General features: G+C 64.5%; 49 protein-coding genes (1 of these 49 running past the window's edge). 32 read left to right on the top strand and 17 right to left on the bottom strand.

Going from position 1 to position 57,671, the window contains the following annotated elements; translation table 11 throughout:
• The 7 genes from H5T65_01790 to recA form a co-directional block, all read right to left on the bottom strand.
• Window positions 1–2,418, bottom strand: partial view of a hypothetical protein gene (locus H5T65_01790; protein MBC7257961.1) — the 5' portion only. 90 nt of this gene lie to the left of the window's left edge; only the first 2,418 of its 2,508 coding nucleotides appear in the window; its start codon is at window positions 2,416–2,418; its stop codon lies beyond the left edge, outside the window.
• A 149-nt stretch (window positions 2,419–2,567) separates the two neighbouring features.
• Window positions 2,568–2,975 carry a DUF4332 domain-containing protein gene (locus tag H5T65_01785; protein MBC7257960.1) on the bottom strand — a complete coding sequence of 136 codons (408 nt, stop codon included), beginning with the start codon at window positions 2,973–2,975 and terminating at the stop codon, window positions 2,568–2,570.
• Window positions 2,976–3,023: 48 nt separating this feature from the next.
• Window positions 3,024–3,944 carry a site-specific DNA-methyltransferase gene (locus H5T65_01780; protein ID MBC7257959.1) on the bottom strand — a complete coding sequence of 307 codons (921 nt, stop codon included), beginning with the start codon at window positions 3,942–3,944 and terminating at the stop codon, window positions 3,024–3,026.
• A gap of 47 nt (window positions 3,945–3,991) precedes the next feature.
• On the bottom strand, window positions 3,992–4,378 hold the full coding sequence (locus tag H5T65_01775) for an AtpZ/AtpI family protein (protein ID MBC7257958.1): 387 nt from the start codon (window positions 4,376–4,378) through the stop codon (window positions 3,992–3,994).
• A 349-nt stretch (window positions 4,379–4,727) separates the two neighbouring features.
• On the bottom strand, window positions 4,728–6,269 hold the full coding sequence (gene rny, locus H5T65_01770; GenBank protein MBC7257957.1) for a ribonuclease Y: 1,542 nt from the start codon (window positions 6,267–6,269) through the stop codon (window positions 4,728–4,730).
• Between the two features lie 3 nt (window positions 6,270–6,272).
• Entirely contained in the window at window positions 6,273–6,926 is a 654-nt protein-coding gene (locus H5T65_01765; protein ID MBC7257956.1) for a RecX family transcriptional regulator, read from the bottom strand.
• Between the two features lie 365 nt (window positions 6,927–7,291).
• Window positions 7,292–8,371, bottom strand: coding sequence for a recombinase RecA (gene recA / locus H5T65_01760; protein MBC7257955.1), 1,080 nt, complete (start codon window positions 8,369–8,371; stop codon window positions 7,292–7,294).
• A 432-nt stretch (window positions 8,372–8,803) separates the two neighbouring features.
• On the opposite strand from recA, the gene H5T65_01755 reads away from it, so the two are divergent.
• The 7 genes from H5T65_01755 to H5T65_01725 all read left to right on the top strand — a co-directional run bounded on the left by H5T65_01755 (window position 8,804) and on the right by H5T65_01725 (window position 17,720).
• The gene (locus H5T65_01755; protein ID MBC7257954.1) at window positions 8,804–10,114 is read left to right on the top strand and encodes an extracellular solute-binding protein; all 1,311 of its coding nucleotides are present in this window, start codon (window positions 8,804–8,806) and stop codon (window positions 10,112–10,114) included.
• Between the two features lie 88 nt (window positions 10,115–10,202).
• A complete protein-coding gene (locus tag H5T65_01750; protein MBC7257953.1) occupies window positions 10,203–11,498 on the top strand; it encodes a glycerate kinase in 1,296 nt (431 codons plus the stop codon).
• 29 nt (window positions 11,499–11,527) lie between these two features.
• Window positions 11,528–12,832: a hypothetical protein gene (locus tag H5T65_01745; GenBank protein ID MBC7257952.1), complete on the top strand. Its 1,305-nt coding sequence runs from the start codon at window positions 11,528–11,530 to the stop codon at window positions 12,830–12,832.
• Between the two features lie 510 nt (window positions 12,833–13,342).
• Window positions 13,343–14,611 (top strand): serine--tRNA ligase, encoded by a 1,269-nt coding sequence (gene serS, locus H5T65_01740; GenBank protein ID MBC7257951.1) that lies wholly within the window; start codon window positions 13,343–13,345, stop codon window positions 14,609–14,611.
• 258 nt (window positions 14,612–14,869) lie between these two features.
• Complete coding sequence (locus H5T65_01735) at window positions 14,870–16,291, top strand: hypothetical protein (protein MBC7257950.1); 1,422 nt, start codon at window positions 14,870–14,872, stop codon at window positions 16,289–16,291.
• Window positions 16,261–16,905: a sugar transferase gene (locus H5T65_01730; GenBank protein ID MBC7257949.1), complete on the top strand. Its 645-nt coding sequence runs from the start codon at window positions 16,261–16,263 to the stop codon at window positions 16,903–16,905. The genes H5T65_01735 and H5T65_01730 overlap by 31 nt, the downstream gene beginning before the upstream one ends.
• A gap of 155 nt (window positions 16,906–17,060) precedes the next feature.
• Complete coding sequence (locus H5T65_01725; protein ID MBC7257948.1) at window positions 17,061–17,720, top strand: NeuD/PglB/VioB family sugar acetyltransferase; 660 nt, start codon at window positions 17,061–17,063, stop codon at window positions 17,718–17,720.
• Between the two features lie 6 nt (window positions 17,721–17,726).
• On the opposite strand, the gene murA is transcribed toward H5T65_01725, so the two are convergent.
• Both murA and H5T65_01715 read right to left on the bottom strand, forming a co-directional pair.
• Complete coding sequence (gene murA / locus H5T65_01720; GenBank protein ID MBC7257947.1) at window positions 17,727–19,175, bottom strand: UDP-N-acetylglucosamine 1-carboxyvinyltransferase; 1,449 nt, start codon at window positions 19,173–19,175, stop codon at window positions 17,727–17,729.
• Window positions 19,096–19,890: an SAM-dependent chlorinase/fluorinase gene (locus tag H5T65_01715; protein MBC7257946.1), complete on the bottom strand. Its 795-nt coding sequence runs from the start codon at window positions 19,888–19,890 to the stop codon at window positions 19,096–19,098. The genes murA and H5T65_01715 overlap by 80 nt, the downstream gene beginning before the upstream one ends.
• 153 nt (window positions 19,891–20,043) lie before the next feature.
• Here H5T65_01715 and H5T65_01710 point away from each other — a divergent pair, with 153 nt between their 5' ends.
• The 5 genes from H5T65_01710 (at window position 20,044) to H5T65_01690 (ending at window position 25,301) form a co-directional block, all read left to right on the top strand.
• Window positions 20,044–20,958, top strand: coding sequence for an ABC transporter ATP-binding protein (locus tag H5T65_01710; GenBank protein MBC7257945.1), 915 nt, complete (start codon window positions 20,044–20,046; stop codon window positions 20,956–20,958).
• Between the two features lie 12 nt (window positions 20,959–20,970).
• Window positions 20,971–21,681, top strand: coding sequence for an ABC transporter permease subunit (locus tag H5T65_01705; GenBank protein MBC7257944.1), 711 nt, complete (start codon window positions 20,971–20,973; stop codon window positions 21,679–21,681).
• The gene (locus tag H5T65_01700; GenBank protein MBC7257943.1) at window positions 21,678–23,195 is read left to right on the top strand and encodes a GldG family protein; all 1,518 of its coding nucleotides are present in this window, start codon (window positions 21,678–21,680) and stop codon (window positions 23,193–23,195) included. The genes H5T65_01705 and H5T65_01700 overlap by 4 nt, the downstream gene beginning before the upstream one ends.
• 21 nt (window positions 23,196–23,216) lie before the next feature.
• Window positions 23,217–23,828 carry a DUF4340 domain-containing protein gene (locus H5T65_01695; protein MBC7257942.1) on the top strand — a complete coding sequence of 204 codons (612 nt, stop codon included), beginning with the start codon at window positions 23,217–23,219 and terminating at the stop codon, window positions 23,826–23,828.
• Window positions 23,829–24,353: 525 nt separating this feature from the next.
• Window positions 24,354–25,301 carry an RNA polymerase sigma factor gene (locus H5T65_01690; GenBank protein MBC7257941.1) on the top strand — a complete coding sequence of 316 codons (948 nt, stop codon included), beginning with the start codon at window positions 24,354–24,356 and terminating at the stop codon, window positions 25,299–25,301.
• A gap of 138 nt (window positions 25,302–25,439) precedes the next feature.
• On the opposite strand, the gene gyrB is transcribed toward H5T65_01690, so the two are convergent.
• Both gyrB and H5T65_01680 read right to left on the bottom strand, forming a co-directional pair.
• The gene (gene gyrB, locus H5T65_01685; protein ID MBC7257940.1) at window positions 25,440–27,374 is read right to left on the bottom strand and encodes a DNA topoisomerase (ATP-hydrolyzing) subunit B; all 1,935 of its coding nucleotides are present in this window, start codon (window positions 27,372–27,374) and stop codon (window positions 25,440–25,442) included.
• Entirely contained in the window at window positions 27,371–28,324 is a 954-nt protein-coding gene (locus H5T65_01680) for a hypothetical protein (GenBank protein MBC7257939.1), read from the bottom strand. The genes gyrB and H5T65_01680 overlap by 4 nt, the downstream gene beginning before the upstream one ends.
• 607 nt (window positions 28,325–28,931) lie before the next feature.
• On the opposite strand from H5T65_01680, the gene H5T65_01675 reads away from it, so the two are divergent.
• The 3 genes from H5T65_01675 to groL all read left to right on the top strand — a co-directional run bounded on the left by H5T65_01675 (window position 28,932) and on the right by groL (window position 32,241).
• Window positions 28,932–30,044 (top strand): tetratricopeptide repeat protein, encoded by a 1,113-nt coding sequence (locus tag H5T65_01675; protein MBC7257938.1) that lies wholly within the window; start codon window positions 28,932–28,934, stop codon window positions 30,042–30,044.
• 223 nt (window positions 30,045–30,267) lie between these two features.
• A complete protein-coding gene (gene groES / locus H5T65_01670) occupies window positions 30,268–30,564 on the top strand; it encodes a co-chaperone GroES (GenBank protein ID MBC7257937.1) in 297 nt (98 codons plus the stop codon).
• A 51-nt stretch (window positions 30,565–30,615) separates the two neighbouring features.
• Window positions 30,616–32,241 (top strand): chaperonin GroEL, encoded by a 1,626-nt coding sequence (gene groL / locus H5T65_01665; GenBank protein MBC7257936.1) that lies wholly within the window; start codon window positions 30,616–30,618, stop codon window positions 32,239–32,241.
• A 72-nt stretch (window positions 32,242–32,313) separates the two neighbouring features.
• Here groL and H5T65_01660 read toward each other — a convergent pair whose 3' ends face one another.
• Complete coding sequence (locus tag H5T65_01660; GenBank protein ID MBC7257935.1) at window positions 32,314–33,867, bottom strand: DUF4352 domain-containing protein; 1,554 nt, start codon at window positions 33,865–33,867, stop codon at window positions 32,314–32,316.
• A gap of 552 nt (window positions 33,868–34,419) precedes the next feature.
• Here H5T65_01660 and H5T65_01655 point away from each other — a divergent pair.
• A complete protein-coding gene (locus tag H5T65_01655; GenBank protein MBC7257934.1) occupies window positions 34,420–34,680 on the top strand; it encodes a stage V sporulation protein S in 261 nt (86 codons plus the stop codon).
• A 10-nt stretch (window positions 34,681–34,690) separates the two neighbouring features.
• Window positions 34,691–35,536 (top strand): PHP domain-containing protein, encoded by an 846-nt coding sequence (locus H5T65_01650; protein ID MBC7257933.1) that lies wholly within the window; start codon window positions 34,691–34,693, stop codon window positions 35,534–35,536.
• Here H5T65_01650 and H5T65_01645 read toward each other — a convergent pair.
• Window positions 35,533–36,408, bottom strand: coding sequence for a stage 0 sporulation family protein (locus tag H5T65_01645; protein ID MBC7257932.1), 876 nt, complete (start codon window positions 36,406–36,408; stop codon window positions 35,533–35,535). The genes H5T65_01650 and H5T65_01645 overlap by 4 nt on opposite strands.
• 26 nt (window positions 36,409–36,434) lie before the next feature.
• Window positions 36,435–37,430, bottom strand: a complete 996-nt coding sequence (gene holB / locus H5T65_01640) for a DNA polymerase III subunit delta' (GenBank protein ID MBC7257931.1) — start codon at window positions 37,428–37,430, stop codon at window positions 36,435–36,437.
• A 510-nt stretch (window positions 37,431–37,940) separates the two neighbouring features.
• On the opposite strand from holB, the gene H5T65_01635 reads away from it, so the two are divergent.
• From H5T65_01635 to H5T65_01625, 3 genes are all read left to right on the top strand, one after another.
• Window positions 37,941–38,429, top strand: a complete 489-nt coding sequence (locus tag H5T65_01635) for a metallophosphoesterase (protein MBC7257930.1) — start codon at window positions 37,941–37,943, stop codon at window positions 38,427–38,429.
• A gap of 23 nt (window positions 38,430–38,452) precedes the next feature.
• Entirely contained in the window at window positions 38,453–41,182 is a 2,730-nt protein-coding gene (locus H5T65_01630) for a hypothetical protein (protein ID MBC7257929.1), read from the top strand.
• A 67-nt stretch (window positions 41,183–41,249) separates the two neighbouring features.
• A complete protein-coding gene (locus tag H5T65_01625) occupies window positions 41,250–41,828 on the top strand; it encodes a nitroreductase family protein (protein MBC7257928.1) in 579 nt (192 codons plus the stop codon).
• Window positions 41,829–42,074: 246 nt separating this feature from the next.
• Here H5T65_01625 and H5T65_01620 read toward each other — a convergent pair whose 3' ends face one another.
• The 3 genes from H5T65_01620 to H5T65_01610 form a co-directional block, all read right to left on the bottom strand.
• Entirely contained in the window at window positions 42,075–43,544 is a 1,470-nt protein-coding gene (locus tag H5T65_01620; protein ID MBC7257927.1) for a pyridoxal-phosphate dependent enzyme, read from the bottom strand.
• A 565-nt stretch (window positions 43,545–44,109) separates the two neighbouring features.
• Window positions 44,110–44,745 (bottom strand): deoxynucleoside kinase, encoded by a 636-nt coding sequence (locus H5T65_01615; protein MBC7257926.1) that lies wholly within the window; start codon window positions 44,743–44,745, stop codon window positions 44,110–44,112.
• A 58-nt stretch (window positions 44,746–44,803) separates the two neighbouring features.
• Window positions 44,804–45,448 (bottom strand): deoxynucleoside kinase, encoded by a 645-nt coding sequence (locus H5T65_01610; GenBank protein MBC7257925.1) that lies wholly within the window; start codon window positions 45,446–45,448, stop codon window positions 44,804–44,806.
• A gap of 148 nt (window positions 45,449–45,596) precedes the next feature.
• Here H5T65_01610 and H5T65_01605 point away from each other — a divergent pair, with 148 nt between their 5' ends.
• The 12 genes from H5T65_01605 (at window position 45,597) to H5T65_01550 (ending at window position 57,218) form a co-directional block, all read left to right on the top strand.
• Window positions 45,597–46,541 carry a hypothetical protein gene (locus H5T65_01605; protein ID MBC7257924.1) on the top strand — a complete coding sequence of 315 codons (945 nt, stop codon included), beginning with the start codon at window positions 45,597–45,599 and terminating at the stop codon, window positions 46,539–46,541.
• 181 nt (window positions 46,542–46,722) lie between these two features.
• Window positions 46,723–47,079 (top strand): NADH-quinone oxidoreductase subunit A, encoded by a 357-nt coding sequence (gene ndhC / locus H5T65_01600; GenBank protein MBC7257923.1) that lies wholly within the window; start codon window positions 46,723–46,725, stop codon window positions 47,077–47,079.
• Between the two features lie 39 nt (window positions 47,080–47,118).
• Window positions 47,119–47,631: an NADH-quinone oxidoreductase subunit B gene (locus H5T65_01595; GenBank protein MBC7257922.1), complete on the top strand. Its 513-nt coding sequence runs from the start codon at window positions 47,119–47,121 to the stop codon at window positions 47,629–47,631.
• Between the two features lie 68 nt (window positions 47,632–47,699).
• Window positions 47,700–48,197, top strand: a complete 498-nt coding sequence (locus H5T65_01590; protein ID MBC7257921.1) for an NADH-quinone oxidoreductase subunit C — start codon at window positions 47,700–47,702, stop codon at window positions 48,195–48,197.
• A 48-nt stretch (window positions 48,198–48,245) separates the two neighbouring features.
• Window positions 48,246–49,346: an NADH-quinone oxidoreductase subunit D gene (locus H5T65_01585; GenBank protein ID MBC7257920.1), complete on the top strand. Its 1,101-nt coding sequence runs from the start codon at window positions 48,246–48,248 to the stop codon at window positions 49,344–49,346.
• Between the two features lie 10 nt (window positions 49,347–49,356).
• Complete coding sequence (gene nuoH / locus H5T65_01580) at window positions 49,357–50,544, top strand: NADH-quinone oxidoreductase subunit NuoH (GenBank protein ID MBC7257919.1); 1,188 nt, start codon at window positions 49,357–49,359, stop codon at window positions 50,542–50,544.
• 7 nt (window positions 50,545–50,551) lie between these two features.
• Window positions 50,552–51,082 carry a 4Fe-4S binding protein gene (locus H5T65_01575; GenBank protein MBC7257918.1) on the top strand — a complete coding sequence of 177 codons (531 nt, stop codon included), beginning with the start codon at window positions 50,552–50,554 and terminating at the stop codon, window positions 51,080–51,082.
• Complete coding sequence (locus H5T65_01570; protein ID MBC7257917.1) at window positions 51,079–51,570, top strand: NADH-quinone oxidoreductase subunit J; 492 nt, start codon at window positions 51,079–51,081, stop codon at window positions 51,568–51,570. Before H5T65_01575 ends, H5T65_01570 begins: the two co-directional genes overlap by 4 nt.
• A 16-nt stretch (window positions 51,571–51,586) precedes the next feature.
• Complete coding sequence (nuoK, locus tag H5T65_01565) at window positions 51,587–51,892, top strand: NADH-quinone oxidoreductase subunit NuoK (protein ID MBC7257916.1); 306 nt, start codon at window positions 51,587–51,589, stop codon at window positions 51,890–51,892.
• 182 nt (window positions 51,893–52,074) lie between these two features.
• Window positions 52,075–54,120, top strand: coding sequence for an NADH-quinone oxidoreductase subunit L (gene nuoL / locus H5T65_01560; protein ID MBC7257915.1), 2,046 nt, complete (start codon window positions 52,075–52,077; stop codon window positions 54,118–54,120).
• A 63-nt stretch (window positions 54,121–54,183) separates the two neighbouring features.
• A complete protein-coding gene (locus tag H5T65_01555) occupies window positions 54,184–55,683 on the top strand; it encodes an NADH-quinone oxidoreductase subunit M (GenBank protein ID MBC7257914.1) in 1,500 nt (499 codons plus the stop codon).
• Between the two features lie 68 nt (window positions 55,684–55,751).
• Window positions 55,752–57,218: an NADH-quinone oxidoreductase subunit N gene (locus H5T65_01550; protein ID MBC7257913.1), complete on the top strand. Its 1,467-nt coding sequence runs from the start codon at window positions 55,752–55,754 to the stop codon at window positions 57,216–57,218.
• Window positions 57,219–57,671: the final 453 nt, after the last annotated feature.

The following is a 57,671-nucleotide window of genomic DNA, read 5'->3' as shown; positions in this document are numbered from 1 at the left end:
CACGAGATCCACCAGCACGTCGGCCTTGCGCGGGCGTATGTCGGTGGTCTCGGTCTGCTCGGCGATGGCCGCCCACCGATCTGAGATGGACTTGGCCGCCTGGTCGCGCTCCTGCTCCATCTCGGCGATTTCCTTTTGCAGCAGCGCGATGGTCTGCTTGGTCTGCTCCATGCGCGCCTTGACCTCGGCGGTCATGCGCCGCTTGCGGCTGGCGGTGGAGAGGACGCGGGTGGAGCGCCGCCCGAGCAGGAACCCGACGACCGACTCGCCCACCGTGAGGATTTCCTCGGTCTTCCGCCCGCTATAGGTAGCCTCGTCTTTGGCGAGTTTCTGTTCCTCGCGGCGCAACTTGTCGCGCAGTTGGTCCAACTTCCGCTCGTAGGCCGCGTTGGACTTGGCGACTTCCTCGTCGCGCTTCTGTCGCGCGGCATCCCGGCATCGGGCAACGAATTCGCGTTCCGATTCGTCGGGGCGCGAGTAGAGTTTCAGCGCGCGGTTGTAGGGTAGGGTGAGGGTGGCCGTGCGGTACAGGTAGTCCTGGAGCGAAGTCGCCAGCGCCTTGAAATCGGCGGCCTGCGCCAGCGACGATGGAACCGGTTCAAAGGCGGCTTCCTGCGGCGGATACGAGGGCAACTTTCGCACGTCCGCCGTGCACTCGGTGGCCGCCTGCCAGTCCACGCCCCGGCCCTCAACGGGAGGTTCCAGCAGTAGGCAGTACTCCTTCTGCGTGTCCACGCCCCGAGCGGTGGCCACGAAGCGCACCATCGCGTGCCCCAATGCCATCGGGGTGAAGCGCAGCACGCTGGTTTTCATCACCAGCGGGCGCACGGCCGTGGCCGAATAGGCGGAGACCGCTTGTTGCGGCGAGATGTCCACGGGGAGGAATACCTGCGTAACGCCGGCTTCCACCGGCGGGGGCTGCGCCTGGAGGCCGCGGGCAGTCGCGGGAGCGGCTGTGGGCGCGGCGACGGCGGGCGACGGGGCGACTGCCGCCTTCGCTAGTATCCGGTCGCGCACGGGGTCCATGAGCGCCTTCACCTGTGGCTTGGTCAGCGGGCCGCGCAGGTAGGCCATGGCCCAGCGCGTCATGAATACTTCCGGGCCGGCGGCGTGCACGTTGTGCAGGATGAATACCCGCGAGTCCAGCGACGAGATGAGTTTGTCCAGGTACGAGGGGTCGGTCATCTGGCCCGCGGTGGCCGAGGCGGACTGTAGCCCTTCCAGCACGCGCATCTTGTCGCGGTCGGTCTGGAGTTTCCCGATCATCCACGTGCCGGCGTTGGTCAGGCCCTTGTAGTCCAAGTCTACGGGGTTCTGGGTCGTGAGCATCATGCCGAATCCGAAGGCCCGCGCCTGCTTCATCAGCGTCAGCAGGGGTTTCTTGGACGGCGGGTTCTCAATCGGCGGGAAGTAGCCGAAGACCTCGTCAAAGTACAGGATGGCGCGCAGGCTGGTGGTGCCCGTCTGTTGCCGCACCCAATTGAGCACCTCTTCCAGCAGGAGGGTAACGAAGAACATGCGCTCGGCGTCGCTCAGGTGGGCGATGTAGAAGATGGACACGCGCGGCTTGCCCTCCGGCGTGGTGAGGATGTCGGCGAGGCTGAGCGGCACGCCCCGCGTCCACGATTGGAAACTGGGGGCCGCGATGATGTTGTTCAGGGCCATCGCCAGGCCGAACCGATCCTTGGGCGGGAAGAAGGTATCCACGTCAAAGACGCCGATGGTGCGCACCGGAGGGTTCTGGATGGCCGCGATGAGTTTGGCGATGTCCATGTCCTGCCCCTTCTGCCAGGCGTCCTGGAATATGGTGGACAGGAGGATGTGCTCGCGGCTCTTGATGGGGTCGGCCTTGATGCCCGCCAGCCCCAGGAGGGCCGACACCGTGCCCTCCACGCGGTCCACCATCGCCTCGGGGTCGTTGGCGATGGCGGAGCCTGGCGCTTGCAGGCTGCGGAGCACGTTCACCGGAATGCCCGCATCGCTGCCTGGGGTGAAGATGACGAACTCGGCGGCCTCGCGCAGTCGCCGAATGCGGTCGGGGCCTTGGCCCCACTGGGCCAGCCCCTCGGCCCACTGCTTGGCCGTGCGCTCGGCGTAGGCTTCTTCGGTCAGACCCTTTCTGCGCGCGTCGTCCACGTTGATCCAGGGCAGGAAGTCCGAAGGTTGCAGGTCGGGGAAGGTCAACAGCATGTTGGTGAGGTCGCCTTTGGGGTCAATGGCGACGACGGGAATGCCATCCAGCGCGGCCTCTTCCAGGAGGTCTATGCACAGGCCGGTCTTGCCGCTGCCGGTCATGCCGATGCACACGGCATGGGTCGTCAGGTCGCGGGCGTCGTACAGCACCGGCTCATCCAGGACTTGCCGCGAGTGGATGTCGTATTTCTTGCCCAGGTAGAACTCGCCTAACCGTTCCTGCACGGTCCACCTCCGCCCCAGAATGCGCGACCCGCGGAGCACGCGAATAGACGCGAAGCGTGGTTCGCGGTCTTCGCGCTACTCGCGGATCGCGCGGTGGGTTGCCTATGGCAAGGGATATCCGGCGCGAGGGCCGGACGCGAACTCCGGGGCTAGTACTCCAGCGCCGGAGGCAGATACTTGGCCTGCTCCACCCATGACTCTACCATGTGGAGGGTGGGCAGTCGCCGCACCAGGCGCTTCTCGGCGTTGATCTCGGCCATTTTCTCGTGCAGGTGCTTGGGCACCCGCGTCTTGAGTTCCTTGACGGTGTCCACGCCGGCCTCTTCCAGGAGGTCCGAGTATTCCTCGCCGATGCCCTTGATGCGCATGAGGTCGGCCAGGTTGGCCCACTCCAGGATCAACTTGGGGGAGATGCCGGTCTTCTCGGCCAGTTCCTGCCGCGCGGCGGGTGTGGCGCAAGCCTTGAGCAGCGCCTCGGTGGTGCGGATGCCCGCCTTGGTCTTGAGGATTTCTGCGTAATGCTCGCCGATGCCTTCAATGTCCAGAAGACTTGCCATGGAAACCTCCTTCACACGAAGTATGGATGGAACCGGATACACAAACGGTTATTCTAACAGGGTCTCCGTGCTCGCCGTCACGAGCATGCCCTGCCTATAGCGGCTTTGATAGGGAGATGGGTCAAAGCCAACCCACCGGATGCCGTCAACGCCATCAAAGCGGCGCGCCATGATCTCCAGGGCTTCGGGATTGTTGTCCACCAGGATGAAGCGCCGCCCCTTTTCAAGGGCTGCGATTCCCGTTGTGCCGCTCCCCGCGAAGAAGTCCAGCACGATCGCGTTGGGGCGGGAGGAGGCCTGGATAATGCGTCGCAGAACCCCCAATGGTTTTTGGGTTGGGTAGCCGGTCTTCTCGGCGCTGTTGGTGGGAACAATCGTGTGCCACCACGTGTCGGTTGGCAGTTTGCCGCGCGCCGCCTTTTCGGGGCCCACGAGGCCGGGCGCCATATAGGGAATCCGCTCAATTTCGTCGGTGTTGAAGACGTAGTCGGATGGGTTCTTGACGTACAGGAGGATGTTGTCGTGCTTGGGGGGCCATTTGTTCTTCGGCCGTCCCCCATAGTCATACGCCCAGATAATCTCGTTGAGAAAGCACTCCCTGCCGAAAATCGCGTCCAACAGCACCTTGCAGTAGTGGACCTCCCGATAGTCCACGTGCAGGTACAGACTGCCATGATCTGCTAGAACGCGGTGGGCTTCCACGAGCCTCGGCTCCAGAAAGGCCAGGTAGTCGTCAAAGAGGTCGCTGAACCGCCTGGTTCCCACGGCGATGCTCTGGTAGCGGCGGCCCTGGAACCCGACCCGATCCCCTGCGTCGGAGCGCACAGTCCTGAGTTGTGTCCGCTGCTGGACCTTACCCGTGTTGAACGGCGGGTCAATGTAGATGAGACCAATGGAGCCGGAGGGCAGCGCCTCAAGCACGTCCAGGTTATCTGCGAAGTAGATTTCGCCTACTACGCCCTGTTCCAAAGTTGTTCTCCTCGCAATCCAGCCCGCTCTCGGTGCGGTAACCGCACCTACAACTTGATGGTGCGGAACATGCCGGTGTTGCAGACGGGGCAGGTGCCCTTGAGCGCGGGCCGCCCGTTGCTCAAGGTAACGCGGCGGGGGTTCTGCATGGGTCGCTTGGCGCGGCACTTCACGCAGTAGGCGGTAACGGTGCCTTCCGCCGCCGCAGGCGCAGGGGGCGCCGCCTCCGGCTTGGGTGCTGCGCGTACCTCGCCCTGCTTGGATGCCAGGAGTTCCTTTTGGAGTTTGGCGATGGTGGCATTCTTTTCGGCGACCTCGGCGCGCAGCGCACGCGCGTCTTCGCGGCCCAGGTACCAGTCCAGCCACCAGCCCAGGGCAAGACCCACAACAAGACCGGCCAGGAATTGCCACATGGTGCCACCTCCTCTGCGCATGCAAGCCCTCCAACCGCTTTCCCCACGTGCAGTAGGATTATAGCACATGTTGGAAGACGGCGTCAAGGCTTTCCGGGGAGGGGGTGTGTATACCTTTCGGTGCAAACTTGTCGGAACGATGGGCGGCAGCATGAAAGGCAAAGAGCGTAGGGCAGGTTTCCATACCTGCCCTTCGGTGGCTATGGAAAGCCGCCCTACGTGTCTATTGTGTTGGTGAGCGAGGCGCGACGCACTTGTACCTGTGCTGCGACCAACGGAGTTTGGAACCGAGTGCGCGGGCGGGGACAGAGACCTTGAGGGCCTCGGATGCCCTCAAGGTCTTGGCCGCGCAGTGCGTGGCGGCGATGGGCTACTTGGCGTACTCCACCGCGCGCGTTTCGCGGATCACGGAGATTTTGATTTGCCCGGGGTATTCCAGGCTCTCCTCTATCTTCCGGGCGATGTTCTTGGACAGTTCAATCGCCGCCAGGTCGTCTATCTCCTCCGGCTTCACGATGATACGGATTTCGCGGCCGGCCTGGATGGCGAAGGACTGCGCCACGCCCGGGAAGGAGTTGGCCACTTCTTCCAGCGCCTTGATACGCTTCACGTAGGCTTCCAGGCTCTCGCGGCGAGCGCCGGGCCGTGCGCCGGAGATGGCGTCCGCGGCCTGGACGATGATGGCTTCCAGGCTCTGCGGCTCTTCTTCATTATGGTGGCCTGCGATGCAGTTCACCACATCAGGGCTGACGCCGTAGCGGCGGGCGATCTCGGCGCCCACGATGGCATGAGGCCCTTCCACTTCGTGGTCCACGGCCTTGCCGATGTCGTGGAGCAGGGCGCCCATCTTGGCGACCTGCACGTTCGCGCCCAGTTCCGCCGCCATCATGCCCGCCAGGTGGGCCGACTCCAGCGAGTGCAGGTACACGTTCTGCCCGTAACTGGTGCGGTAGCGCAGCCGCCCGATGAGGTTGATGAGTTCGGGCCGCAGCCCGTGCACGCCCACCTCCAGGGCGGCGCGCTCGCCGTCCTCGCGGATGATGGCTTCCACTTCCTGCTCGGCCTTTTTCACCAGTTTCTCAATGCGGGCGGGATGAATGCGGCCGTCGGTGATCAACTTGCTCAAGGCGAGGCGCGCGATTTCGCGTCGCACAGGATCAAAACTGGAGATGGTTACGGCCTCGGGCGTGTCGTCCACGATGAGGTCAACGCCCGTGGCGTTCTCAATGGCGCGGATGTTGCGGCCGCCGCGCCCGATGATGCGCCCCTTCATCTCATCGTTGGGCAGCGGCACGACGGAGACGGTTGTCTCCGACACCTGGTCGGATGCCAGGCGCTGGATGGCAACGGTGATGATTTCCCGCGCCTTCTCCTCGGCCTGCTCTCGCGCTTCGGCCTCCACCTCGCGGATGATGCGAGCGGCGTCCTGGCGCGCGCTCTGCTCCACCATTTCCAGGAGCAACTGCTTGGCCTCCTCTTGGGTCATGGCGGCGATGCGCTCCAGTTCCTTGATCCGCTGGTCATGCAACTGCTGGATCTCGCTTTCCATCTTGTCAATTCTGCTCTGACGCTGATCCAGTTTCCGCTCGCGGTTCTCCAAGTTCTCCATGCGCCGATCCAGCGACTCGCGTCGTTGCTGGAGCCGCTCCTCCTGGCGTTGCAAGTCCTGGCGCCGCCTTTCTATCTCCGCCTCAGCGCTCTCGCGGAGTTTCAGGGCGGCGTCTTTCGCTTGGATGATGATATCCTTCGCCTTGGCCTCGGCCTCGGCGATGAGCATCTGGGCGCGTTCTTCCTTTTCGCGCATGCGGGTCTTGTTCAGGTACTGGGCGACGAGATAGCCCAGGCCGCCGCCCAGGAGTGCCGCAACAATGACCTCCACAGCGATCCAGATGACTCGTCCTCCACCGTTCATATTTCAGTCCTCTCTTTCCTCTAGTGTACCCTCAGCGGCCGATTCTTCCACCAGCCGCTTCACGGTGGCCCTGGCCACCGTGTAGGGGAAACCTCTGCGAACCAAGAATGCGCCAAGTTTGGCTTGGGCCTGTTCGTCGTTCAAATCTGCGTAGCGTCGGGCCTGCTTGCGCGCGGCGCGGTAGGCGCTTTCCTCTTCGTCCAGCGCCTGCAGGGCGCGTTCTATCGTCTCGTCGCGCACTCCCTTGAGCCGCAGTTCGGCCCGAAGCGCCATGCGGCCCAGGGGATGGCTCTGCTCGCGGCTCTCCACCCAGAAGCGGACGAACGCCTCGTCGTCCACCAAGTTCAGGCGGCGCAGTTTCGCCATGATCTCGGCCCGCACGCTCTCATCCACGCCTTTGGATGCCAAGTACTTGGCGACCTCCGCCTCGCTTCTGGGCCTGTACGTCAGGAAGCGCAGGGTGCGGTCGTAGGCGCGGTCAACCTCGGCCTGCGCCCTCAGTCGCGCCACTTCGGCGTCGGACAGGCGTTGCCCCACCTTCAGGCGGGCCGCCTCCAGGGCGGTGATGCTGAATGCATAGGTCCCGTCCAGGTGCAGGTTGACCCGCTCTTTGTTGCGCTTTTGCGCCTCCAGCGCCGTGATTTCGTGCATGCTCACTTTTCTGGCAGACCCCTGAAACGCAAGCAGCCATGGCGGAGTGCCATGGCTGATTTTCGCACTGACTCGGAAAAAGAAGTATATGGAATTGGCGGATAGGGGGCCTGCGAGACCGCGCTACGGTCTGGCGTCGCTCCCCATCCGCACCGCGCTGTTCAGATGTTGTACACAGACCTTGCCCTGCTCACAATGGTCGGGCAAAGGGTTTTCCATATAGACCTCTTTGCTTGCCAGGGCTTGCCCTGCCTGTGGGCGAAGCCCGCATTGCGTCGCTCACACGAGTCGCCTGCTGTCGCGGCGGCTCGTGAACGCATGGCGTCCTGTCTCGGTGAAAATCAGCAACGGTGTTGCACTCAGCCAGGTGATTATTCGTCGCTTTCTTCTGTGCCTTCTATGTCTTCTAAGTCTTCATCCCCTTCTGCGGAGAAGGGCCCCGACGCTGCACCTCCCTGCCGTGTCAAGCCTGCGATGTCACGGACTTTGTGGTCTATTTCTGCAAACAGGTCGGGGTTCTCGGCCAAGAACGCTTTCGCGTTGTCGCGTCCCTGTCCCAGTCGCAAGTCGCCATAGGAGTAGAAGGCGCCGCGCTTTTCCACGACGCCCAGCGCCGTTGCCACATCCAGGAGGTCTCCCGTGCGGGAGATGCCCTCGTCAAACATGATTTCAAATTCGGCCACTCGGAACGGCGGCGCTACCTTGTTCTTCTTGACGCTCACCTTGACGCGGTTTCCGACCACCGCGCCGCCTTGCTTGATGGCTTCCAGTCGGCGCATGTCCAGCCGCACCGACGCGTAGAACTTCAGGGCATTCCCGCCAGGCGTGGTTTCTGGATTGCCGAAAAGCACTCCTATTTTCATCCGCAACTGGTTGGTGAACACGACGGCTGTGTTGGATCGCTTGATGGCGCCCGCGAGTTTCCGCAGGGCCTGCGACATCAGCCGTGCCTGCAACCCCATGTGAGCATCGCCCATTTCGCCTTCAATCTCGGCGCGTGGCACCAGCGCGGCAACGGAGTCAACCACGATGACATCCACCGCTCCGCTGCGCACCAGCGCCTCCGCGATTTCCAGCGCCTGCTCGCCAGTGTCCGGCTGCGAGATGTACAACTCGTCAATGTTCACCCCGCAGCGGCGGGCATACGCCGGATCCAGGGCGTGCTCCACGTCAATAAATGCTGCAATGCCTCCTCGCTTTTGTGCTTCGGCGATGATGTGCTGGCACAGGGTCGTCTTCCCCGACGCTTCAGGGCCGTAGATTTCGGTGATGCGCCCGCGCGGGATGCCCCCCACCCCAAGCGCGATGTCCAGTGCGATGGAGCCTGTGGGTATGGCATCCACGTTGAGGCCGGTGCTTTCGCCCAGCCGCATGATGACCCCATCCCCAAACCGCTTCCGCAACCCCAAGAGCGTCGTTTCTAGCGCTTTCTCTCGCCCTGCTTCTGGCATACGTCCTTCCTCCCGGTGCACAATCGCCTATCGCACCTGTACATTAGTTTACACGACGTGCAACGAAAATGCAAGTTTCGCATTCGGCTCCGTCTTGTGTTAGCGACCGAAGGCACGACGCACTTCCGAAAGTGTGTCGCACTCATGCCCATGGCGTGAGGCGTGCCCGTGGGAATGGCCCGCGCGCCCTGAACCAAAACGATGCAAAACTCCTTGCTCCAGAAGCGGAAAAGTGTGATATAATGAACGCAGGGCCCTTGATGGATCTTCTGGGCGCCTCTGGTTGACCCGTTTTGCACGACACGGAAACCCTGCGGAATCTGCGGATGCTCGTCGCCAAGCCAAAGAAGCCTTCTTTTTGGTGGCTGCTCGCAGGACACTCGTTCGGATAAAGGCAGAAGCATGACTCAGGATTGCGCGGTTGGGAGTGCGTTGGAACCGAAACCCACGATTTGCGCGGCCTCCAACAGAGGGGCGCGCACGAGCGTGCTGACGACGGTGGCGGCTCTCGCGCTGGCAGTGGCGCTGGCCGCGTGTCGTGGCGGGGCGGCCCCCGCGCCGACCCAGACGCCGGCCCCCGGCCCCGCGCCGACGGTGCCCACCTCTCCGGCGCGCCAGGCTTCGCCCACGCCTGTGCAATCGCAGATGACCCTGTACATCTGGGTGTCGTCCGAATTCGCCTTTGCTGCCCAGCCCGACAACGCCGCGCTCCTGCAGGGGTTCGCCGAGGCCTATCCCGGCATTCGCGTGCACGTCTCGGTCAAGGAGACCTACGGCAAAGGTGGCATGGTGGATTTGCTGGCTGGGGCCAGCCGGGTTGCCCCGGCCTATCTCCCCGACTTGATCCTGCTGGACGAAGATAGCCTGGAGCAGGTTGCGGCTCTGGGCCTCGTCCAGCCCGTGGACGTGCTGGCGCCCTCTGTGCGCGGGGCGCTGTTCGCGAATGTCCAGGCGGCAGGGAGCGGCGTCCCGTTCGCGATGGACTTCCCGCTCCTTGTGTATCGTACTCCCATGACGCTGCCCTTGCCCCTCACCTTGGGCGCCATCGCCGAAAGCGGGGGCCGCTACGCCTTCGCCGTCGGCGATGAGGATGCCGCGGTGCGGTCGCTGCTGGCCCAGTACGTGGGCCTGGGCGGGGCGCTCGTGGATGAAGAGGGCAAGGCGGCACTGGACAGTCGGCTTCTCGCGCGCGTTCTGGAGGCGTATCGGGGGCTGGCCGATCAGGGCGTGCTGGCCCCGCAGGTGCTGTCTTTGGATCGCGACGAGGTCTGGGATCTGTACAGGGCCGGCGGGGCCGATTTCGCCGAGGTCTGGGCGTCGCAGGTTTGGGGCCATCCATCCGCCTTGGCCGACGCGGACTTGGCGGCCCTTCCCACTGCCGACGGGCGCCCCATCGCCCTGGCGCGCGTGTGGTCGTGGGCCATCGTATCGCCGACGCCCGAAAGGCAGCAGGCCGCTGTCCAGTTCCTGGCGTGGGTGCTCCAGGTCGGGCCGCAATCGGCGTGGTGCGAGGCCGCCCATTTGGTGCCCACTCAGGCCGGCGCGTGGCCTCTGGCAGGGCTGTCCGCCGCCCACAGCGAGTTCTTGCTAGGCATGGCCCAGGCGGCTACCCCATGCCCATCGACGTTGAGGACGCCCGCCGTTGCGTCGGCGCTGCACACCGCCCTCAGTCAGGTGCTCAAGGGCCAACTCGCGCCCCGACAGGCCGCCGAGCAGGCTCTGAACAAAATCCGGCAGCAGTGAGGTGAACGTGGCAACGCCCTTCGGGTTTGTGCGCCCCATTGCAGAGAACCCTACGGAGACCCGCCACCGCGAGGACGCGGCCGCGCTGATGCGCGCGGCGCTGGACGCGGTGGATCCCCGCCTGGCGATACGGACCGCGCTGCGCCTCGCCGATGATACGCTTTACGTGCAGGACCGAGCCTATGACCTGGGGCAGTTTCGCAAGATTGTGGTGGTCGGGGCGGGCAAGGCGACGCCATCCATGGCCGAGGCGGTGGAAGAGATCCTGGGCGACCGCATCGCGGAGGGCCTGGTGATCGCCAAGCGGGGGCAGGTCTTTGGGGGCAAAGGCCGCCGCATCCAGATCGTGGAGGCGAGCCATCCGACGCCCGATGAGGCGGGGCTTCACGGAGCGCAGCGAATCGCCGACCTGTTGGAGCCGCTTGGGCCTCGCGACCTTGTCATCTGCCTCATCTCCGGGGGCGGGTCGGCGCTGTTGACCCTTCCCGCCAGCGGCATACACCTGGCCGACTTGCAGGAACTGACCCAGGCTCTGCTGAAGTCGGGCGCGACCATCAACGAAATCAACTGCGTGCGCAAGCATTTGTCGCTGGTCAAGGGAGGCCAACTGGCGCGGCTGGCGTATCCGGCCACGACTATCTCGCTCATCCTGTCGGATGTGGTGGGCAGCCCGCTGGATGTCGTCGCCTCGGGCCCGACGGTGTCCGACCCGACCACGTTTTCGGATGCCTGGGACATTCTGGAGCGTTACAACCTCATCCGCGGCCTGAATCCGAGCATCCGGGGGCGCCTGCAAGCGGGGCTGGCGGGCGCTATCCCCGAAACCCCCAAGGAGGGCGACATCGCCTTCCGCAACGTGCACAATGTCATCATCGGCAGCAACGAAATCGCGGCGTCGGCGGCGGTGGCCGAGGCGCGCAGCCGGGGATACAACGCGCTCCTGCTGACGACGTACCTGGAAGGCGAGGCCTGCCATGTGGCCCGTGTCTTGGCGGCCATCGCCAAGGAGTGCGTGCACAGCGGTAATCCGGTCCCGCTCCCTGCGTGCATCGTCACCGGCGGCGAGACCACCGTTACCGTAACGGGCGACGGCACAGGCGGCCGCAATCAGGAACTGGCCCTGGCGGCGGCCATCGCCCTGGAGGGGTGGAGCGGCGTCGCTTTGGCCACTCTGGCGACCGACGGCGGCGACGGCCCCACCGATGCGGCGGGCGCTTTTGTTACCGGCGAGACGGTGGCCCGCGCCCGCGCAGCCGGCCTCGTGGCCAAGGACTTCCTGCGCAACAATGACTCGTACCGATTCTTCCAGGCTCTGGGAGATCCTGTGATAACCGGCCCCACGGGAACGAACGTGAACGACCTTGCGTTTGTCCTCGTGGGCTAGACTACGCGATGCACTGAGGAGGAACCGTCATGTTTGAGACAGCCCTCAGGGCCGACGCCAGGCGGCGCATCCGGCAGATCGGCAGGGCAGACCTTGTCGCAGGCATCCCTGCCTACCGCAACGCGAAAACGATTGCCGCCCTTGTGCAACAGGTGTCCATGGGCCTCGCCGCGCACTATCCGGACCTGCGTACGGTGCTCGTGGTGGCCGATGGGGGTTCCACCGACGACACCGTGGCGGCGGCATCGGCCCCGCCCATGCCCGACAACGTGAAGCGCATCGTAACCGGCTACCACGGCGTTACGGGGCGGGGCAGCGCAGTGCGCGCCATCTTCCAGATGACCATGGCCCTGGAGGCCGACGCCTGCATCATCCTGGACGGAGAGTTGAAGGGCGTGCCGCCCTGGTGGGTGCAGGCTCTCGCCGGCCCCATCCTCTCGGGCGAGTACGAATACGTTACCCCGTACTACACCTATCCGCGCACCGAGAGCGGCCCCATAGACCTCATCGCCTATCCCCTCCTCCGTGCGCTCCTGGGGCGCGATGTGCGCCAGCCCACCGCCGATGTGCTGGGCGTGTCGGGCGAACTGGCAGGCCACTTCGCCGACAAGGATGTCTGGGAGACGGAGGTGGCCAGGGCGGGCGTGGGCGTCTGGATGACCGCCGTCGCCGTCCAGGAGGGGCGACGCATCGGCCAGGTCGCGCTGGGCACGCGCAGGCACGAATCGCGCGAACCGTCCTCCACCACCGATCAGGCGTTCGCGCAGATGGCGGGGACGCTGTTCCGCATAGCATACGTGTTCCGCAAGACGTGGCTTACCTTCCCGGCGGTGCAGCCCACGCCCGTCCTCGGCAGCACGCCGCTGGAAGCGCCGGACCGGGGCATCCTCACCGAGGCGTACCTTGGCGAGCGGTTCCGCCAGCCATCCAAGCGCCACCGCCGCCTGTGGCAGGTGGCTCTGACCCCGGAGCACCTGGACGCGATACGCGAACTGCAGAATCAACCGGCCGAGGGCTTCCGCTTCCCCGACGACCTTTGGGCGCGCTGTGTGTACGACTTCGTTACCGTGTACAACAAGGGAGAGGCCGACCCCGACCGGGTGGTGGAATCCCTCATCCCGCTATGCGCCGCCCGACAACTGGCGTTCCTTCAGGAGACGGAAGGGATGTCCGTTGAGGAGACCGAGCGGGTGGTGGCGCGCCAGGCGGAGGCGTTCATCCGCCAGCGCCCCTACCTGCGCGAGCGCTGGGAAATCTACGTCCCCTGGGCGTCCGCGCGAACGCCTCCGGCGCCAGAGGCTCCTAGCGACGTCCGCGGCGCGGGCGGGCGATAAGTGGCATCTCCAAGACCCCAAGAGTCTCCGAGACCCTGATCCGAGGTGCGACGCACTTCCGGAAGTGCGTCGCACCTCGCACGCCAACACAAAATAGAACCCGGCCTGGCGCGGGGCCGATTTGACACCGACGCGGGTTCGCGCCATAATGTTGACAACAAGCGTATAGCAACGACGGTGATGGAGACGAGTAGGTCGCGGCGCACGGCTCCCAGAGAGCCGCAGCAGGTGGAAAGCGGCAGCACGGCCCGGCCGAAAAGCACTCCGGAGTCGCAGGCGGAAACGGGCGGAGGCATCCGCCCGGAGTATGCCGAGCCGGTGGCCCCCGTTACAGGGCAGGGTCGGACGCGCGCCGACCCACTGAGGTCTGCTCCGCGAGGGGCAGGCGCAGGAAGGTGGCAACACGGTAGCCGAGGCTCCCGTCCTTTCGGATGGGGGCCTTTTCGTTTTTCGGGGCCGCGCCGTGCGGCATGGACAATCCGGAGAGTCGTTGTGTCAAGGAGGGAGAAAATGCTAGACCTCAACTTCATACGCGAGCACGCCGACGAGGTGAAGCAGGCGCTGGTGGACTTGAACACCACCGCGCCCATTGACGAAATCCTGCAACTGGACCGGCGCAGGCGCGAACTGCTGCAGGTGGTGGAAAGCCTGCGGGCGCGGCGCAACGCGGTGTCCAGGGAGATTCCCCGCATCAAGGACGCCGCCCAGCGGGAGCAGTTGGTGGCCGAGATGCGCCAGGTGGGCGACCAAATCCGCGAACTGGAAACGGAACTGAAGGCCGTGGACGAACGGCTGACGGCGGCGCTGTACGAAGTGCCCAACATGCCGGCGCCCGGCGTCCCCGTGGGCCCCGACGAGACCCACAACGTGATCGTCCGCACCGTGGGCGAGCCGCGGCAGTTTGACTTCCAGCCGCTGCCCCACTGGGATTTGGGGCCTGCGCTGGGCATCCTGGACTTTGAGCGCGGCGTGAAGATCGCCGGCGCGCGGTTCTACGTGCTCAGGGGACTGGGCGCTCGGCTCCAGCGCGCCCTCATCGCGTGGATGCTGGATTTGCACGTGAACGAACACGGCTATACCGAGGTCTATCCGCCGTTCGTGGTCAACGAGAAGTGCCTGTGGGGCACGGGGCAGTTGCCCAAGTTCGGCGAGAACCTCTACCACGACGTGGAGGACGACCTATGGTGGGTGCCCACCGCCGAGGTGCCGGTAACCAACCTGCACCGCGAGGAGATCCTGGACCCCGGCACGCTGCCTCTGTACTATGTGGCGTACACGCCGTGCTGGCGACGCGAGAAGATGAGCGCGGGCCGCGACGTGAGGGGCATCAAGCGCGGCCATCAGTTTGACAAGGTGGAGATGGTGAAGATCGTCGCGCCCGAAACGTCCATGCAGGAACTGGAAACCCTGATTGACAACGCCGAGGACGTGTGCCGGAAACTGGGCATTCCGCACCGCGTGGTGCAGATGTGCACGGGAGATTTGTCCTTCACCGCCGCTGCCAAGTACGACGTGGAGATGTGGGCGCCGGGCTGCGGCGAGTGGCTGGAGGTCTCCTCATGCTCCAACTTCCTGGACTTCCAGGCGCGGCGCGCCAACATTCGCTTCCGCCGCGAGGCGGGCGCAAAACCCGAGTACGTGCACACGCTCAACGGGTCGGGACTGGCGCTGCCCCGCGTCATGATCGCGGTGATGGAAAACTACCAGCAGGCCGACGGGAGCATTGTGGTGCCCGAGGTGCTGCGCCCGTACATGGGCGGGGTGGAGGTGATTCGGTAGGCGCTTATCCACGAATAACACGAATCCACGCGAATGGGAATAAATGTGGGCACGTAGGGCGGCTTTCCATAGCCGCCGGGGGCGCAGGTAATGGGAACCCGCCCTGTGCTCGCTATGCGGCTCAACCTGCGACGCACCTCCGAGGTGCGTCGCAGGTGGGAACGCTCGCGCAGCCCGCACCCAGTTGTCATTTTTCGCGGGGCACGCTATAATGGCGCGGCAAGGGGGAACTTGGGGGGCGCACACAAGGAGGGCGTCATGAGAAAGTCGCTGGTCGTCGCCGTGGCCGTGATCGTCCTGCTCCTCCCCATCGCGGCGCAGGGACAGGGCAGTTACCCGCCGGGGATGGTCTGGCGCTCGCCGGTCGTCGTGCAGAACATGGGCGACGCTACGGCCACGGTCTTCGTGGACTACTACCGCATGTCCGACAGCGCGTACATCCCCTCGGCCCGCGAGACCTTCCAGTTGGAGCCGGGCCGCGCGCGCGCCGTCCGCCCCTATCTCAACCCCGACCCCGCTCTCACCGACGGCATGTACTCCATGGTCATCCACGGCACCCGTCCGCTGGCGGGGGTGGTCAACGAACTGGCCACGGGCCGCGAGATGGCCTACAACGCCCTGGAACCGGGCACGCGCAAGGTCTTCCTGCCCAACATCACCAAGCACTACTATGGCTTCAGCACGCCGTTCTACATCCAGAACAGCGGCGACACCGACGCCACGGTTACCATTGAGTTCTTTGACTTCAATACCGGCAACCCCATTGAGAGCGCCAAGCGCGTGATCGTCCTGCCGCCCAACGTTAGTTACGAGTACGACCCGGCGGTTGCCCCCAACTCCGAACTGCCCACCAACAAACAGTACGCGGTGGTGGCGACGGCGGACGTCGGGCAGTCCATCGTCGGCGCGGTGAACCAGGTCGGGCGCGACACCGACCTGGCCTATTCGGGCTTCCCGTCGGGCGGGCCGAATGTGTACCTGCCCAATATGGTCAAGGGGTACGCGGGCTACATCACCCCCGCCATCATCCAGAATGTCGGCACGACAACGGCCTACGTCAACGTGGAGTACTACGGGTTTGATGGCACGTTCTACCCGCTGGCCGGCAAGAAGAACTACGAACTGAAGCCGGGCCGCTCCCTGCCCGAGCGCCCGTGGACCTACCCCGACAACGTTCTGCCGCCCAACAAGCAGTATTCCGTCGTGGTGCGGGGGCAGCCGGGCGACGAACTGGTGGCCATCGTCAATCAGAACCGCAACCTGGCCGATCACAAGGACGGCTCGGCCTACAACGGCTTCAACGAAGGCGCGCAGTACGTGTTCCTGCCCAACGTGGTCAAGGGCTACTACGGCTACATCACGCCCATCATCATCCAGAACGTGGGCGCGGTTACGGCCACGGTAACAGTGCGTTACTACGACTTCAACACCGGCACCGAGTGGCCCAACGCCGGCCTCAAGAACTACGCCCTGGCTCCGGGACGGTCGGTGGCCGAGCGGCCCTGGACGTATAGCGACGCCGACCTGGCCAACAACGCCCAGTACTCCGTGGTCGTGGAAGGCGCGCCCGGCGACGAGTTGGTGGCCATCGTGAATCAGGTGAAACTGGACAGCGCCGTGGACAACTCCAGCGCCTACGAGGGCTTCCGGTGCGTGGCGCAGTACGGTTGCAGGCGATGAGCGTGGCGTTTCAGCGGTTTCTCAAACGGGCGACGGACATCGTGGTCTCGGTCGTCGGCCTGGCGCTCCTGGCGCCGGTGTTCCTCGTCATCGCGGTTGCGATCAAGTTGGATTCGCCCGGCCCGGTCTTCTTCCGGCAGGAGCGCGTGGGCAAGGATGGGCGCATCTTCCGCATCTTCAAGTTTCGCACCATGGTGCAGAACGCCACCGCGCACCCGCTGGGGTATCACACCCACGACAACGACCCCCGCGTAACGAGGGTGGGCCGCTTCCTGCGCCAGTACAGCCTGGACGAACTGCCGCAGTTCTTCAACATCCTGGTGGGCGACATGAGCCTGGTGGGGCCGCGGCCCACGCTGGCCTACCAGGTGGAGAAGTACAACGACTTCCAGCGGCGGCGACTGCTGGTGCGCCCGGGCGTAACCGGCCTGGCCCAGGTCAACGGCAGGAATCAACTCACCTGGCCCCAGCGCATAGAGCGCGATGTCTGGTACGTGGATCATTGGTCCTACGCCCTTGATCTGAAAATCCTGTGGCAGACGGTGGGGGTCGTGCTTCGGCGCGAGGGCGTGTACAACGACGGCGTCCCCGACGAGATTTCGCAGACGGGGTGAGTCGGCGGGTTCCCTCTCAACCGCTGAGCGCGCAGAGACCGCCGAGAAGTCTTGAGGGATTTTCTGCGTGCTTCGCGCGCTCTGCGGGTACATGACGGCGAGTCGGCCCGGCCCGTTGCCTTCGCGATAGAATCCATGCCCGAGGTGATGCGGTGATGCGCGTTGTCGTGTACGGAGCGGGGAATGTGGGCAAGATGGTGGCCTACATCCTCAGTTACCGAGAAGACGTTCGGGTCGTGGCGATGGTGGACGACAACCGCGACATGTGGGGCAAGGAAGTGCGGGGCGTGCCGGTTGTCGGCGGGCCCGACAGGCTCCCCGCGCTCCTGGCCGATGGCGTGGCGGGCGCCATCTGCGCCATCGGCGACAACAAGGCGCGCGGTCGCCTGTCCGAATGGATGGCCCAGATGGGGTTTGAGATCATCAACGCCATCCACCCGACGGCCCACATTTCTAAGGACGTGCGGATGGGGCGGGGGAATATCATCGGCGCCGGGGTTACGCTGTACGTGGACCCGGTCATCGGCAACAACGTGTACATAGACGCCGGCGCCATCGTAACGCACGACACGGTCATCGGCGACAACGCGCTCATCTCGTCGGGCGCAACTATCGGCGCGCGGATTGACATCGGGCGGAACGTGCTGGTGGGGCTTGGCGCGTCGGTGATGACGCCCGAATGGGGGCCAGGCGCGCGCCTGCGCGTTGGCGACAACGCGGTGATCGGCATCGGCGCGGTCGTCATAGACGATGTGCCCGACAACGCCGTGGTGGTCGGCGTCCCGGCCAAGGTCATCCGCTATCAGGAGCCGTAGGCGCGGCTACTCTATGCGGCGGATGTTCGCCCCCAGGGCCTGGAGTTTCTCCTCAATGCGCTCGTAGCCGCGGTCTATCTGGCCGATGTTGCGAATCTCGCTCTGCCCTTCGGCGCACAGGGCGGCGATGAGCAACGCCATGCCGGCGCGGATGTCTGGGCTTTCCAGCCGCTCGCCGTGCAACTGGGCCGGCCCCACGACGACGGCGCGGTGCGGGTCGCACAGGATGATGTGCGCGCCCATGCTGATGAGTTTGTCCACGAAGTACAGGCGGCTCTCAAACATCTTCTCGTGGAAAAGGACCGTGCCCTTCGCCTGTGTCGCGACCACCAGGGCGATGCTCATCAGGTCGGCGGGGAAGCCGGGCCAGGGCGCATCGTCTATTTTCGGAATCGCCCCGCCCAGGTCGGGCATGATCTCCAGCGGCTGATCCGCCGGCACGAAGACCTCGTTGTCGCGAATTTCTATGTGCACGCCGAGCCGCTCAAACATGAGCCGAATCATGCGCAGGTCGTCGGGGACGGCGTCGGTGATGGTCAGTTCGCTCTTGGTGGCCGCCGCCAGGCCGATGAAACTCCCCACCTCCACGTGGCTGGAGCCGATGGTGAATTCGGCCCCGTGGAGACGGTCCACGCCCTGGATGAAGAGCGTGTTGGTGCCGATGCCCTGCACCTGGGCGCCCATCTGGTTCAGGCAGCGGGCCAGGTCCTGCACGTGCGGTTCCGACGCCGCGTTGCGGATGATGGTGGTGCCTTTGGCCAGGCTGGCGGCCATGAGCACGTTCTCGGTGCCGGTAACGCTGGCCTCGTCCAGGAAGATGTCGGCGCCGCGCAGGCCCGTGGTGGACAGGCGGAACGTCTGGCCAATGGCGAACTCGGCCCCCAGCGACCCCAGGCCCACGAAGTGCGTGTCCACCCGCCTGCGCCCGATAACATCGCCCCCCGGCGGCGGCAGTTCCACCCTGCCCAGCCGCGTCAGCATGGGTCCCGCCAGCAGGATGGACGCGCGAATCTCCTTGCACAGCACGGGATCCAGATGGGCAGACCGCACATCCCGCGCGTGAAGCCGCAGGTCGTGCTCGCCGATCCATTCGGCATCCACACCCGACGCCACCAGCAATTGGAGCATGGTCTCCACATCGCGGATGCGGGGGACGTTGTGCAGGATCAGAGGCTCATCCGTCAGCAGCGACGCCGCCATGATGGGCAGCGCCGCGTTCTTGTTGCCGCTCGGAGTTACCCGCCCGTGTAGGCGGTTCCCACCCTCTATGATGAATTTCGCCACGTTGCGCTCCTTATCTTGGTCAGGGAGATGGCCGCGCTGCCTTTCCGGTCGGGGCCGTGTGGGGCGCGCCTGCCTGTATGAAAGACGCTCGCTAGGACTGCGCGGGTTCCCGGAAGGCCACCCGAACGGGCGTCCCCGGCCCTGCCCGAAGGCGGCGGGCGGCGCACCCATCGCGCTGGGCCAGTTCCAGATAGCCCGAACTGCCGAACAGGGCGATGACCTCGCGTGGCCCACCTTCGGCATAGGTGCGGCAGAGACGGCGGATCTTGTGGCGGCCCACCTGCACGTGGGCAAAGCGCGCCCAGTCCGCGTCCTGCTGCCGAATGTTGGTGATGACGTTGCCGAACGCGTCGGTGTGGAGCACCTCGCCGGCGAGCAGATGCTCGCGAATCCAGCGCGGGCGCGGCACCGGAAACAGCGCCAGCGTGCCCGCGTCGGGGCCAAAAGCCTGCAGCGGCACGCCGTTGTGGATGTAGGCCGCGGCGGGGGCGAAGATGTCGCGCCCGTGGAACGTCTGGCTCACCGGCTGGCGGTAGTACGCCTGGTTGGACAGGACCACTGCATGGTGATCCGCCGCATCCGCCAGCACGAAGGACAGCAGGCCGTTGTCCGGCGCCACGAAGAACCCGCGGTCGGTCTGGACGGCGATGGGCCGTCGCTCGGTGCCCACGCCTGGGTCCACCACCGCCAGATGCACCGTCCCCATCGGGAACGCGCGACTGGATGCGGCCAGGACGAAGGCTCCCTGGCGGATGTCCTGCGGCCGCACGTGATGGGTGATGTCCACCAGCGTGGCGTTGGGGCAGATGGAGAGGATCACCCCCTTCATCTCCGCCACGTAACTGTCCTCCTCACCGAAATCCGTCATCAGCGTGATAATGCCCATGCCTTCACCTCGCTCGCATTGTACCGAGAACGCCCTCTCACGTCAAAGGCGCTTGGCCTAACTTTTCGCCGTACTCTAAACCGATTCTAATGTCCCGTTAATCTTCTTGCGTTATAGTACCTGGCTGAACAATCCGACATAGGAGCGAGGAGGATGATTCACGTAAGCAACCTCACCAAGCACTATGGGGATTTTCAGGCGCTGAAGAACGTCAGTTTTGACGTGGCGAAGGGGGAGATTCTCGGCTTCCTCGGCCCCAACGGCGCGGGCAAAACCACCACGATGCGGATCCTCACCGGCTACCTGCCGCCCACGTCCGGCACGGTAACCGTGGCGGGGTTTGACGTAACGACGGATTCGCTGGAGGTGCGAAAGCGCCTCGGCTACCTGCCGGAGACCGTGCCGTTGTATCCCGAAATGACGGTGTGGGGCTACCTGGACTTCATGGCGCGCCTGCGGGGCGTGGACAAGCGGGAGCGCCGCATCGGCGAGGCCATGGAGAAGGTGCGGATCGCCGACCACGCGGACATGATGATCGGCAAATTGTCCAAGGGCTACCGGCAGAGGCTGGGCCTGGCGCAGGCGCTGCTGCACGACCCCGAGGTGCTGATTCTGGATGAACCCACCATCGGGCTTGACCCGCGCCAGATCATTGAGGTGCGCGAGTTGATTCGCGGCCTGGCGCAGGATCACACGGTGATTCTGAGCACCCACATCTTGCCCGAGGTGAGCCAGACGTGCACGCGCGTCCTCATCATCAACGAGGGCGAGATCGTGGCCGAGGGCACGCCCGAACGGCTCATGGCGCGGCTCAAGGGCGCCGAGCGTATCTTCGTCCAACTGGCGGGCGCGAAAGACGACGAGGCGCTGCATCTGTTCCGCTCGCTGGATGGCATCCTGGCCGTGGACGAGAAGGGCGACGGCGCCTACGAGGTGGAGTGCGCGCTGGGCACTGACAAGCGCCCGGAGATCGCCCGTGAGGTCGTGGGCCGCGGCTGGAGCCTGCTGGAACTCCGGCCGGTGGGCATGAGCCTGGAGGAAATCTTCCTGAAACTCACCACGGAGTAGCGGAGGTTCCCCATGAAGAACACCCTGACCATCGCGCGCAGAGAGATTCAGGCATACTTCGTGTCGCCGATTGCCTATGTGGTGGCCGCGGCGTTCCTGGCGATCATGGGCTACTTCTTCGCCATGATCCTGTATTACTCGCGCGAGGCCACCATGCGCTACACACTGGGCAACATGACGACGGTGCTTTTGTTCGTGGCGCCCATCCTGACCATGCGCCTGCTGGCCGAGGAGCAGCGCATGGGCACCATAGAGTTGCTGCTCACCGCCCCTGTGAATGATTGGGAGGTGGTGCTGGGGAAGTTTCTCGGCTCCCTCACGCTGTACGCCTGCATGTTGGGCGTGAGTTTGTACTTCCCGTTCGTCCTCAGCATCGTTGGCAATCCCGATTTCGGCCCCATCGTTTCGGGCTATCTGGGGATGCTCCTGCTGGGCGGGGCGCTGCTCAGCCTGGGCGTGCTGACCTCGTCGCTGACGCAGAACCAGATTGTGTCGGCGGTGCTGGGCGTGGTGCTCATCGTCCTGCTGTGGCTTGTCGGCGCGCTGGGGGATGTAACGGGAGCCCCGCTGTCCGGCGTGTTCCAGTACCTGGCGCTGTCGGAGCACTTCTACGATTTCTTCAAAGGCGTGATTGACACCAAGGACGTGCTCTACTACCTCAGCGTCATCGGGGCGGCGCTGTTCCTTGCCACGCGAGTGCTGGAAACCAGGAGGTGGCGATGATGCGCGAACGACTCTCCCGCTGGAGCAACACGCTGGCCTACGCGGGTCTGTTTGCCATTGCCGCGGGGCTTGTCGCGGCGCTGTTCATGGGCAAGATGGGCTGGGTTCCGGGGGCCATCCTGGCCGTTGGGGCGGTGCTGCTCGTGGCGGCCGCGCTGGGTCGCCCCGCCGAGGTGCGCAGGGCGCTGACGGGCAGGCGGGCGCGCTACGGCTCCAACGCCGTGGCCATGAGCCTCATCCTGTTGGCCATCCTGGCGCTGGTCAACTTCTTGGCCAACCGACATCATGCGCGGTGGGATTTGACAAGCGCGAAGCAGTACTCGCTGTCCAGCCAGACGATTCAGATTCTCAAGGATCTGAAGGAACCCATCAAGATCACGGCGTTCTTCTCGCCCGCCGACAGCGCCCAGGCCACGCTGAAGGACCTGCTGGCCGAGTACACGTACCACACGGACAAACTGTCGGTGGAATTCGTGGACCCGGACCAGAAGCCCGCGGTGGCGCGGCAGTACGGCATCACCAGTTACGGCACCATCGTGTTTGAGCGCGGCGCGCGCCGTCAAGACACCTTCGGCACCGACGAGCAGAGCATCACCAGCGCCATCCTCAAGGTCTCGCGCGACGAGCAGAAGGGCATCTACTTCCTCACCGGCCACAAGGAGCGAGACCCCGAGGGCTATGCCGACGATGGCTTCAGCGCCATCAAGGCCCTGCTGGAGAAGAACAACTACAAGGTGGGCACGCTAAACCTGGCCATGACCAGCACCATCCCGTCGGATACGGCGGCCCTGGTCGTCGCCGGCCCGCAGACCGCCTACGCCGAGGACGAGCGCCAGACTCTGGCCACCTACCTGAACGGCGGCGGCAAACTCATGGTGCTGCTGGACCCCGCCTCGGGCGTCGACCTCAATTCGGTCCTGGAGACCTACGGCGTGCGCTTCCGCAACGACCTGGTGGTGGACATCTACAGCAGTTTCTTCGGCGACCCGCTGACGCCGTTGACCGCGCGCTATCCGTACAGCATGATCACCAAGGACATGACGGGGCTGACCAGTTTCTTCCCATACGCGCGGTCCATAGAGCGGCTGGGCACCGCGCCGGAGGGCGCGACGATTACCGACCTGGTAACCACCAGCGACCAGAGTTGGGGCGAGACCAACCTGACCCAGCGCCAGGTGCAGAAGGACGCCGCCGACACTCCTGGCCCGCTGACCCTTGTGGCGCAGGTGCAGAAGGGCAAAACGCGGCTCGTGCTCGTGGGCGATTCGGATTTCGCCGCCAACAACGTGCTGAACTCGGTGCGCGGTGCTTTTGGCAACGCGGACCTGTTCGTCAATGCCATAAACTGGCTGGCCGAGGAGGAGTCGCTGATCGCCATCGGCCCGAAGACAGGGGACGTGCGCACCGTGTTCCTCACGCCGTCGCAGATGCGGCTCATCCTGTACAGCAGCGCCCTCGTGTTGCCGGCGATGGTACTGTTTGTGGGGCTGCTGGTCTGGTGGCGGCGGCGATAACGCCGGGTTCGGAGGGTTGAGGTGAGACTGCGCAACACGCTCATCCTGTTCGTCATTCTCCTGGCGCTGACGGGCTACGTGTTCCTGGTGGAGGTGCCCAAGTCCAAGCAGTCGCCACAGGAGCAGGTCGGGGCGGCTCCGCTCTGGGAGATTCCGCAGGATCAGGTTGTGCGCCTGGAAGCGGCCAAGAGCGACGGCCAGGCGCTTGTCCTGGAGCGCGCGGAAGGCCAGACCTGGTGGATACGCGCGCCGTTTGTGTACGAAGCGGACGGGAGCCGCGTGGGGGGCGTCGTGAGCGACTTGAGCAGCCTGCGTTCCACCCGCGCGCTCAGCGACACGCTGAACCTGTCGGACTACGGGCTTGCGGCACCGACTCTCACGGTAACGCTCACGCTGGCGAGCGGCGAGCATCATACCTTGCGGGTGGGCGACCAGAACCCCACGGGGACGTACCGGTACGCCATCGCCGACGACCGTCCGGAGGTGCACCTGGTGTATGCCTGGAGCATCAACACGCTGGAGCAGATGATCGCCGAGCCGCCACGGAAGCCGACGCCTACACCGACGCCGACGGTAACGCCTACGCCGTCGGCAACGCCCATCCCATCCGCCACACCCACGCCGACGCCCTGATGGGGGCTTGGGGCGCGGGCTTTGTGCGGGGCTGGGGAAGGCTCGGTTCCAACGTCCGTTGGCGCGGCGTTGCGAGGGCGCGCAGCATCCGAAGCGACCTTTTCCGAGTTCGTAGGGCGGCTTTCCATAGCCGCCGGACGCAGGGGGCAGGTATGGAAACCTGCCCTACGCGCGCGATTCGCAGTTCCAACTCCACGGGGAGAGGGCTCGTAGAAGGTGGAAACGTATGTTTTAAGAAAATTGGGTGTGCCAATTTATGAAAACTGTGGTATAATAATGGGAAGGGTTTGAAACTCACGAGTAGTGTCGCGGGCTCCAGCGGAACCGAGCGTTACGTTTGCACGTTTCATATAATAGATAATAGAGTGAGGAGGCAACTTGAATCTCAACCGCCTACCAATCGGCGAGACGGACGACGAGGTTGCTGCATTCACGGAACCCGAAGAGGATTTTGCCCTCTGTCCCCTTGACGATGAGTCCCCATGGCCTGCGGAGCAAGATTCGGCCGACGAAGACGTCCCCGATTTGGAAGCCAGACACATCCTTGACATTGACGAGTCTCCGGCCGACGTGAGCGATCCCATCAATCTGTACTTGCGGGAGATCGGCCGCGTGCCGCTGCTGACCGCCGAGGACGAAGTAACCCTAGCGAAGCGCATGGAGCGCGGCCAGAAGGCGCGGCGCATGCTGGAGCAGACCAATCTCTCGCCGGCGCGTCGGGAACGGCTGGAGGCCTGGGTGCGCGAGGGGGAGGAGGCCCGCGATCACCTCATCCGCGCCAACTCGCGGCTGGTCGTCAGCATCGCCAAGAAGTACATCGGCAGGGGCGTGCCGTTCCTGGACCTCATCCAGGAGGGCAACATCGGCCTGATCCGTGCGGTGAAGAAGTTTGACTACCGGCGCGGCTACAAGTTCAGCACCTACGCCACGTGGTGGATTCGCCAGGCGGTGGCGCGTGCCGTGGCCGATCAGAGCCGCACCATCCGCGTGCCCATCCACATGCACGACCAGATCGCCCGCGTGGCCCGCATTTCGCAGGACATGGCCCAGGAATTGGGGCGCGAGCCGACCCACCAGGAACTGGCCGAGCGGCTCAACCTTCCGGAGGACAAAGTCCGCCGCATCATGAAGGCCGCCACCCGAATCCTGTCGCTGGAGGCTCCCGTCGGCGAGGATGGCGACAGCGAGTTGGGCGAGTTCATCAAGGACGAGACGTCGGTCAGCCCGAGCACGGCGGCCTCGCATTCGCTCCTGCGCGAGCAACTGGAGGAACTCATGTGCGCGCTCAGCCAGCGGGAGGTGCGCATCCTCCAGATGCGGTTCGGCCTGGTGGACGGGCAGACCCACACGCTGGAAGAGGTGGGGCGCAAGTTCGGCCTGACCCGCGAGCGCATCCGCCAGATAGAGGCCCAGGCGCTCATGCGGTTGCGCCATCCGCGCCGCAGCAGCAAACTGCGGGACTATCTGCGGTAGGGGCGCGGGGGCGGGCTCCCTGCCATTCTGGGCCGCGGGGCGGCGAAGAGTCTCGCCAAACGAGATGCTTCGCTCGGCATGGCAAAGAGAAACCGCGAATGGGCGCGAATTCGCGTCCATTCGCGGTTACCGTCGCCGCTACACGTCCAGGTTGCGCACGTTCTTGGCGTGGGTCTGGATGAAACGCCGGCGCGGGGGCACCTGATTGCCCATGAGCATCTCAAAGGTGCGGTCGGCTTCTACCGCGTCCTCCACGGTAACCTGAAGCAGCGTGCGGTTCTCCGGATTCATCGTCGTTTCCCACAACTGCTCCGGGTTCATTTCGCCCAGGCCCTTGTAACGCTGAATGGTGATGTTTTCACCCTTCTGTTTCGCCAGAATCTGGTCCTTCTCGGCCTCGGTGTACACGTAGTAGTGCTGCTTGCCTTTTTCTATGCGGTACAACGGCGGCTGGGCGATGAACAGGTGCCCGTTCTCAATCAGGGCAGGCATGTAGCGGAAGAAGAACGTCAACAGAAGCGTGCGGATGTGCGCGCCGTCCACATCGGCATCGGTCATGATGATGACGCGGCCATAGCGCAGGTTGGACAGGTCAAACGACTCGCCGATGCCGGTGCCCAGCGCCGTGATGAGCGCCCGCACCTCGTTGTTGTTGAGCATTCGGTCCATACGGGCCTTTTCCACGTTGAGGATCTTGCCCCGCAGCGGGAGGATGGCCTGGAATCGGCGGTCGCGCCCTTGCTTGGCCGAGCCGCCTGCCGAGTCGCCCTCCACGATGTACAGTTCGGCCTTCAGAGGGTCGCGCTCCGAGCAGTCGGCCAACTTGCCGGGGAGCGACAGGCTTTCCAGCGCGCTCTTGCGGATGACGAGGTCGCGGGCCTGGCGTGCGGCCTCGCGCGCGCGGGAAGCGATGAGGCTCTTCTCCACGATGGCCTTGGCCTCGCGGGGGTTTTCCTCCAGGAACGTGGCAAGCGTGTCGGCCACCACCGATTCCACCTGGCCCTTGACTTCGGCGTTGCCCAGTTTGGCCTTCGTCTGGCTTTCAAACTGCGGGTCGGTGAGTTTGACGCTGATGACGGCTGTGAGGCCCTCGCGCACGTCGTCGCCGGTGAGGTTCGGCTCGTTCTCCTTGAGAAGCCCACTCTTGCGGGCGTAGTCGTTCAGCGTGCGGGTGAGCGCGGAGCGGAAGCCGGTGAGGTGCGTCCCGCCGTCCACGGTGTTGATGTTGTTGGCGAAGGCATAGACCGACTCGCTGTAACCGGTGTTGTACTGGATGGCCACCTCAACCTGGGTGCCGTTGACCTGCTTTTCGGCGTAGATGGGCTTGTGGAGCACCTCGCGGCCGCGGTTCAGGTACCAGACGAAGGAGCGCAGGCCGCCCTCAAAGTAGAACGACATCTCGCGGTCTTCGCGCTCGTCCACGAAGGTGATCTTCAGCCCGCGCGTCAGGAAGGCCATCTCGCGGAAACGCTGCGCCAGGGTCTCAAATTTGTAGTCTATGCCCTGTTTGAAGATCTCGCTGTCGGGGAGGAACGTCGTCTTCGTGCCCGTGCCGTCGGCCTTGCCGATGCGCTCCACGGGCGTAACCGGGTGGCCGCGCTCGTATCGCTGGCGGTACACCCCGCCATCCCGACGCACCTCCACCTCCATCCATTCCGACAGCGCGTTGACGGCCGACACGCCGACGCCGTGCAGCCCGCTGGCGACCTTGTACCCGCCGCCGCCGAACTTGCCGCCGGCGTGCAGGATGGTCATCACCACCTGCAGGGCGTCCATCGGCTTGCCGTCGGCGTCCTTCTGGTTGGGGTGGGGCCCCACGGGGATGCCGCGCCCGTTGTCCTCCACGACCACCGACCCGTCGGCGCGGATGGTAACCCGAATGCGATTGCAGAATCCGGCGAGCGCCTCGTCAATGGAGTTGTCCACCACCTCAAAGACCAGGTGGTGCAGCCCCCGAATGTCGGTGCTGCCGATGTACATGCCCGGGCGACGCCGCACGGCCTCCAGCCCCTCAAGGACCTGGATGTCGTGCACGCCGTAGGAGTTGTTCTTCTCGTTGCCCCTGTCGCTCATAGGTCTTTTTCACCCGATGGATTGGTTCTGTCCGGTTTTGTGGCCGATTCGCCTGCCAGGGCAGTCAGGACCGCTACGCGCTGTTCCAGCGCGCGCCAGCGACTGCTATAGAAGATCAGGCTTGCGGCGGCCAGCGCCGTGCTCACGAATCCGTTGGCCAGGATGGCGACGGCGGTGCCGGCTGTGCCCGAGGCGATGGCTTCCCACACGACGCCAAGCCCCCAGGTCAGCGTGAGTGTCAGCAGGATGAGGGCCGCCGTCGCGCCGCCGTTCAGCCGCACCAGGGTTACGCTCCTGGAGACCGCCTGGCGTACCCCTACGTCGTCCAGCACCATGGCGTCCACGGCGAAGAACAGGTAGAACGCAACCCAGATCAAGAAACCGAGGCCCAGCCAGCCCACCACGGTGGCCAGGAACATGGCGCCCTGCGGGTAGAAGAACGAGAGCACGCCCACCATCATCATGGCCGGGAGCGCCAGCACGACGGCGATGCCCGCCACGACCACGCCGAGCGCCACGAGCCGCCACAGGACGCGCGCGGCATGGGCCAGCGCCGGCCCGATGGCCCCGCGGCCGCCCCGCACCTCTCGTCCCAGGATGCCTAGGTAGAGCGCGAGCAGGTAGCCGCCGAGCACGAGCAGCGCCACAGCGAGCCCCGCTGCCCAGGCCCAGTTGTCCAGCGGCCACACCCGTTGCCCCGCAATGCGCACGGGAAGAACGGGCAGACCCACCGTCAGCAATTCAAACAGATTGAACTTTTCGCCCCATTGCGCCAGATTGCGGGCCGCCGCCAGCGCCGCGTCAGCGTACTGACCGGTCTGGCTGCCGACGCCGGCCCGAATCGCATCGGCCACCTGCTGGATCAGGGGGCCGACCGAGAAGCGGGGGCCGAGCCAGGTGAGCAGGTTCACCGCAATGGGCAACAGGATTGCCCAGGGGCGGCGGGTCACCAACTCAAAGCCCGCGGTCAACGCCTCAATTACGCCTATACCCTTCCCGTTTTCCACGTCGCATATTTTACCATACCTGCCCGATACTGAAAAATCCCGCGCGCCCTGGGCTCGGTTCCGACGGGCCATCGCGCCGCCTCGCCAGGGCGATGGACGTCTGCGAATCGCACGAATTCGCGCGAAGGCGGTTACTTGCGGCGCACGTTGTCGCCCCCAACCGTCATCGCGAATCGCGCGAATCCACGCGAATGGGGGTTGGGGTGGGGTGTGCGCCCCGCCGGCCTGACGCTAAAGCATCGGGCTGAAGGTGCAAAGCCCTGCGGGCTGGGGTTAGCCCCGCGCGTGTAGAGCAAATTGCCAATTTGCTCTACATTCCCTGCCTGCGGCGGAGGCGAAGGTGCGGCGCACGTTGTCGCCCCCAACCGTCATCGCGAATCGCGCGAATCCACGCGAATGGGGTTGGGGTGGGGTGTGCGCCCCGCCGGCCCGACGGCGATTGCTTCGGGCGCTCCGTGCTTTGGAACCGATTCGGGGTCTCCCGTGCATTTGGGATGGCACCCGCCCTGTGCTATAATCGGCCAGGCACGGCGGTGGCGGAGGCGAATGTATGTATCTAGGCCCTCGGCGAAGGCGGCGCTCTTCTCCGGCGCGCATCACAATCTATCTCATCCTCATCGCGTTTTTCTCGTACCTCATCGTCAAGCGCCCCGAGTTGCCCATGCTGCCCCAGCCGGGCCCGACGCCCACGCCGCAGAAGCCGGCAGCCGAGTGGCTTGCCGAGGCGGACGAGCACTACCAGAACGGCGAACTGACCGCAGCCATCGCGGCGTACACCCAGGCGGCCCAGGCTGACCCCGGCAACCCGGAGCCGCTGATCCGGGCGGCGCGCCTGCTCATGATGCGCCACAAACTCGGCCAGGCCCTGCAAATGGCCCAGCAGGCGACGGCCCTCGCGCCCGATAGCCCGCTGGCCCTCGCTACGCTGGCGCGCGTGTACGACTGGATGGGCCGCTACGACCAGGCGCTGGAGGCGGCGCTCAAGGCAGCCCGACTCGGCCCTAACACCCCCGAAACCCATGCCTACCTGGCCGAAGTGTACGCCGACAAGGGCTTCTGGCGGCAGGCCGAGGACGAGGCCAACCAGGCCCTGGACTTGAGCGACGCCAATGTGGACGCTTGGCGGAACTACGGGTACGTCCTGGAGGCGCAGGGCGACTACCGCGGCGCGTTGGAGAGTTACAAGCGAGCGATTGAGTTGCACCCGCGGCTGAGTTACCTGTACCTGGACGCGGCCCGCAACCTGCGCGCCCTGGGCGACTACGACGGGGCCATCGCCTACCTGGAGAAGGCTGTGGCGCTGGATCCCGACAACGCCGAGGCCTACGACCAGATTGGGTGGACCTACTTCTATCTTCAGGATTACGACCGCGCGATCCCCGAATTCATGTCCGCCATCCAGGCTGACCCCGAGTTCGGCAGCGCCCACGCTCACCTGGGGATCACGTACTACGTCCTGCGCAACTACGAGGGCGCGATAGAGAACCTGCAGAAAGCGGTGGAACTGGGATGGCAGACGGAAGAGGTCCTGTACGAAATCGGCCTCTCGTATGCGTACCTGGACCAGTGCGACCAGGCGCGCCCGTGGCTCCAGAAGGCGCTGGAAATCAACCCCTCATCGCAGCCGGCGCTGGAAGGTCTCCGGATGTGTCCGGAGAAGTAATCATGCGCATTCGCGAGAAATCGGGCAAAATAGGCCGACAATTGCCATAGACCCGTTTCTACGCCTCTAGACGCGAATTTGCAGTTTCGGGGCACCTTGTGTATGATAAGGCCGCGTTAGCACTCTCGGCGCAAGAGTGCTAACGCGGTTCTGATGCCCAGAACCCGCCACAACCGTGCGCCACCAAGTCTCGCAAATCCAATTTCAGTGAGGAGGTAAGGCAATGACAGTCAAACTCAAACCCCTTGCAGACCGTGTAGTTGTGGAACCCATTGAGCAGGAAGAGAAATCCGCAGGCGGCATCATCTTGCCCGAGACCGCCAAGGAGAAGCCCCAGAAGGGCGTCGTCATCGCAGTCGGCCCGGGCCGCTATGGCGAAGAGGACGAGCGCGTCCCCATGGAAGTCAAGGTGGGCGACAAGGTCCTGTATGCCAAGTACGCCGGCACCGAGGTCAAGGTCAACGACAAGAAACTCCTGATTCTCAAGGAAAGCGACATTCTGGCGATCTTTGAGGAATAACCCCCAGCCTTTTATCCGACTGACCTAAACCCTTGAAGGAGGTTGTAAAGCATGGCGAAACAACTGGTTTTTGCAGAAGAAGCGCGACGCAATTTGAAACTAGGTATGGACATCCTGGCGAATGCCGTCATCACCACCCTGGGGCCCAAGGGGCGCAACGTCGCCCTGGACAAGAAGTTCGGCGCCCCCACCATCACCCATGACGGCGTAACCGTCGCCAAGGAGATTGAACTGGAAGACCACTTCCAGAATATGGGCGTGCAACTGCTGAAGGAGGCCGCTACCAAGACCAACGACGTGGCGGGCGACGGCACCACCACCGCCACCGTGCTGGCCCACACCATCGTTACCGAGGGGCTGAAGAACGTGGCCGCGGGCGCCAACCCGATGCTCATCAAGCGCGGCATTGAACTGGCCACGTCCGCCGTGGTAGAGGCCATCAAGGCCGAGGCGAAGGAAGTCAAGGACAAGGACGACATCGCCAACGTGGCCGCCATTTCCGCCGCCGACAAGACCATCGGCGCGCTCATCGCCGAGGTCATGGACAAGGTGGGCAAGGACGGCGTCATCACGGTGGAAGAGTCCAAGGGCCTGGAGTTTGAGACCGAGTACGTAGAGGGTATGCAACTGGATCGCGGCTACATCTCGCCCTATTTCATCACCAACCCCGAGCGGATGGAGGCCGTCCTGGAGGAGCCGTACATCCTCATCACGGACAAGAAGATTTCCGCGGCCACCGACATCGTCCCTGTGCTGGAGAAGTTGGTCCAGGTGGGCAAGCGCGAGGTGCTCGTCATCGCCGAGGATGTGGACGGCGAGGCGCTGGCGACCCTCGTGCTCAACAAACTGCGGGGCATGATCAACTGCGTCGCCATCAAGGCCCCTGGCTTCGGTGATCGCCGCAAGGCTATGCTGCAGGACATCGCGATCCTGACCAACGGGACCGTCATCAGCGAGGAAGTGGGCCGCAAGTTGGAGTCGGTAACCATCGCCGACCTGGGGCGGGCCGACCGCGTCGTCGCCACCAAGGAGGACACCACCATCATCGGCGGCAAGGGCGATCCCGAGAAGATCAAGGGCCGCATTGACCAGATCAAGGCCGAGATTGAAATCTCCACGTCGGACTACGACAAGGAGAAATTGCAGGAGCGGCTCGCCAAACTCGCGGGCGGCGTCGCGATCATCCGCGTGGGCGCGGCGACCGAGGTTGAACTGAAGGAGAAGAAGCACCGCGTGGAGGACGCGCTCTCGGCGACCCGCGCGGCCGTGGAAGAGGGGATTGTCCCGGGCGGCGGCGTGGCCCTCATCAACGCCATCCCGGCGCTGGACAAGGTGCAGGAGACCGGCGATGTAGCGACCGGCGTCGCGATTGTGCGCCGCGCCCTGGAGGAGCCCCTGCGCCGCATCGTGGAGAATGCCGGCATGGACGGCGCCGTGGTTCTGGACACCGTGCGTCGGCTCCAGAAGGAGCAGAATAACCTCAACATCGGCTACGACGTGTTGGCCAACGATTACGGCGACATGGTGGCCAAGGGCATCATTGACCCGGCCAAGGTTACCCGCTCGGCCGTGGAGAACGCCGCCAGCATCGCGGCCATGATCCTGACCACCGAGGCGCTCATCTCCGACCTGCCGGAGAAGGAGAAGGCCGGCACCCCGCCGATGCCCGAGTACTAGACCGACCGCAGGCAAACCAAAGGCCCCTCCGACGAGGGGCCTTTTCATTTCCCGCGACGGCCGTATCGCCGCCTACAGTTCTATGGCGAACCACCGGTAGGACATGGTGTTGCCCAGGCCGGCGGGGTCGTAGGAGAGGAGGAACCGCTGGCCGCTGGCCACCTGGAAGACCAGATAGGCCCGCAGCGTGGCGCCGGTGAAAGCGTCGCCCTCAAGTTCGCAGCCCCCCAGCACGGTGGGCTTGTACACCGAAGCCCCCGCCGGCTCGTGCAGCAGGAAGCCATCCCAGTGGATCGCCTGGGGGCGCTCCTCCGGCGCCAGGTTCCGCGCCACCACCGTAACGACCACGTAGTGCCTCCCCGGTTCGGGCACGGGCAGCGTCCACCGATCCCAGGTGCTGGCGTCGTCGGGCAGGAGAACCGCGTCCTCCACCGTGATCTCTATCTGCCCGTCGGACAGCACGGGCACGCCAATGGGCGCGGGCTGCTGCGACGAGCGCCCCGAAGCGGGCAGGGCCGCCGACGCCCGCACCGGCATCTTCAGCAAATCCAGGTTGGGCGTCTCGGTGGCCCAGAACCAGCGAACCCCCCGCCCGATTTTCACCCCCACGCCCGAAGGGTCATACGCCAGGATGAGGTTCTCTTCCCCGCGCCGCACCTGGAACGCCAGGTTGCCCTCCAACGTGCCGGTCGGGAACAGGTCGCCCTTGAGTTCATCCGTCAGGATGAGCGACGGGTTGGGGTACAGGATGTTGTCCGCGCCGGTCATGCGGAAGGCCCACCAGTTGACCGACAGGAGTTGATCCATCTGGCCCACGAAGCGCACGCGCAGGCGCACGAGCACGTACTCTTTGTCGGGTTCGGGCGGCTGGTTCAGTGGGCTCATCTCCCGTATGACGGGCCAGGCGTCTCGCTGGACGGCGAGGACGCTGATCTCCAGTTGGTCGTCGGCCACGGCGGGCTGGCGCATGAGGGCGGGGTTGAGGCGGCTCCCGCCGGTGCGCGGCGAGGCCGTCGGGGCTACCCCCTGGACGGCGAAGGCCTGGGGGTTCGCATCGGGGTCGGCCCACAGCCACCGCGCCCCTTCGTCTGACATGCTCCCCGATGGGATGAACGCCAGGGCCAGGTTGTCCTCCCCGTCGGCCACGACGAAGGCCAGGTAGCCCGAGCGGCTCTCGCCGGGGGCCAGTTCCCCGCGCAGTTCGTTGTCCAGCAGCAGCGGCGGCCGCTGGTAGAGGATGGCGCGGTCTCCCGTCAGCCGAAACGTCCCCGGGCTTAGGGTGATGGGCGCGGTTCCACGGTTGTGCACCTCCACGTTGACCACGACCACCTCGTGGCCTTCTGGGATGGGCGAGTTGAGGGGGGAGATGAGCGCATTGGCGTGGCGGTGCACCTCAAGGACGTGGATTTCCATGCTGTCGGTGGCAATGGTCTCGCCGAAGGGCATGGGGTTCTGGCGGCTCATGCCGGGGGCGGGGGTCAGGGTGGGGGTCGGCACGGGCATGTCGGTGGGGGCGGGCGGCAAGCCGATGGGGATGCGCCCTGCTACCAGCAGACCGAGCAGAACATATACGGCCAGCACCGTCGCGCCAAGTGCAACGAGCAGAGCGATTTGTCCTCTGGTCATGGCTCAACTTCCCGATAGCGCGTCCTTGCTGTGCGACAACGCGACGCCCTTCGCGCGGGGGCATCTCCACAGCATGGCCCGACATCCCTGGAACCTTGCGCATGGATTATAGCATAGTCTTGCAGTTTTGCAAGCGCCTGCGAATGGGGGAATTGTAACCGCGAATCACGCGAATCGCGCGAATGTAGTAGGGCAGGTTTCCATACCTGCCCTGTTGGCGGCTATGGGAAGCCGCCCTACGAAACTTTTGGGGTCTATTCTCCATTCGTGTGAATTCGTGTTATTCGTGGATACGTAGGGCAGGTTTCCATACCTGCCCTGTTGGCGGCTATGGGAAGCCGCCCCGCAGCGGGAATTACAGCGTTTACCACAACGCGCGCCCTGCAATTTTATGGAAAGTGCCTATTGATTTTGTGCGAATTATCGTGTACAATATGTGTAGGGAATGTTGGGCGCTGGGACATTTCCATGGTCGGTCTTGCAACGGGTGGCTCCGCACGATGAAGTGCCCGGCACTTCAGCATCGGGAATGTAGCAAAGGAGGCGACATTCATGGAAATCATCAAGGTCTCGGCGAAGTCCAGATCCACTGCGGTAGCGGGAGCCATTGCGGGGGTGATCCGGGAGGTCGGCCGCGCGGAGGTGCAGGCTATTGGCGCTGGAGCCGTCAACCAGGCCATCAAGGCGGTGGCTATCGCCAGAGGATATCTGGCACTGGAAGGAATGGACATCGTTTGCATCCCGGCGTTCGCGGAAGTGGACATTGAAGGACAGGAGCGAACGGCACTAAAGATGGTCGTTGAGCCTCGCTAGCGGGTACGTCATGCCGTCCACCGTGGATTTGCACCTTCATACCCTGTGTTCGGACGGCGAGTTCCCGCCAGAGGAGGTCGTGCGGCAGGCTGCGTCCAAAGGGCTGCGCACCATCGCCATCGCCGATCATGATACGATGGCCGGGATTCCGCAGGCCATGCGGAGCGCACATGTGGTGTGCCTGCGCCTGATTCCGGCTGTGGAGATATCCTGCGAGTTGGCCGAGGGGGAAGTCCACCTCCTCGGCTATTTCGTGGACTGGGACAGGGATACGCCCCTGTCGCGGATGCTGGCCCGGTTTCGCGCGTCGCGGGCCGAGCGCGCCCGGGCGATGCTGGAGAAACTGGCGCGCCTGGGCATGCCCCTGACCTGGGGCGAGGTGGAGGCCTTTGCGGGCGGCGAAAGCGTGGGTCGGCCCCACGTGGCCCAGGCGCTGGCCGCTCGCGGGTATGTGCAGAGCGTGGCGGAGGCCTTTGAGCGTTACCTGTTCCGGGGCGGGCCGGCCTATGTCCCGCGCTTCAAACTGACTCCCGAGGAGGCCATCGCCCTGATTCACGACTCGGGCGGGGTGGCCGTTCTGGCGCACCCGCTGGACATCGTGGATGTCATCGGCTGGCTCGCCGGCGAGGGGCTGGACGGGCTGGAGGCGTACTATCCCGGCTATACGCCCGACGTGTCCGCGCAGATTGTGGTCATCGCGCAACGCAACGGCCTCATCGTTACCGGCGGGTCCGACTACCACGGGCCGTGCGTGTCGCCGGGGATAGAGATCGGCTCCGTGGATGTGCCCGAGGAGGTTGTGCAGGCCCTGGACGAACGGCGCAGCGCCCTCCATGGGACGCGGGCCGCGCGTTAGTCCGCCGGCCAATCGTCCTCATCGGCCTCTGGCGTGTCGTCGGGTTCCTCGTGCTCGGATGATCTGCCCGCGCCTGGTTTCAGGCCCAGTTCCGCGGCGCTGACGGTTTTGGTGTCGCCGTCTTCAAACAGGACGACCACCTGTTCCTTCAGCGGGTGCACCTCAACGACCTTCCCCTGGCCGTAGGGCGTCTGCACGATCTCGTTCTTCTTGGGCAGGTTCTTGCGCAGTTCCGCGTAGGTCTCGTACTCGTAGGCCAGGCAGCACAGCAGCCGCCCGCAGACCCCCGAGATTTCGTTGGGGCTCAACGGCAGGTCCTGCTGCTTCGCCATCTTGATGGCGACTTGGTGGAACTCGGACAGGAACGTGGCGCAGCACAGGGGCCGACCGCATATCCCGATGCCGCCCAGGAGTTTGGCGTCGTCCCGCACACCCACCTGTCGCAGTTCTATCCGCGCCTTGAACATTTTGGCCAGGTCCTTGACCAGTTGGCGGAAGTCCACACGCTGTTCCGCCGTGAAGTAGAAGGTGATGCGTGTGCCGTCAAAACTCTGCTCGGCGCGGATGACCTTCATGGGCAGGCGGGATTCGGCCACCTTGGCGCGGCACTGGGCGAGGAGTTTCGGCTCCTCAGCCTGCCGCTGGTGCATCTGCATCGTGTCCCAGGCGGTGGCCACGCGCTCTATGGGCTTGAGTTGCCCCACCACTTCGTTTTCGGGGACATCGGTCGGCGGGATGACGACCCGGCCGATTTCTTTGCCGCGGGTGGTCTCCACCACGACGAAGTCCCCCGCTTTCAGGTCATGGTCTTGCGGGTCAAAATAGTAAATCTTCGTAGCCGGTTTGAACCGTATTCCTACAACTCTTGGCATATTCTCCCATCCGTGAACCGGACGGTTCACCCTCCGTGAGTTTCTTGCCGTCGGGGCGCCGAAGGCATGTCCATGGTCAGAACCTCCAGCGCCAGCCGCGTGTTGACGTTTTGCGCCAGGCTCCGCATGGTGCGCAGCGCCTGGGCGAGAAAGGCGCGGGCGCTGTCAGCCGGGCACCAGGCGGCCACGGCCTGCAAGGCGTCGCGGCGGTCCAGGTTGGCGATGTTGTCGCCCTGGCCCGCGGCCACCAGGAGCACGTCGCGCCACCAGGACACCCAGAAGTCCAGCAGTTCGCGCACGGCGCGCCGGTCGGTGGAGGCCTCGGCGGCCCATTGCCACCGCTCTACTAGGTCGCTCCCCAGCAGGCGTTGCAGGTCGTCCAGATGCCGGATGCGCGCCTGCATGACCGACGGGTCGCGCAGGGCCGAGATGGCCCAGCCGGGCCTGCCGCCGCTCGCCCTCGCCAGGAGTTCGGCCTGCGCGGGGTCGGCCCCCTCGCGCTCCACCAGCGACTGCGCCAGTTGGCGCAGCGGCACCGGCCGCAGATCCAGGCACTGGCAGCGCGACACGATGGTCGGCGGAAGCAGGGCCGCATCGCTGGCCAGCAGGATCAGCACGACCGGCTCCGGCGGCTCCTCCAGCGTCTTTAGGAGCGCATTGGCCGCCTCTCTGGACATGCGCTCGGTCTCGGCCAGGATGTACACGCGGTGGCGGGCCGAATGGGGCGCCAGCGCCGCCTCTCGCTCCAGTTCGCGCACCTGGCCGATCTTGAACGTCGCGCCATCGGCTTCCACCAGCCGCACGTCGGGATGGGTCAGCCGCGCGACCTGCTGGCAGGGGGCGCATTGTTGGCAGGGCGGCTCGCTGCCCTCGCACACGATGGCCTGCGCGAAGTTCAGGGCCAGCGTGGTCTTGCCCACCCCTGGCGGCCCCGTGAACAGGTACGCATGGGACAACCGCCCGTCCGCAAGGCTGCCGGACAGGAGGCGAACGGCCCATTCATGCCCGATTATGTTCCACATGCGTCCTTGCGCCTCCGAAGCGTGCCGAATTGTACCACAGCACGGCGCGGTGCGACAAATGGTGCGCTGAGGGTAGTGTGCACCGTGTACATTTCGGTGGGAACTTGGCAGACCGACGGGCGGCAGCATGAAACGAATGGGCCGTAGGGCAGGTTTCCGTGCCCGGCTTCTGCCTTGGGCGGCTATGGAAAGCCGCCCTACGGGTCTTGGGATTGCGGCGCCAACCCATGGCGAGTGTAGGGCAGGTTTCCATACCTGCCCTCTGCCTTCGGCTCAGCATGACAAGGAGCGGGAAGGCGGTGTGCGGGACAGACCAATCCGGTTTGGAACTGAGTCTGACGCGAAGTGGACCCACGTAGGTCCAGGCGGATCGGGGCGCCGCGCACGGTTCGCGCATGCCTTGCTTCGCGCCTTCGCCGCGGGTTTGGCCCGCAAGTTGCACGGTGTCTCCTGTCAACACCGCACGGCTGTGGTATACTTCCTGCAACTCTCTCGGTGCAGGAGGTGTGCATGAAGATCGCGGTCATGTCCGATAGCCACGACAACATCTGGAATCTGGAGAAGGCGCTGCGGCGGGTTCAGGGGGCCGATGTGCTCCTGTTCTGCGGCGACCTGTGCGCGCCGTTCTCGCTGAAGATGCTGGCCGACGGGTTCGCGGGGCCGATCCACGTCATGCAGGGCAACAACGACGGCGACGTGGCGCTTCTGCTCCGCGTGGCCTCGGGGAGCGGGCGCGTTCGCCTGTACACGGATGGCCTGGCGGAATTGGAACTGGGCGGCCGGAAGATCGCGCTGACCCATTACCCGCACATCGCCGCGGCCATCGCCCCGTCGGGACGGTACGACGCCGTCTTCTTCGGCCACACCCACAAGGCCGTCCACACGTGGGAGGGGCGCACCCTGGTGCTCAACCCAGGCGAGGTGATGGGGCGTTTCGGGAAGCCGACTTTTGCGTTGTACGATACGGAAACCCACGAGGCCGAGACCGTGGAGTTCTAATCCAGGGAGAGCGGGAAGGGCAAATGACATCGCGTCGGTTGCGGTTGGGGCTCCTGTACATCGTCGTCTGCCTGGCCCTCACGCAGGTGCCCGGGCCTGCCGCGGTGGGCGCGTTCCGCCCGCCCGAGCCGGATGAGGTCATCGGCCAGACGGTGCCACTCAACGACCGCTTCGGCCTGTGTTTCGTGAGTTCCGCCGAGGCTCCCGCGGACGCGGGGCGGTATGGCAAGGCGGTTGCCGCCGGCGCGGCCTGGAACCGCTGGCCCATCTACTGGGGGAACGTGGAGCAGAGCAGCGGCGCTTTTGATTGGAGCGCCGTGGACCGCGTCGTCGCGTCCGATCAGGCCAACGGACTCAGGACCAACGCCATCCTGCTGGGCACGCCTTCCCAGTACGCGACGGCTGGGCAGAGCGGCGCGCCTCTGCCGCAGGTGGGCAAGCGGCCGGTGCCCCTATCCGGGCCGAGCGAGCGGCAACCGATTAGCCCGGCCAGTTCCGCGCCCAAGAATCTATACGCGCCGATCTTCAGCGATGGCACGGATATTCCGGCTCCGGGCAAGAGCGTCAACTCTGCCAACCCGTGGGCCAGGTTTGTTTACGAGGCTGTGGCGCGCTACACCCCGCGCATCCGCCACTGGGAGATTTGGAACGAGCCGGACTACGCCCTGTTCTGGAACGGCTCGGTGCAGGACTACTATCGCCTACTGAAGGTGGCGTACATCGCGGCCAAGTTCGCCGATCCGGATTGCACGGTGCTCTTGGGCGGCCTGGCCATCTACATCACGCCCAACTGGCTGGAAAACCTGCTGGAGGTCATGAAGGCCGACACCGCGCGGACGCAGCGCGACGCCAATGGCTGGTACTTTGACGTCCTCCCTCTGCACATCTACAGCACGTCGTATGAGACATACTACCAGGTGCGGCGCGTGCGCACGCTGCTCCAGAAGTACGGCCTGGGGGCGAAGGCCATCTGGATCAACGAGAGCGGCGTGCCGGTCTGGAACGACTATCCAGGCCCCACGTGGGACCCTGCCAGCCTGTACCGCGCCACGATGGAGGAGCAGGCGGCTTACATCATCCAGAACTACGCCTACGGGTTCTACGCCGGCGCCGAGCGGATTTTCCATTTCCAATTGTACGACGATTGCGGCAACAGTCCCGCGGGCACGAACGACGTGGGCGATGCCTACGGGCTGTACCGGAACCCCGCCGACGCCATCTGTTTTCGGAGCCATTCGTCGCCCAATTCGCCTCGGCCCTCGTACAAGGCTTACCAACTGGCGGCCGCGTACCTCAACGGGGCGATCCCCCTCTGGCGGCGCAACCTTCAGGGCGACCACGAGGAGATCGCCTACTATCGCCCCGACACGCGCGAGCGCGTGCTGTTCCTGTGGGCCACGCGTGGGTCGCCCGTCGTTGTTCAGGTGGGCGCGGTGGGAACCCAGGCTATGGCGCTTGGCCAGGACGGCTCGGCGCAGCCTCTGACCCCTACGAACGGGGCGTACACGGTGATGCTGCCTGCCGCCACCAATCGCAACCTGCCCGATCATATCACCTACATGATCGGCGGTCGCCCGCTGATGCTGGTGGAGCGGGACACTACGCCGCCAGTCGTTACCGTGCAAGATCTTCCCCTGTACAGCCCGACGAGTTTCACGGTCTCCTGGCAGGGAACGGATGAGGGGTCGGGCGTCGTCGCCTACGATGTGTTCGTGTCCGTGGACGGCGGGCCGATGGTGTTGTGGTTGCAGGGCACGCAAGCCACGTCGGCGACCTACAGCGGCGTGCCCGGGCATTCGTATGGGTTCGCGGCGCGCGGCGTGGACCGCGCCGGCAACGCCGGAGCGACGCCTCGCGCCGCGCAGACCGAGACCGTCATCGCGCTGCCCAGCACGCCGACGGCAACGCCCCAGCCCACGGCCACGCCGACGCCCACGCCGATTGCCAGCACGGTCCTCAGCGGGCGCATCCTGAACCCCCTGGGCACGCCGGTGCCCGGCGGGAGCGTGATTGTAACCAACGCCTGGGGCATGCCGAGCACCATCGCCGCCGACGAGTCGGGCTGGTGGCAAGTGGCGGGGCTTCCGAAGGGCGACTACGGCATCCGCGGCTACGCGCTGGGGTATAGCCCCTGGTCGCCGCGCCATCTGCGGCTGGATGGAAGCGTGGCGGGGTTTGACGTGTTCGTCGCGCCTGGGGTGAACCTGGTCAGCAACGGGGATTTTGAGGCGGGGCTGGAGGGCTGGACCCCTGGCGGGAGTACGCCCGCGCAGGTTCACACCGCCGGGTTCGCCGGCCTGCGGTCGCTGGCGCTGGGCAAGGACTTCGTGGGCCAGCCGGAGTTGGGCGGCGGCGGCAATTCCACCGTCAGCCAGAGCATCGCCATACCGCAGACGCAATCGCCGGTGTACCTGTCGCTTGTGTACCAGGTGGTAACCCTGGAGAGCGAGGCCGGCCACGACTGGCTGGAGGTGCTCCTCATTGATGGCACGACGCGGTACGAGCCGATGCCGCCGCGCACGGTGTGGCAGACGACGCCGGGCTGGCAACTGTTCGTGTACGACCTTTCGCCGTGGCGCGGGCGCACCGTGCAGTTGATTCTCAACGTCTGGCAGGACTCCTCGCAGCGGCCCACCGTGGCCGTCATAGACCAGGTGAGCGTGGGCACGCCGCCCGGCCCAACCCCTAGCCCGACTCCAAGTCCGACGCCCACGCCGCGCTATCGGCTGTGGATTCCCAAAGTAGGCCGCTAGGCTCGGTTTGACACCCACGGCTGTCCGTCCTATAGTTTCGCGCAAATTACCACGCTCGGGGGTTCTTATGGAGGACTCTCTTTTCTTCCGCCGACATAGCAAGCGGTCCTTTCTGGACAAACCCGTGCCCGAAGATGCCCTGCTGCGCATTTTGGAGGCGGCGCGCTGGGCTCCCTCGGCCAACAACAATCAGCCGTGGCGGTTTGTCGTGGTGCGCGACCCGCAGCGCCTGGCGGCATTTCGGGAGGCGCTGAACCGCGGCAACCGCTGGGCGTGGAAGGCTCCGGTGCTCATCGCGGTGTGCGCACGGGCCGAGGACGACTATGTGCGCAAGGATGACCCCGTCTCGTACCATCTGTTCGCGTGCGGGTTGGGGGTGGAGAACCTGCTGCTGGCGGCCGTGCAGGAGGGGCTGATGGGCCACCCGATGGCTGGCTACAGCGCGCCCAAGGTGAAGGCGGCCCTGGACATCCCGGAAGCGTACAGCGTCGTGGCGGTGGTCGCGCTGGGATACGAAGGCCCCATTGACCTGCTGGACGAGGAGACGCGGGCCAAGGATGAGAAGCCGCGCACGCGCAAGCCGTTTGCGGAGACGGTGGCGTGGGATCGCTGGACGTTCGGGGAGGGCGCAGGGAGCCGCGAGTGATGCCGCGCCCGGCGCAAAGTAGGGGCGATACATGTGTCGCCCCGACACATGTGTCGCTCCTACCGCATGCGTCGCCCATACTCTCGGCGGGAGAGGAGACGGCCCAGCCCCGCGCGCCCATTCCCCCTTTTCGCCCCGCCTGCGGGGAGAGAAGGGGGTCAGGGGGATGTGAGGGGTAACCCCCTGCGGGCTGCCCCCCCATCCATAGGTCAGGTATGGAAACCTGCCCTACGGATGGGCTACGGGCTAGCCCTTCAGCAATCCCGTCATCTCGTTGAACTGCTGGATGAGCGCGTCTATCTCCGGAACCTGGCGCTGGAACCCGGTCCAGTAGTCCGGGTCGTACCACTGGGCCTGAATCTCGGCCACGGTCTTGCCCTGCTGCTCTACCCATGTGAAGTACTTGAGGTTGTGCACCCGCTTGCGGTCCCAGTAGCCCAGTTCCTCCACGTAGTCCACGCTGCACCCCAGCAGGTAGCGGCTGTAGTCGGCCGCGGCGTCCTTTTCGGTGTACTCGCCGCGCTCGGCGCGCAATTCCTGCACGCGGCTCTGGTACAGTTCCATGGAGTCGGTCCAGACCGTCAGCACGATGTCGTGCTCGCCGAGTTCGTACCACTTGGCGAACTTGATGGCCGACAGGACGTTGGCGATGCTGGAGATGCCCAGCAGGTCCAGCCGCCCGACGAGGGATTCGGGGACGCCGCGCTTGACCAGGTAGGCCCGACCGGCCGGCTCGTTGAATAGGCGCACCAGGCTGACGCACGCTTCGTCGTCTATGGCCATCACGAGATCGGTGTTCTTGATGTTGTGCACCCAGGGCACGTGCTTGTCGCCGATGCCCTCAATGCGGTGTCCGCCGAAGCCGTTGAGGAGCAGCGTGGGACACTGGAGCGCCTCGCTGGCGGCGACCTTGCTGGCGGGGAAGACCTGCTTCATGTAGTCGCCGCAGCCGATGGTGCCCGCCGAGCCGGTGGTGAGCACCACGCCTCGGTACTCGTCGCGCGGCCCCATCACCTGGCGCAGCACTTCTTCCATCGCGTGGCCGGTGACCTCGTAATGCCAAAGGTAGTTGCCGAACTCCTCAAACTGGTTGAAGATGAAGACTTTGTCGCCGCGGGTCCTGCGGAGTTCCCAGCATTTGTCAAAGATTTCCTTGACGTTGCTTTCGCAGCCTGGGGTGGCGATCACCTCGCCGGCGAGTTTGGATAGCCACTCAAACCGCTCGCGGCTCATTTCCTCGGGCAGGATGGCGATGGACTCGCAACCCAGGAGCGCGGCGTTGTACGCCCCGCCCCGGCAGAAGTTGCCGGTGGACGGCCAGACGGCCTTGTGGTAGGAAGGGTCAAACTGGCCCGTTACCAGCCGCGGAACCAGGCAGCCAAAGGTGGCGCCCACCTTGTGCGCGCCCGTGGGGAACCATTTGCCCACGAGGGCGATGATGCGGGCGGGCACCCCCGTTAGCGAAGGCGGCAGTTCCACGTAGTTGACCCCGTCAAACCCGCCGCCGAAGGGCACCGGCTCGTTCTTCCACGTGATGCGGAACAGGTTGAGGGGATTCACGTCCCACAAGCCGACGTTCTTCAGCCGCGCCTTGATGGAGTCGGGGATGAGCGACGGGTCTTTCATCTGGGCGAAGGTGGGGATGATGATGTGCCGTTCGCGGGCCCGCTGCACCGAACGTTGCAGAGATTCAGGGTGAAGGGTCAGGTCAATCATGCCTTGCCTCCGTGGTATGCTTCCTGCCGTTTGCGGTCGGATGCGTCCTCGGCAGGTTTGTCAGATGTCTGACATATTGTACCATTTGGAGGGGCTGCTGTCAAAAAGCAGGTCATGGGCATCCAGGAATCACACGAATCTGCGCGAAGGGTGTTCAGCCCGACGCTGAAGCATCGGGCTGAAGGGGCGAAGCCCTGCGGGCTGGGGCAAATTCGCGTTTATTCGCGTGGGTTCGCGGTTCCTTGTCGCCCGACGCTGAAGCATCGGGCTGAGAGGGCGAAGCCCTGCGGGCTGGGGTTAGCCCCCGGAGGAGGCTTCGCCCACGTAGCGCGGGGGTTCAGCCCCGCGCGTCGCCCCTCACCCTAGCCCTCTCCCAGTGGGAGAGGGGATGTGCTGGCGTGCCCGCCCGACGCTGAAGCATCGGGCTGAGAGGGCGATGCCCTGCGGGCTGGGGTTAGCCCCCGGAGGGGGCTTCGCCCACGTAGCGCGGGGGTTCAGCCCCGCGCGGGGTCATGCGCATCTACGAATAGTACGAATCTGCGCGAAGTATCGTTCTTGCCGAGGGTCAGTCAAAGACGACGACTTCCTTCCCCTGAAGTTTGTCTAGGATTTTCTCGCAGATCAACTCAAGGTGCGAGTTGTACTTCACGAAGTCCAACTGGTCGGCGGGAACCGTGAGCACAGGGCAGAGGGTGAAGCCTTCAATCCAGTCCTCGTACAGGGTGTTCAACTGGGCCAGGTACTCGTCGGGAATCTGGCGTTCAAAGTCGCGCCCGCGCAGCGCGATGCGATGCTGGAGCGTGGGCACCGAGGCCCGCAGGTACACGACCAGGTCCGGCGGGGGCAGGAACTGGGTCAGCACCTCGTACAATTCGCGGTAGCAGCGGTAGTCGCGGGCCTGCATGTGCCCCTGGAGATACAGGTTGCGGGCGAAGATTTCCGCGTCTTCGTACACGCTGCGGTCCTGGATCACCGTATTGGGGTGGCTGAGGATTTCCCGATGGTGGCGCAGGCGGCGCGACAGGAAGAAGATCTGCGAGTGGAAACTCCATCGCCGCATGTCGCTGTAGAAGTCCGCCAGATACGGGTTGTCGTCCACGGCTTCATAGAACGGCTCCCAGCCCAGCCGCGCGCTCAACAGGTGTGTCAGCGTGGACTTGCCGACGCCCACATTCCCCGCCACTGCGATAAACTTGCCCATGCTCTCGTCGCCTCACATGAGGAATTGGATGAACCTGTCCTTGCCGGTGGGTATGGGGCTACGGGATTTCAATGAGCGGCTGCTGGTACGGCGCGTGGCGCAGGGCGCTTCGGACTCGCTCCAGGACCAGGTTCAGGTCGTCGGAATTGCGGACGTAGTTCAGGGTGTCCGTGTCTAGCGTCAAAACCGGACTTTGGGTATAATGCTCAAAGAACCGCTCGTAGGCTTCGCTGAGTTCGCGGATGTAGTCGCGGTCCATGTTGCGCTCGTAGGGGCGGTCGCGCAGGGCGATCCGTTCCATCAGCGCGTCCAAGGATGCGCGCAGGTAGATGACCAGCGTGGGCACGGGAATCTTCTCGGCCATCGCGGCGTGGAGTTGCTCGTACAGCGCCAGTTCTTCGTTGCGCAGGTTCAGGTGCGCGAAGATGCGGTCTTTGGCGAAGGTGTAGTCGCTGATGAGGGGGCCTTTTTCCAACGCCTTGGGGACGGCTTTGTGTTGCTGGTGGTAGCGGCTGAGCAGGAAGAAGATCTGCGTCTGGAAGGCGTAGCGCTCTCGGTCGCGGTAGAAGTCCTTCAGAAACGGGTTTTCTTCAAAGACTTCTAGCAGCAGCGACGCGCCCAGTTCGGGCTGGAGAAGGCGGGCCAGCGTGGTCTTGCCTACGCCGATGGGCCCTTCAATGGCAATGTAGGGATGACGGTACATCTGAAGCCCCTTCCCGTGGATTTGGTTGCGTTTCTAGGATAAGCCTTTCGGGGCCTAAAGTCAAGAACGGCTCGTCTTAAATCTGTCGGTTCAGGTAGATTTAAAGGTAGGCGGAGAATCCGATATTGCCCGATTAAGGAGGCTGCGCATGAAACGTCTGGCCCTGGTTCTGGTTGTTGCGCTCGCGCTGGTGGTGGCGGCGGCGGCGCCCGTCTTCGCCCAGGGGGGCTTGGAGATCGTCATCGGACGGGACGTAAGCATTGCCCTAGGGAGTCCTCTTCGTTCGGATCTGGTGGTGGTGGACGGCGATGTCAACGTGCCCTTCGGCGGGGTTGCCGAGGGGGACATCCTGGTGGTGGGCGGGAATGTCGTCTCCGCGGGCACCGTGCGCGGGAGCGTCCTCGTGATCGGGGGCGACGTAACGCTCCGCTCTGGCTCGGTGACGGAAGGCGATGTGTCGGCTCTGGGCGGGGCGGTGAATCATGAGTCGCTCGCCATCGTGCGGGGCGAGGTGCGGTCGGGCTGGGAGGAACTCGGCAGGGGGGCTGGAATTCCTTCGCTGCCATCCGTCGGCCGCCCGTGGGAGTGGCGATGGGAGGGCGGCTGGCTGTGGAATGCGGTCAGCGGCTTCCTCAGCAAGATGTTGAGCGTGCTGGTTGCCGTGCTCGTCGTCGTGCTGTTCCCCGACCGCGTCCACAAGGTGCGGCAGACGGTGCGTGTCGCGCCGTGGGCGTCGCTGGGTGTGGGGTTCCTTGCCTATCTCGTGGCTCTGGTTCTCGGGTTCTTGCTGATCATCATCATTTGCCTGGCCGTCTTGGGGGCGCTCGTGTGGGCGGCCGTGTGGGCGGTTGGGATGCTGGGGCTGGCGGCGCTGGGGCTGGAGATGGGCGAGCGCCTGCTCAAGGGCTTCGGCGCGCGGTCGTTCGCGCCCGCGGTGGCGGTGCTGGTGGGCGCGTTTGTGCTGATGCTGCTGACGTATCTGCCCTGCTGCCTGGGCGGGCTTGTCTATGCGGCGATTGCGTCGTTGGCCGTCGGGGCGGCGATTCTGTCGCGCCTCGGGTCGGAGCTGTATGCGCCGCGCCCGTTGGTATGAGAGCGAGAAAAAGCGCGCAAACGCGCGATAGCCTGCGATAGGATGAGAGATCGGCAGAGCATTGGCCCTGCTGATCTCTCTGCCCATGTTTTCGCGCGGAAGCCTGTTTTCGCATTTGGGCGTTTCCGTGCTATAATCGCGCCAGGGCTTGTGAACCCTGACACCAACGATGGAGGTTGGCGTGCAAGACAACTACGGCTTCCTCGGCTTGTACCTGCTCATCGCCATTGCCTTCCCCTTTGTGGCGCTGGGCTTGGCGTACCTCCTTCGCCCCAAGCGGCCAGACCCTGTGAAATCCTCCACATATGAGTGCGGCCTTGAGACCATCGGCGAGACTTGGGTGCAGTTCAAGGCCCAGTACTATCTCTACGCGCTCGTGTTCGTTGTGTTTGATGTGGAGACGGTGTTCCTGTACCCGTGGGCGGTGGCCTACAACCGCCTGGGGCTGTTTGCGCTGGTGGAGGCGTTCATCTTCGTGGGCATTCTGGTCGCGGGGCTGGCCTACGCTTGGCGCAAGGGCGCGCTCCGATGGATGTAGCGGCAGGGCGCGCCGCATCTGTTCGCGTTGGGAGATCGTATGTTTGAAGACGACGCTGTTCCGGTAGAGAAGATTGACCGCAACATATTTCTTACCACCGTGGATTGGATTTACAACTGGGGACGCCAATACTCCATGTGGCCGGCGATGTTCGGTCTGGCGTGCTGCGCCATTGAGATGATCGGCGCGTCCACGGCCCGCTACGACATCGCGCGCTTTGGGATGGAGTTCTACCGCGCATCCCCCCGCCACGCCGACCTGATGATCGTGGCCGGCACCGTTACCCACAAGATGGCGCCGCAGGTCAAGCGCATCTGGGATCAGATGCCCGAACCCAAGTATTGCCTGGCCATGGGTTCTTGCGCCATTAGCGGCGGCATCTTCAAGTCCTACGCCGTGCTTCAGGGCGTGGACGAGATCGTGCCGGTGGACGTGTACGTGCCCGGATGCCCCCCGCGCCCCGAGGCGCTGTTTGACGGTATCCGCAAGATCCACCAGATGGTGCGCGCCCAGTCCATCAAGACGGTGCGCTGGTACGGCAAGGAGAAGTAAGGAAGCCTAGCGCCGACGCGCCGCCGGCGCAGGCGCGTTCGCCAATGACCGTCCGGAGAGGTAGAGGAGTGACCAACGAAGAAATCCTGTCAAGGCTGAAAGACGCGTTCCCAGATGTCGCGTTCCAGGTGCAGACCGAGGAGACCAAGGACTTTACCCTGATTGTCCCCGCGGAACGATTGGTGGAGGTGGCGACTCACCTGCGCGATCATCTGGATTTTGACTATCTTTCCGACGTAACGAGCGTGGACTATCCCGACCGATTTGAGGTCGTTTACCACCTGTTCAGCATGAAGCGCGGCGGGGGCGTCCTGACGCTGAAAGTCCACCTGCCCGATAAGGAGCACCCCGAGGTGGACTCGGTAACGCCCATCTGGCCGGGGGCCAACTACCAGGAGCGCGAGGTCTATGACCTCATGGGCATCTCGTTCCGGAATCATCCCGACCTGCGCCGCATCATGCTGTGGGATGGCTTTCCGGGGCATCCTCTACGCAAAGATTTTGAGAACCGCCTGTACACGTACAAGGAGTTGGAGCCGACCCGTCCCAAACCGCCCAACTGGTAGCGCGGCCGAGGCTCCGAGCGCCTGATTCCGAGGAACAGCGGGGGAACAATGCTAAAGACCGAGACGATCACCATCAACATGGGGCCCCAACACCCCAGCACGCACGGCGTCTTCCGCATGGTTTTGACCCTCAACGGGGAGACCATCGTGGACCTCAAGCCCATGTTCGGCTACCTGCACCGAGGGCTGGAAAAGACCAGCGAAAGCCGAACCTACCTTCAGGCCGTTCCCTTCACCGACCGCCTGGACTATATCTGCTCCATGAGCAACAATTTTGCCTACGCGGTGGCCGTGGAGAAACTGGCGGGCATTGAGGTCCCCATCCGCGCCGAATACATCCGCGTCATCATGGCCGAACTGACCCGTCTGGTCAACCACATGCTGGCCGTCGGGTTCCTGTTCAACGACCTGGGGGCCTGGTACACGCCCGTGGTCTATGCGTTCCGCGAGCGCGAGCGCATCCTGGACCTGTTTGAGATGGCCAGCGGGTCGCGCATGATGTGCAACTACATCCGGCCGGGCGGCGTGTCGGGCGATCTCCCTGCGGAGTTCCTCCCGCTCCTGCGGCAGATGATTCCCCACCTGGAGAACTTCGTCCAGGAGATTCGCGACTACCTTTCGGACAACGAGATTTTCAAGGCGAGGGCCGTGGGCGTGGGCTTCCTGCCGGCGGACATGGCGGTGGCCTACAGCATCACGGGGCCGGTGCTGCGCGCGTCGGGCGTGAAGTACGACGTGCGCAAGGCCGAGCCGTATTCCATCTACGACCAGTTTGAGTTTGACGTGCCGACCCAGGTGGCCGGCGATGTATACGCGCGCTATCTCCAGCGCCTGGACGAGATGGACGAGAGCCTCAAGATTTTGCGCCAGGCCGTGGAACGCATCCCCGACGGGGAGTACGCCACCAAGGTTCCGTCGCGCCTGCGCCCACCCAAGGGCGAAGCCTACGCCCGCATTGAATCGCCCAAGGGCGAACTGGGCTTCTACCTAGTCAGCGACGGTTCGCCCAACCCGTACCGTTGGCGCAACCGTCCGCCGTCGCTCATCAACCTGTCGGCGCTGCGCGAGATGTGCCTCGGGCACAAGGTGGCCGACGTGGTAACGATTCTGGGAAGCATTGACATCACCCTTGCTGACGTAGACCGCTGATGGGGGGACTATGCAAGTTCTAGACGACCTCTGGATAAGGATCGCGCAGTGGCTTCGCGGCGTGTTTGACTCGTTCCTTCCGCCCTGGGCCGCCCAGTTGGTGATGGACGTGCTGGGGATTCTGCTCCTCATCGTGTGGGGCATCGTCGTTGTCCTGGCGTTCACCTACATGGAGCGCAAGGTCATCGCCCGCGTCGGAGACCGCATCGGGCCCAACCGCGCCGGCCCGTTTGGCATTTTCCAGGCGATCGCCGATGCCATCAAGATGCTCACCAAAGAAGACGTAACGCCGACCAACGCCGACCGCGCGATGTTCCTGGCAGCGCCCATCGTGATCGTCATCCCCGCCGTGCTCTTGTATGCTGTGCTCCCCTTCGGGCGGGGCATGGTGGGCGTGGATCTCAGCATCGCCGTGGTGTTTGTGGTGGCGATGGGCGGCATCCCCATCCTGACCATGCTGATGGCCGGTTGGGCATCCAACAACAAGTACGCCCTGCTGGGCGGGTTCCGAACGGTGGCCCAACTCATCAGTTACGAGGTGCCGATGGTGGTGGCATTGCTCACCGTCGTGCTGCTGGCCGGCACCATGTCTACCGTGGGCATCGTTGAGGCCCAGGCGAGATTCCCGTTTGCCCTCGTTACGCCTGTCGCGTTCGTGGTGTACATGCTGGCGGGGCTGGCCGAACTCAACCGCACGCCCTTTGACCTGTTGGAAGCCGACTCGGAGATTGTGGCCGGCTACTTCATTGAGTACAGCGGCATGAAGTTCGCCATGTTCTTCCTGGCCGAGTACATCAATCTGTTCATGGTGGCGGGCATGATCACCACGCTGTTCCTGGCGGGCTGGCAGTGGCCGATCTTGCCATCCTGGCTGTGGTTTCTCATCAAGGTCATCGTCGTCATCTTCCTGATGATGTGGATTCGCTCCACAATCCCGCGCTTCCGCATTGACCAGATGCTGGGCTTCGCCTGGAAGGCGCTGGTGCCGCTGTCGCTGGTCAACCTGTTCGTGGTCGCGCTGGTGGCGAAGGTGCTGGAGCCGGGGTGGGCGCGCACGGGTGTCCTGTTCGTCAGCAACCTCGCGCTCCTTGCTGGTGCGGGAGCCATCCTGTCGCGCCAATCCCGCAAGCGCGAGGAGCAGGCGCGGGTGGCGGGCGAGGCCGCGATCCGGCGCTACTACGGCAGTCCGATTCGTTGAGGTGGATATGTACGGGAAGGGCATCGCAAAAGGCCTCTGGGTTACCCTCAAACACCTGTGGGGAACCTACGCCAAGGACATCAAGAAGTTCCCCAGGCGCTACGCGCCGGGCGGCATCGCCAAGCGCCCCGACTATGACCTATACGGTCTGTTCACGCTCCAGTACCCGGAGGAGCGGTATGAGATGTTTCCGCGGTTTCGCGGGGCGCTCATGCATCTGCGCAATCCGGAGACCGGCGAGCCGAATTGCACCGCGTGCGGCGCGTGCGAACGCGCATGCCCCCATGGCGTCATCAGCGTGGAGGGCGAGGGCAAGGGCAAAGACCGCAAAGTTACCGCCTACCGGTACGACCTGGGCCGGTGCATCTTCTGCCGCCTGTGCGTGGAGTCGTGCAACTTCAACGCCATTGAGATGAGCCACGAGTACGAACTCGCGCGCTACAAGAAGGACTTCCTCCTGGAGTTGGACGAACTGCTGAAGATCGGCGACAAGTACGGCATCCACAGAACCGGTGAGGCGTGGGGGGTTACCGAATGAGTGTGCCGCAGATTCTCTTTCTCGTGGTCGGAGCGGTTACGCTGGGGGCGGCGGTTGCCGTGGTAACCAGCCGAAACGTGCTGCACAGCGCGTTCCTGCTGGCGCTCACCTTTTTCGGCGTCGCTGTGCTGTACGTGCTGCTGGACACGCCGTACCTGGCCGCAGCCCAGGTTCTGGTGTACATCGGCGCGATCTCGGTGCTCATCGTCTTCGCCATCATGTTGAGCCGCAAGGTGGCCGCGCCCGACCTGGTGCAACGCAACAGCCAGTGGCTTCTGTCGCTCATCGTGGCCGTTGCGTTGTTCGGCGTGCTGGCCTACCTCACGCTCCAGGCGGCCTGGCCCGCGGCCAAGCAGGCGCTGAGCGTGGACGCCATCGGCGGGCTGGGCGAGGCGTTTGTGGGCACCTACGCCTTGCCGTTTGAGGTGGTGTCCGTTGTGCTCCTGGTGGCGCTGGTTGGCGCCATCATCATCGCGCGCGAGCGATAGCGGGGGTAGCGAGATGATTCCTCTGTCGTGGTTTCTGATTCTGGGGGCGGCGCTGTTCTGCATCGGCGTGTATGGCGTCCTGTCCCGTCGGAACGCCATCGGCATTCTGATGGGCGTGGAACTCATCCTGAACGCCGTGAACGTGAACTTGATCGCCTTCTGGCGGTATCGCACGCCCGACCAACTCACGGGGCTGGTCTTTGCGGTGTTCGTGATGGCCATCGCGGCGGCGGAGGCGGCGGTGGGCCTGGCGCTCATCATCGCCATCTACCGCACCCGCGACACCGTCATCGTGGAAGACGTGGATCTGCTGAAGATGTAGATGAGCCGCTAGCCGTTAGCCATTAGCCGTTAGCCGTCAGCGGGCAGCGGTCAGCCCGAAAGGCTGGCCACCAGCGAAGTGCCAAGGGCTAGAGGCTAGGGGCTAAAGGCTATCGGCCAAAGGCTAGAGGCTGACGGCCAACGGCCCAGCAGGTGAACATCCGAGCGGGAGCGAACTCACCGATGACAGAAATCTTTGACTGGGTACGACTGATACCGCTGTTTCCGTTTCTGGCGTTTGCCATCATCCTGCTGTTCACGCAGCGCAACCAGAAACTGAGCACGTATCTGGCCTGGGTGGGCATCGGCCTGGCGTGGCTCGTGGGGTGGACGATCGTCTTTCGGGCCATCGCAGACCCTCATGTCCTGGAAGAGGGGTTCCGCGCACCCATCTTCGCCATCCCCACGGGGCGTGGGACTCTGCAACTGGGCTTCCAGGTGGATGCGCTCACCACCGCCATGCTGTTCATGGTGCCGTTCGTGTGCCTGATGATCTTCATCTACTCCAAGGGGTACATGCACGGCGACCCGCGCTACTCGCGCTTCTTTGCCTACATCTCCCTGTTCGCCACGGGTATGCTCGGCCTCATCGTATCCGATAACCTGCTGCTGCTGTACATCTTCTGGGAAGTGATGGGGCTGTGCTCCTACCTGCTCATCGGCTTCTGGTTTGAGAAGCCGTCGGCCATGAAGGCGGGGCTGAAGGCGTTCATCACCACGCGCATCGGCGATGTCATCATGTTCCTGGGCATGCTCCTGCTGTACTCGGCGACGGGCACCCTGAGTTTCCACGAGATTTTCTCCGAGGAGACGCTGCACTTCCTGAAGGAAAGCACAGTGTGGCTGCCGCTGTTGGGGACGGTGCCGCTGGCTCCCGTGATCGCCGTTCTGCTGTTCGGCGGCGCGGTGGGCAAATCGGCGCAGTTCCCGCTGCACGTGTGGCTGCCCGACGCGATGGAAGGCCCCACGCCTGTGTCGGCGCTGATTCATGCGGCTACCATGGTGTCGGCGGGCGTGTACCTGGTGGCGCGCATGTTCCCTATCTTCGCCCTGCTGCCCGAGACGGCGTCCATGTCGGTTGTCGCCTTCATCGGCGGGTTCACGGCGCTGTTCGCGGCAACCATCGCTCTGGCGCAGGATGACATCAAGCGCGTGCTGGCCTATTCCACCATCAGCCAGTTGGGATACATGATCGCGGCGCTGGGCGTGGGCGCCTACGTCGCGGCCACGTTCCACCTCATCACCCATGCGTTCTTCAAGGCGCTCTTATTCCTCGGCTCCGGCTCGGTGATCCACGGCGCGGGGACGCAGGACATGATGGAAATGGGCGGCCTTCGCAAGAAGATGCCCATCACGTTCTGGACATTCCTGGCAGGCATGTTGGCGCTGGCGGGCATCCCGCCCTTCGCAGGCTTCTGGAGCAAGGACGAGATCCTGGCCCACGCGTTTGAGGAGTTCATGCACAAGGGCGTGGCTTCGTGGCCGTTCTTCGTGTGGCTGGTGTTGTCGCTGGGCGCGTTCCTGACGGCGTTCTACATGGCGCGGCAGGTGTTCCTCACCTTCTACGGCGAGACCCGCTCGGAGCACATGCACGCCCACGAAAGCCCGAAGGTGATGACGTACCCGCTCATCGGCCTGGCCGTGTTCGCGGTATTCCTCGGCTTCGTCGGCGTGCCCGAGGAGTTCCCCGTGCTGGGGCCGCTGTTCGGCAACAACTTCTTCCACCACGTGGTCGGGCACGCCTACCCCGCGACGCCGCTCAACTGGGGGGTAATGGGCCTGTCCGTTTTGCTGGCGCTGACCGGCCTGTTCCTGGGCTGGTTGGTGTACGGGCGCAACCCGCTCAAGGCGGGCCAACCCGATCCCATGACCAAACTCGGGCCGGTGTACACCCTGCTGCGCAACAAGTACTACATAGACGAATTCTACAGCAAGGTCATCGTGCGGCCTGCCGTGGCCCTCGCCACGCTGCTGTTCCGCTTTGACAACTCGTGGGTCATTGACCCGCTGGTCAACCTGGTGGGCAAGGTCGGCGTATGGCTCTCGGATTTGGGGCGCATCTTTGACCTGAACATCATAGACGGTATCGTGAACGGCGTGGCCGCCGTAACCGGCTGGTTCGGCAAGATTCTGCGGCTGACCCAGACCGGCAAGGCCCAGAACTACCTGCTGGTGGCCATCCTGACCGTTCTCATGCTGCTCGGCCTGTACCTGTACCTGCCCTTGTAGGTGAAACTCATGAGCACCGCATTCTACGCTGAGAACTTGTGGGGAACCGAGGAGGAAGCATAGATGGATTTTCCCATACTGACCGTGATCACGTTCGTACCCCTTCTGGGCAGTCTCATCGTGCTGCTGATGCCCAAGGACAAGGAGCGGCTCATCAAGCAGTTCTCCATCGCCGTGTCCTTCATCCCGCTCATCCTGTCCATCCTGCTGTGGGTGAACCTGGAGAAGGGCGGCGGCATCCAGTTTGAGGAGCAGGTTGCCTGGATTCCGACCATCCACGTCAACTACCACGTGGGGGCCGATGGGCTGAGCGTGCCGCTCATCTTCCTGACGGCGCTGCTCACCACCTTGTCCCTCTTCTACTCGTCGTTTACCATCAAGAACAGGGTCAAGGAGTTCTTCTTCCTGTTCCTGTTGCTGGAAATGGGGATGTTCGGCGTGTTCGTGTCGCTGGACTTCGTGCTGTTCTACGTGTTCTGGGAGATCGGCCTGGTGCCCATGTACTTCCTCATCGGCGTGTGGGGCGGGCCGCGCAGGGAGTACGCCGCCATCAAGTTCTTTATCTACACGTTGGTGGGCAGCGTGGCCATGCTGCTGGCCATCATCGGCATCTACCTGAACACGGGCACCTTTGACATCATCCAGGCGGCGGCGCTGCGCCCGTTCGTGGAGAACTTCACCCTGGGCGCGCTGGCCTTCTGGGCCATCTTCCTGGCGTTCGCCATCAAGGTTCCCATGTTCCCGTTCCACACCTGGCTTCCCGACGCCCACGTGGAAGCGCCCACGGCCGGCTCCGTCATCCTTGCCGGCATCCTGCTGAAACTGGGCTGCTACGGCTTCTTCCGCATCCTGCTGCCCATGTTCCCCGAGCAGTTCCACCGGTTCGCGCCCATCATCGCCGTCCTTGCGGTCATCAGCATCGTGTACGGAGCGATGGTCTCCATGGCGCAGTGGGATCTCAAGAAACTCATCGCCTACTCCTCGGTGAGCCACATGGGATATGTAATGCTGGGGTTGGCCGCGGCGGCTCTTGCTCTGGGGTCCGAGGACATGCTCACCAGCCAGGCCATCGCCATGAACGGCGCGGTCTTCCAGATGTTCAACCACGGGATCATCACGGGCGCCTTGTTCTTCCTGGTGGGCGTCATCTACGAGCGGGCGCACACGCGCGACCTGAAGGCGTTTGGCGGCCTGGCGAGCAAGGTGCCGTACTACTACGGCATCATGCTGGTGGCCGGCCTGGCGTCGCTGGGGCTGCCGGGCCTGGCCGGGTTCTGGGGCGAGTTCTTCGTCTTCCGCGGGACCTTTGCCATCGCGCCGGTCTATGCGGTGGTGGGTGTCATCGGCATCGTCTTCACCGCCGCGTACATCCTGTGGAAAGTCATCCAGCACGTGTTCCTGGGCCCGTTCAACGAGAAGTGGGCGAATCTGACCGATATGGAAACCTACGAGAAGATCACGCTGTGGCCGCTGGTGATCTTCATGGTGCTGTTCGGGTTGTACCCGCCGCTGATTGTGGACACGATCAACGCGGCCATGACGCGGTTGCTGTCGGGCCTGTAAGGGGCGCGGATTCGGCGAGGCGAGATTCTTCGCTCCGCTCAGAATGACGGGATTGCGGAGGTTGTGCATTGAACCTGCTAGGTCTTCTTTCGCCGGAGTTGATACTGCTGGCCACCGGCCTGCTGGTGCTCATCCTGGACATGGCCTTCCACGGCAGGCAGGGGCGGCGCGAGTGGATGCCTTTCGTCGCCATCGCCGGCCTCGTCGTGTTCCTGATTGCAACCTCCTTTCTCTGGGGCACGCACGAGTCCTTGCTGAGCGACATGATGGCGGTGGACAGTTTCGCCCTGTTCTTCAAGGTGGTGGCGGGGCTGTCCACGCTGCTCGTCATCCTGGCATCGTGGGACTATTTTCGGGGCAAGACGCCCTATGAGGGCGAGTTCTACGGGCTGTTGGTGCTCGCGGCCCTGGCTATCACCCTTGCGGCGGCTTCCACCGACCTCATCATGGTGTACCTGTCCATGGAGTTCCTGAGCATCGGCTCGTACATCCTGGTGGGCTACCTGCGCGAGGACCCCAAGTCCAACGAGGGGGCCATCAAGTACTTCCTGTACGGCGCGGTGGCTTCGGGAATCATGCTCTACGGCATGTCGCTGGTGTACGGCGTAACCGGCACCACGAACCTGGCGCAGATTGCCCAGACCTTGGCCTCGGGCAAACTGACCGGCGACATGCTATGGCTGATGCTGCCGGCGCTGGTGATGCTCCTGGCGGGGTTCGGGTTCAAGATCGCGCTGGTGCCCTTCCACCAGTGGTCGCCGGATGCCTACGAGGGCGCGCCGACGCCGGTTACCGCCTTTCTGTCGGTGGGGCCGAAGGCGGCGGGGTTCGCCATCCTCATGCGCGTGTTCCTGGCGGCGTTCCCATCGTTCCAGTTGGACTGGGCGGCAGTGCTGGCGGCCATCTCCATGATCACCATGACGCTGGGTAACGTGGTCGCCCTCAAGCAGACCAACATCAAGCGCATGCTGGCCTATTCCAGCATCGCCCACGCGGGGTACATCCTCATCGGCTTCGCGTCGGTCGCGCTGAACTCGCCCAGCCTGTTCAACGGTGTCAACGGCGTGCTGCTGTACCTGCTGGGCTACCTGTTCACCAACGTGGGCGTCTTTGTGGCCGTGATCGCCTTTGAGAACGCCACCGGCTCCAACCAGATTCCCGACTACGCGGGCCTCATCAAGCGGTCGCCGTGGCTGGCGGGGACGCTGTTCGTGCTCCTGCTGTCGCTCACCGGCATTCCGCCCACGGCGGGGTTCCTGGGCAAGTTCTTCGTGTTCGCCGCGGCCATCAACGTGCAGTTCTACGTCCTGGCGTTGGTGGGCATCGTGAACAGCGCCATCGCCGCGTTCTACTACCTGAACGTGGCGCGGTATATGTTCTTCGTGCCTTCGGAGCAGGAGTCGCGCGTGGCCATCGCGCCGGCGCTGGCGGTGGCTCTGGGCGTCGCCACGGTTGCCACGCTGGCTATCGGCCTGTATCCGCAGCCGTTCATTGAGTTCGCGAACCAGTCGGTGCGGCTTCTGGGCGTGTTCTAGGCCGACACGTGCCCCTGCGAGGGGCAGTAACCACGAATCGCGGAAATCCACGCGAATGTAGAATAGACCCCAAGGGCATTGGAAGTCTTTGGGGTCTCGTGCTGTTCCGGGGAGGCCGCGTGGGGGTAGGGTGCGCCGCCCGACGCTAAAGCATCAGGCTGGACGTTGGGGCGACGTATGCGTCCCAACCGCTTCGCGCCCGTAGCGTGCGGGGCTTTAGCCCCGCACGGCCATGCGGCCACTGACCTTACCCTCTCGCCGCGGGCGGAGGGGGAGGCCGGAGGCGCGGGGTGAGGTGCGCGCCAGGCTTCGGCCCGACGCTAAAGCATCGGGCTGAAGGGGCAAAGCCCTGCGGGCTATCAGCCCCGAAGGGGCTTCGTGCACGTAGCGCGGGGGTTTAGCCCCGCGCGGCCATGCCGACCTCACCCCCGCTGTCCCCCTCTCCGCGCGCGG

Source organism: Chloroflexota bacterium (assembly GCA_014360805.1).
Lineage (GTDB): Bacteria > Chloroflexota > Anaerolineae > DTLA01 > DTLA01 > DTLA01.
Note: the sequence above shows the minus strand (reverse complement) of the source record. Positions and strands in the feature narration are given on the sequence as shown.

Coding starts and splice junctions, on each gene's coding strand:
- H5T65_01625 (MBC7257928.1), top strand. CDS start 41,250: ATGGAGGACTCTCTTTTCTTCCGCCGACATAGCAAGCGGTCCTTTCTG.
- H5T65_01605 (MBC7257924.1), top strand. CDS start 45,597: ATGAAACGTCTGGCCCTGGTTCTGGTTGTTGCGCTCGCGCTGGTGGTG.
- H5T65_01725 (MBC7257948.1), top strand. CDS start 17,061: ATGCGCGTTGTCGTGTACGGAGCGGGGAATGTGGGCAAGATGGTGGCC.
- H5T65_01745 (MBC7257952.1), top strand. CDS start 11,528: ATGTTTGAGACAGCCCTCAGGGCCGACGCCAGGCGGCGCATCCGGCAG.
- H5T65_01630 (MBC7257929.1), top strand. CDS start 38,453: ATGACATCGCGTCGGTTGCGGTTGGGGCTCCTGTACATCGTCGTCTGC.
- H5T65_01575 (MBC7257918.1), top strand. CDS start 50,552: ATGTACGGGAAGGGCATCGCAAAAGGCCTCTGGGTTACCCTCAAACAC.
- H5T65_01775 (MBC7257958.1), bottom strand. CDS start 4,378: ATGCGCAGAGGAGGTGGCACCATGTGGCAATTCCTGGCCGGTCTTGTT.
- H5T65_01610 (MBC7257925.1), bottom strand. CDS start 45,448: ATGTACCGTCATCCCTACATTGCCATTGAAGGGCCCATCGGCGTAGGC.
- H5T65_01615 (MBC7257926.1), bottom strand. CDS start 44,745: ATGGGCAAGTTTATCGCAGTGGCGGGGAATGTGGGCGTCGGCAAGTCC.
- H5T65_01585 (MBC7257920.1), top strand. CDS start 48,246: ATGCTAAAGACCGAGACGATCACCATCAACATGGGGCCCCAACACCCC.
- recA (MBC7257955.1), bottom strand. CDS start 8,371: ATGCCAGAAGCAGGGCGAGAGAAAGCGCTAGAAACGACGCTCTTGGGG.
- groL (MBC7257936.1), top strand. CDS start 30,616: ATGGCGAAACAACTGGTTTTTGCAGAAGAAGCGCGACGCAATTTGAAA.
- H5T65_01705 (MBC7257944.1), top strand. CDS start 20,971: ATGAAGAACACCCTGACCATCGCGCGCAGAGAGATTCAGGCATACTTC.
- H5T65_01620 (MBC7257927.1), bottom strand. CDS start 43,544: ATGATTGACCTGACCCTTCACCCTGAATCTCTGCAACGTTCGGTGCAG.
- nuoH (MBC7257919.1), top strand. CDS start 49,357: ATGCAAGTTCTAGACGACCTCTGGATAAGGATCGCGCAGTGGCTTCGC.
- H5T65_01675 (MBC7257938.1), top strand. CDS start 28,932: ATGTATCTAGGCCCTCGGCGAAGGCGGCGCTCTTCTCCGGCGCGCATC.
- H5T65_01735 (MBC7257950.1), top strand. CDS start 14,870: ATGAGAAAGTCGCTGGTCGTCGCCGTGGCCGTGATCGTCCTGCTCCTC.
- murA (MBC7257947.1), bottom strand. CDS start 19,175: ATGGGTGCGCCGCCCGCCGCCTTCGGGCAGGGCCGGGGACGCCCGTTC.
- holB (MBC7257931.1), bottom strand. CDS start 37,430: ATGTGGAACATAATCGGGCATGAATGGGCCGTTCGCCTCCTGTCCGGC.
- nuoL (MBC7257915.1), top strand. CDS start 52,075: ATGACAGAAATCTTTGACTGGGTACGACTGATACCGCTGTTTCCGTTT.
- H5T65_01785 (MBC7257960.1), bottom strand. CDS start 2,975: ATGGCAAGTCTTCTGGACATTGAAGGCATCGGCGAGCATTACGCAGAA.
- H5T65_01655 (MBC7257934.1), top strand. CDS start 34,420: ATGGAAATCATCAAGGTCTCGGCGAAGTCCAGATCCACTGCGGTAGCG.
- H5T65_01710 (MBC7257945.1), top strand. CDS start 20,044: ATGATTCACGTAAGCAACCTCACCAAGCACTATGGGGATTTTCAGGCG.
- H5T65_01650 (MBC7257933.1), top strand. CDS start 34,691: ATGCCGTCCACCGTGGATTTGCACCTTCATACCCTGTGTTCGGACGGC.
- H5T65_01660 (MBC7257935.1), bottom strand. CDS start 33,867: ATGACCAGAGGACAAATCGCTCTGCTCGTTGCACTTGGCGCGACGGTG.
- serS (MBC7257951.1), top strand. CDS start 13,343: ATGCTAGACCTCAACTTCATACGCGAGCACGCCGACGAGGTGAAGCAG.
- H5T65_01715 (MBC7257946.1), bottom strand. CDS start 19,890: ATGGGCATTATCACGCTGATGACGGATTTCGGTGAGGAGGACAGTTAC.
- gyrB (MBC7257940.1), bottom strand. CDS start 27,374: ATGAGCGACAGGGGCAACGAGAAGAACAACTCCTACGGCGTGCACGAC.
- H5T65_01750 (MBC7257953.1), top strand. CDS start 10,203: ATGCGCGCGGCGCTGGACGCGGTGGATCCCCGCCTGGCGATACGGACC.
- H5T65_01700 (MBC7257943.1), top strand. CDS start 21,678: ATGATGCGCGAACGACTCTCCCGCTGGAGCAACACGCTGGCCTACGCG.
- groES (MBC7257937.1), top strand. CDS start 30,268: ATGACAGTCAAACTCAAACCCCTTGCAGACCGTGTAGTTGTGGAACCC.
- H5T65_01555 (MBC7257914.1), top strand. CDS start 54,184: ATGGATTTTCCCATACTGACCGTGATCACGTTCGTACCCCTTCTGGGC.
- H5T65_01595 (MBC7257922.1), top strand. CDS start 47,119: ATGTTTGAAGACGACGCTGTTCCGGTAGAGAAGATTGACCGCAACATA.
- H5T65_01570 (MBC7257917.1), top strand. CDS start 51,079: ATGAGTGTGCCGCAGATTCTCTTTCTCGTGGTCGGAGCGGTTACGCTG.
- rny (MBC7257957.1), bottom strand. CDS start 6,269: ATGAACGGTGGAGGACGAGTCATCTGGATCGCTGTGGAGGTCATTGTT.
- H5T65_01635 (MBC7257930.1), top strand. CDS start 37,941: ATGAAGATCGCGGTCATGTCCGATAGCCACGACAACATCTGGAATCTG.
- H5T65_01645 (MBC7257932.1), bottom strand. CDS start 36,408: ATGCCAAGAGTTGTAGGAATACGGTTCAAACCGGCTACGAAGATTTAC.